This is a genomic window from Nocardia beijingensis NBRC 16342 (genome assembly GCF_001612785.1).
GTDB classification, from domain to species: Bacteria; Actinomycetota; Actinomycetes; order Mycobacteriales; family Mycobacteriaceae; genus Nocardia; species Nocardia beijingensis.
In genome coordinates this window covers 1-55512 of sequence record NZ_BDBC01000053.1, presented here as the reverse complement: position 1 = coordinate 55512, position 55512 = coordinate 1, and the positions used below count along the sequence as shown (strand labels likewise).

General features: G+C 68.0%; 56 protein-coding genes and 1 pseudogene. 30 read left to right on the top strand and 27 right to left on the bottom strand.

The window, feature by feature from the left end; all coding sequences use genetic code 11:
* Positions 1-394 precede the first annotated feature (394 nt).
* Positions 395-1126, bottom strand: coding sequence for an IPT/TIG domain-containing protein (locus NB3_RS26295; RefSeq protein ID WP_067808717.1), 732 nt, complete (start codon positions 1124-1126; stop codon positions 395-397).
* A 782-nt stretch (positions 1127-1908) separates the two neighbouring features.
* Here NB3_RS26295 and NB3_RS26290 point away from each other — a divergent pair.
* Entirely contained in the window at positions 1909-2229 is a 321-nt protein-coding gene (locus NB3_RS26290) for a hypothetical protein (RefSeq protein WP_067808715.1), read from the top strand.
* An 88-nt stretch (positions 2230-2317) separates the two neighbouring features.
* Here NB3_RS26290 and NB3_RS26285 read toward each other — a convergent pair whose 3' ends face one another.
* From NB3_RS26285 to NB3_RS26245, 11 genes are all read right to left on the bottom strand, one after another.
* Complete coding sequence (locus NB3_RS26285) at positions 2318-2683, bottom strand: hypothetical protein (RefSeq protein WP_169810749.1); 366 nt, start codon at positions 2681-2683, stop codon at positions 2318-2320.
* A gap of 19 nt (positions 2684-2702) precedes the next feature.
* Entirely contained in the window at positions 2703-3245 is a 543-nt protein-coding gene (locus tag NB3_RS26280; protein ID WP_157112013.1) for a hypothetical protein, read from the bottom strand.
* Positions 3242-4102, bottom strand: coding sequence for a hypothetical protein (locus NB3_RS26275; protein ID WP_157112012.1), 861 nt, complete (start codon positions 4100-4102; stop codon positions 3242-3244). The genes NB3_RS26280 and NB3_RS26275 overlap by 4 nt, the downstream gene beginning before the upstream one ends.
* A 2-nt stretch (positions 4103-4104) precedes the next feature.
* The gene (locus NB3_RS35280; RefSeq protein ID WP_157112011.1) at positions 4105-4416 is read right to left on the bottom strand and encodes a hypothetical protein; all 312 of its coding nucleotides are present in this window, start codon (positions 4414-4416) and stop codon (positions 4105-4107) included.
* Positions 4416-5003 (bottom strand): hypothetical protein, encoded by a 588-nt coding sequence (locus NB3_RS35275; RefSeq protein ID WP_157112010.1) that lies wholly within the window; start codon positions 5001-5003, stop codon positions 4416-4418. The genes NB3_RS35280 and NB3_RS35275 overlap by 1 nt, the downstream gene beginning before the upstream one ends.
* Before the next feature lie 140 nt (positions 5004-5143).
* Positions 5144-5920 (bottom strand): ESX secretion-associated protein EspG, encoded by a 777-nt coding sequence (locus NB3_RS26265; RefSeq protein ID WP_067808705.1) that lies wholly within the window; start codon positions 5918-5920, stop codon positions 5144-5146.
* 98 nt (positions 5921-6018) lie between these two features.
* Positions 6019-7185: a WXG100 family type VII secretion target gene (locus tag NB3_RS26260; protein ID WP_067808703.1), complete on the bottom strand. Its 1167-nt coding sequence runs from the start codon at positions 7183-7185 to the stop codon at positions 6019-6021.
* Complete coding sequence (locus NB3_RS26255) at positions 7182-7655, bottom strand: hypothetical protein (RefSeq protein ID WP_244892093.1); 474 nt, start codon at positions 7653-7655, stop codon at positions 7182-7184. The genes NB3_RS26260 and NB3_RS26255 overlap by 4 nt, the downstream gene beginning before the upstream one ends.
* A gap of 32 nt (positions 7656-7687) precedes the next feature.
* Entirely contained in the window at positions 7688-8260 is a 573-nt protein-coding gene (locus tag NB3_RS26250; protein ID WP_067808701.1) for a DUF3558 domain-containing protein, read from the bottom strand.
* Positions 8261-8455: 195 nt separating this feature from the next.
* Complete coding sequence (locus tag NB3_RS34515) at positions 8456-8668, bottom strand: DUF397 domain-containing protein (protein ID WP_084823684.1); 213 nt, start codon at positions 8666-8668, stop codon at positions 8456-8458.
* Positions 8665-9546 carry a helix-turn-helix domain-containing protein gene (locus NB3_RS26245; protein ID WP_084823683.1) on the bottom strand — a complete coding sequence of 294 codons (882 nt, stop codon included), beginning with the start codon at positions 9544-9546 and terminating at the stop codon, positions 8665-8667. The genes NB3_RS34515 and NB3_RS26245 overlap by 4 nt, the downstream gene beginning before the upstream one ends.
* 367 nt (positions 9547-9913) lie before the next feature.
* Here NB3_RS26245 and NB3_RS26240 point away from each other — a divergent pair, with 367 nt between their 5' ends.
* Both NB3_RS26240 and NB3_RS26235 read left to right on the top strand, forming a co-directional pair.
* Complete coding sequence (locus NB3_RS26240) at positions 9914-10258, top strand: hypothetical protein (RefSeq protein ID WP_244892091.1); 345 nt, start codon at positions 9914-9916, stop codon at positions 10256-10258.
* Positions 10255-10683 carry a DUF4254 domain-containing protein gene (locus NB3_RS26235; protein ID WP_067808695.1) on the top strand — a complete coding sequence of 143 codons (429 nt, stop codon included), beginning with the start codon at positions 10255-10257 and terminating at the stop codon, positions 10681-10683. Before NB3_RS26240 ends, NB3_RS26235 begins: the two co-directional genes overlap by 4 nt.
* A gap of 6 nt (positions 10684-10689) precedes the next feature.
* On the opposite strand, the gene NB3_RS26230 is transcribed toward NB3_RS26235, so the two are convergent.
* Positions 10690-11187, bottom strand: coding sequence for a peroxynitrite isomerase (locus NB3_RS26230; protein ID WP_084823682.1), 498 nt, complete (start codon positions 11185-11187; stop codon positions 10690-10692).
* A 116-nt stretch (positions 11188-11303) separates the two neighbouring features.
* Here NB3_RS26230 and NB3_RS26225 point away from each other — a divergent pair, with 116 nt between their 5' ends.
* Positions 11304-12650, top strand: coding sequence for a TIGR03118 family protein (locus tag NB3_RS26225; protein ID WP_371855940.1), 1347 nt, complete (start codon positions 11304-11306; stop codon positions 12648-12650).
* A gap of 47 nt (positions 12651-12697) precedes the next feature.
* On the opposite strand, the gene NB3_RS26220 is transcribed toward NB3_RS26225, so the two are convergent.
* Both NB3_RS26220 and NB3_RS26215 read right to left on the bottom strand, forming a co-directional pair.
* On the bottom strand, positions 12698-13198 hold the full coding sequence (locus tag NB3_RS26220) for a hypothetical protein (RefSeq protein ID WP_067808693.1): 501 nt from the start codon (positions 13196-13198) through the stop codon (positions 12698-12700).
* A 436-nt stretch (positions 13199-13634) separates the two neighbouring features.
* Positions 13635-14693: a DNA polymerase III subunit beta family protein gene (locus NB3_RS26215; protein ID WP_067808691.1), complete on the bottom strand. Its 1059-nt coding sequence runs from the start codon at positions 14691-14693 to the stop codon at positions 13635-13637.
* A 208-nt stretch (positions 14694-14901) separates the two neighbouring features.
* Between NB3_RS26215 and NB3_RS26210 the strand changes: the two genes are divergently transcribed.
* Complete coding sequence (locus NB3_RS26210) at positions 14902-15084, top strand: hypothetical protein (protein ID WP_067808689.1); 183 nt, start codon at positions 14902-14904, stop codon at positions 15082-15084.
* Between the two features lie 87 nt (positions 15085-15171).
* On the opposite strand, the gene NB3_RS26205 is transcribed toward NB3_RS26210, so the two are convergent.
* A complete protein-coding gene (locus NB3_RS26205) occupies positions 15172-15516 on the bottom strand; it encodes a winged helix-turn-helix transcriptional regulator (RefSeq protein WP_067808687.1) in 345 nt (114 codons plus the stop codon).
* A gap of 68 nt (positions 15517-15584) precedes the next feature.
* On the opposite strand from NB3_RS26205, the gene NB3_RS26200 reads away from it, so the two are divergent.
* Both NB3_RS26200 and NB3_RS34510 read left to right on the top strand, forming a co-directional pair.
* Complete coding sequence (locus tag NB3_RS26200; RefSeq protein WP_371855939.1) at positions 15585-16343, top strand: SDR family oxidoreductase; 759 nt, start codon at positions 15585-15587, stop codon at positions 16341-16343.
* Between the two features lie 110 nt (positions 16344-16453).
* Positions 16454-17306, top strand: a pseudogene (locus tag NB3_RS34510) (IS5 family transposase).
* Here the strand turns inward: NB3_RS34510 and NB3_RS26185 are convergent.
* Positions 17303-18037 (bottom strand): hypothetical protein, encoded by a 735-nt coding sequence (locus NB3_RS26185; RefSeq protein WP_067808686.1) that lies wholly within the window; start codon positions 18035-18037, stop codon positions 17303-17305. The pseudogene NB3_RS34510 and the gene NB3_RS26185 sit on opposite strands and share 4 nt — an antisense overlap.
* Positions 18038-18615: 578 nt before the next feature.
* Between NB3_RS26185 and NB3_RS35700 the strand changes: the two genes are divergently transcribed.
* Positions 18616-19554 (top strand): phosphotransferase, encoded by a 939-nt coding sequence (locus NB3_RS35700; RefSeq protein ID WP_067808828.1) that lies wholly within the window; start codon positions 18616-18618, stop codon positions 19552-19554.
* Between the two features lie 116 nt (positions 19555-19670).
* Positions 19671-20267: a DUF4254 domain-containing protein gene (locus NB3_RS26175; RefSeq protein WP_244892090.1), complete on the top strand. Its 597-nt coding sequence runs from the start codon at positions 19671-19673 to the stop codon at positions 20265-20267.
* On the opposite strand, the gene NB3_RS26170 is transcribed toward NB3_RS26175, so the two are convergent.
* The 3 genes from NB3_RS26170 to NB3_RS26160 all read right to left on the bottom strand — a co-directional run bounded on the left by NB3_RS26170 (position 20268) and on the right by NB3_RS26160 (position 23219).
* A complete protein-coding gene (locus NB3_RS26170; RefSeq protein ID WP_067808684.1) occupies positions 20268-20765 on the bottom strand; it encodes a hypothetical protein in 498 nt (165 codons plus the stop codon).
* Between the two features lie 93 nt (positions 20766-20858).
* Complete coding sequence (locus tag NB3_RS26165; RefSeq protein ID WP_067808682.1) at positions 20859-22247, bottom strand: APC family permease; 1389 nt, start codon at positions 22245-22247, stop codon at positions 20859-20861.
* A 102-nt stretch (positions 22248-22349) separates the two neighbouring features.
* A complete protein-coding gene (locus tag NB3_RS26160) occupies positions 22350-23219 on the bottom strand; it encodes a helix-turn-helix domain-containing protein (protein ID WP_067808680.1) in 870 nt (289 codons plus the stop codon).
* Positions 23220-23748: 529 nt separating this feature from the next.
* On the opposite strand from NB3_RS26160, the gene NB3_RS26155 reads away from it, so the two are divergent.
* From NB3_RS26155 to NB3_RS26145, 3 genes are all read left to right on the top strand, one after another.
* On the top strand, positions 23749-24420 hold the full coding sequence (locus NB3_RS26155) for a PAS and ANTAR domain-containing protein (protein ID WP_067808678.1): 672 nt from the start codon (positions 23749-23751) through the stop codon (positions 24418-24420).
* 283 nt (positions 24421-24703) lie between these two features.
* Positions 24704-25816, top strand: a complete 1113-nt coding sequence (locus NB3_RS26150) for a terpene synthase family protein (RefSeq protein ID WP_067808676.1) — start codon at positions 24704-24706, stop codon at positions 25814-25816.
* Positions 25817-25933: 117 nt separating this feature from the next.
* On the top strand, positions 25934-27211 hold the full coding sequence (locus NB3_RS26145) for a GGDEF domain-containing protein (RefSeq protein WP_244892089.1): 1278 nt from the start codon (positions 25934-25936) through the stop codon (positions 27209-27211).
* A gap of 95 nt (positions 27212-27306) precedes the next feature.
* On the opposite strand, the gene NB3_RS26140 is transcribed toward NB3_RS26145, so the two are convergent.
* Positions 27307-30729, bottom strand: a complete 3423-nt coding sequence (locus NB3_RS26140; RefSeq protein ID WP_067808674.1) for a serine/threonine-protein kinase — start codon at positions 30727-30729, stop codon at positions 27307-27309.
* 283 nt (positions 30730-31012) lie between these two features.
* Here NB3_RS26140 and NB3_RS26135 point away from each other — a divergent pair, with 283 nt between their 5' ends.
* The 3 genes from NB3_RS26135 (at position 31013) to NB3_RS26125 (ending at position 33207) form a co-directional block, all read left to right on the top strand.
* Positions 31013-31828, top strand: coding sequence for an amidohydrolase family protein (locus NB3_RS26135; RefSeq protein WP_067808672.1), 816 nt, complete (start codon positions 31013-31015; stop codon positions 31826-31828).
* Positions 31829-31921: 93 nt separating this feature from the next.
* Complete coding sequence (locus tag NB3_RS26130; RefSeq protein WP_067808670.1) at positions 31922-32302, top strand: DUF1304 domain-containing protein; 381 nt, start codon at positions 31922-31924, stop codon at positions 32300-32302.
* 545 nt (positions 32303-32847) lie between these two features.
* A complete protein-coding gene (locus tag NB3_RS26125; protein WP_067808821.1) occupies positions 32848-33207 on the top strand; it encodes a DUF4254 domain-containing protein in 360 nt (119 codons plus the stop codon).
* Positions 33208-33410: 203 nt separating this feature from the next.
* On the opposite strand, the gene NB3_RS26120 is transcribed toward NB3_RS26125, so the two are convergent.
* Complete coding sequence (locus NB3_RS26120) at positions 33411-34034, bottom strand: DUF4126 domain-containing protein (RefSeq protein ID WP_067808668.1); 624 nt, start codon at positions 34032-34034, stop codon at positions 33411-33413.
* 110 nt (positions 34035-34144) lie between these two features.
* Here NB3_RS26120 and map point away from each other — a divergent pair, with 110 nt between their 5' ends.
* From map to NB3_RS26095, 5 genes are all read left to right on the top strand, one after another.
* Positions 34145-35008, top strand: coding sequence for a type I methionyl aminopeptidase (gene map / locus NB3_RS26115; protein ID WP_067808666.1), 864 nt, complete (start codon positions 34145-34147; stop codon positions 35006-35008).
* A 37-nt stretch (positions 35009-35045) separates the two neighbouring features.
* Complete coding sequence (locus tag NB3_RS26110) at positions 35046-36584, top strand: cobyric acid synthase (RefSeq protein WP_067808664.1); 1539 nt, start codon at positions 35046-35048, stop codon at positions 36582-36584.
* 86 nt (positions 36585-36670) lie between these two features.
* On the top strand, positions 36671-36958 hold the full coding sequence (locus tag NB3_RS26105; protein ID WP_228826967.1) for an AbrB/MazE/SpoVT family DNA-binding domain-containing protein: 288 nt from the start codon (positions 36671-36673) through the stop codon (positions 36956-36958).
* Positions 36955-37347, top strand: coding sequence for a type II toxin-antitoxin system VapC family toxin (locus NB3_RS26100; RefSeq protein WP_039799424.1), 393 nt, complete (start codon positions 36955-36957; stop codon positions 37345-37347). Before NB3_RS26105 ends, NB3_RS26100 begins: the two co-directional genes overlap by 4 nt.
* A 56-nt stretch (positions 37348-37403) precedes the next feature.
* Entirely contained in the window at positions 37404-37967 is a 564-nt protein-coding gene (locus NB3_RS26095; protein ID WP_067808662.1) for a hypothetical protein, read from the top strand.
* Here the strand turns inward: NB3_RS26095 and NB3_RS26090 are convergent.
* The gene (locus NB3_RS26090; protein WP_067808660.1) at positions 37947-39008 is read right to left on the bottom strand and encodes an alpha/beta hydrolase; all 1062 of its coding nucleotides are present in this window, start codon (positions 39006-39008) and stop codon (positions 37947-37949) included. The genes NB3_RS26095 and NB3_RS26090 overlap by 21 nt on opposite strands.
* Positions 39009-39288: 280 nt before the next feature.
* Here NB3_RS26090 and mqo point away from each other — a divergent pair, with 280 nt between their 5' ends.
* The 6 genes from mqo (at position 39289) to NB3_RS26060 (ending at position 46062) form a co-directional block, all read left to right on the top strand.
* A complete protein-coding gene (mqo, locus tag NB3_RS26085; protein ID WP_084823678.1) occupies positions 39289-40818 on the top strand; it encodes a malate dehydrogenase (quinone) in 1530 nt (509 codons plus the stop codon).
* 19 nt (positions 40819-40837) lie between these two features.
* The gene (locus NB3_RS26080) at positions 40838-41293 is read left to right on the top strand and encodes a GNAT family N-acetyltransferase (protein WP_067808655.1); all 456 of its coding nucleotides are present in this window, start codon (positions 40838-40840) and stop codon (positions 41291-41293) included.
* A 158-nt stretch (positions 41294-41451) separates the two neighbouring features.
* On the top strand, positions 41452-43446 hold the full coding sequence (locus tag NB3_RS26075; protein ID WP_067808653.1) for a VWA domain-containing protein: 1995 nt from the start codon (positions 41452-41454) through the stop codon (positions 43444-43446).
* A gap of 46 nt (positions 43447-43492) precedes the next feature.
* Complete coding sequence (gene cobO, locus NB3_RS26070) at positions 43493-44107, top strand: cob(I)yrinic acid a,c-diamide adenosyltransferase (RefSeq protein WP_067808651.1); 615 nt, start codon at positions 43493-43495, stop codon at positions 44105-44107.
* Between the two features lie 79 nt (positions 44108-44186).
* Positions 44187-45707 (top strand): cobyrinic acid a,c-diamide synthase CobB, encoded by a 1521-nt coding sequence (locus NB3_RS26065; RefSeq protein ID WP_067808649.1) that lies wholly within the window; start codon positions 44187-44189, stop codon positions 45705-45707.
* Entirely contained in the window at positions 45694-46062 is a 369-nt protein-coding gene (locus NB3_RS26060; RefSeq protein WP_067808647.1) for a cobalamin biosynthesis protein, read from the top strand. Before NB3_RS26065 ends, NB3_RS26060 begins: the two co-directional genes overlap by 14 nt.
* A 67-nt stretch (positions 46063-46129) precedes the next feature.
* Here NB3_RS26060 and NB3_RS26055 read toward each other — a convergent pair whose 3' ends face one another.
* Positions 46130-47227 carry an Rv3169 family protein gene (locus NB3_RS26055; protein ID WP_067808815.1) on the bottom strand — a complete coding sequence of 366 codons (1098 nt, stop codon included), beginning with the start codon at positions 47225-47227 and terminating at the stop codon, positions 46130-46132.
* A gap of 2 nt (positions 47228-47229) precedes the next feature.
* Entirely contained in the window at positions 47230-48360 is a 1131-nt protein-coding gene (locus NB3_RS26050) for a phosphotransferase family protein (RefSeq protein ID WP_067808817.1), read from the bottom strand.
* A 254-nt stretch (positions 48361-48614) separates the two neighbouring features.
* Here NB3_RS26050 and NB3_RS26045 point away from each other — a divergent pair, with 254 nt between their 5' ends.
* Both NB3_RS26045 and NB3_RS26040 read left to right on the top strand, forming a co-directional pair.
* A complete protein-coding gene (locus NB3_RS26045; RefSeq protein WP_067808645.1) occupies positions 48615-49955 on the top strand; it encodes a DoxX family protein in 1341 nt (446 codons plus the stop codon).
* Between the two features lie 67 nt (positions 49956-50022).
* A complete protein-coding gene (locus NB3_RS26040) occupies positions 50023-51378 on the top strand; it encodes a DoxX family protein (RefSeq protein ID WP_067808644.1) in 1356 nt (451 codons plus the stop codon).
* Positions 51379-51388: 10 nt separating this feature from the next.
* Here the strand turns inward: NB3_RS26040 and NB3_RS26035 are convergent, their stop codons facing one another.
* A complete protein-coding gene (locus tag NB3_RS26035) occupies positions 51389-51832 on the bottom strand; it encodes a nucleoside deaminase (protein ID WP_067808813.1) in 444 nt (147 codons plus the stop codon).
* A gap of 163 nt (positions 51833-51995) precedes the next feature.
* Between NB3_RS26035 and cobA the strand changes: the two genes are divergently transcribed.
* Both cobA and NB3_RS26025 read left to right on the top strand, forming a co-directional pair.
* Positions 51996-53270, top strand: a complete 1275-nt coding sequence (cobA, locus tag NB3_RS26030; RefSeq protein ID WP_067808642.1) for a uroporphyrinogen-III C-methyltransferase — start codon at positions 51996-51998, stop codon at positions 53268-53270.
* A gap of 104 nt (positions 53271-53374) precedes the next feature.
* Positions 53375-54841: an MFS transporter gene (locus NB3_RS26025; protein WP_067808640.1), complete on the top strand. Its 1467-nt coding sequence runs from the start codon at positions 53375-53377 to the stop codon at positions 54839-54841.
* A gap of 249 nt (positions 54842-55090) precedes the next feature.
* Here NB3_RS26025 and NB3_RS26020 read toward each other — a convergent pair whose 3' ends face one another.
* Entirely contained in the window at positions 55091-55504 is a 414-nt protein-coding gene (locus tag NB3_RS26020) for a PPOX class F420-dependent oxidoreductase (RefSeq protein ID WP_067808811.1), read from the bottom strand.
* Between the last annotated feature and the right edge of the window lie 8 nt (positions 55505-55512).

The following is a 55512-nucleotide window of genomic DNA, read 5'->3' as shown; positions in this document are numbered from 1 at the left end:
CGTTATGCCGCAGGAAAGGCGCGTCGGCAATGTGTCGGGTGATCCGTTTTTGTCCGTTTTCCGGATTGTTGCCACGTGTTGACCAGGCCGCGTGCCGCACCGGGTGCGCGTCGTGCGGCCTTGCCGCGGAGTTGTTCTCGCCGGGTCCGGCGGAGCGGGGCTGTCGTCCTCGCTGTCCACCGTCCGCTCGGTGGACGGAATTCGCACGCGCGCAGTGCCAGTCGGTGTCGGCCCCTGCTCGTCAGGGGAGGCCCACTCGCCGGTGTGCAGGAAGGTCCGGCCCCTCGGCGCGGAACGGTCTATTGGATCGGGCCGCGAGAGTGCCGGATGCTCGGCCCGGCAACGCGAACGGACCGCCGCCGGAATCCCGGCGACGGTCCGTGAGCTGTCCGGATCAGACGTAGGTGTAGGTGACTCCGTTGCTGGTGCCACCCGAGCCGGTGACGGTGACCTGCACGGCTCCGGCCGCACCGCCGGGAGCGACGGCGGTGATCTGTATCGCGGAGTCGATGGTGAAGGTCGTCGCGGTGCTGCCGAACCGCACGGTCAGCGGGCCGGTGAACCCGGAGCCGGAGATCGTGACATTGTTACCGCCCGACGTGGGACCCGAAGCGGGAGTGATCGCCGTGATGGTGGGCACCACGACATAGATGAAGGTGACGCTGTTGCTGGTGCCGCCAGGAGCGGTGACGGTGACCGTCACGATTCCCGTCCCGGCCGGGACGACGGCCGTGATCTGCGTGTCCGAGTCGACGGTGAACGAAGTCGCCGGTGTGGTACCGAAAGTGACCGCGGTGGCGCCCGTCAGTCCCGATCCGGTGAGCGTGACCGTCGTTCCGGCGGACCCTTGGCCGGGAGCGATGGAGTTCAGGGCCGGGACGGCGAGATAGGTGTAGGTGGCCCCGTTGCTGGTTCCGCTCGAGTCGCTGACCGTCACCTGCACCGGGCCGGCCGACCCCGCGGGAGCGATGGCCGTGATCTGTATCGCGGAGTCGATAGTGAAGGTCGTTGCGGTAGAACCGAATCGCACGGTCAGCGGGCCGGTGAAGCCCGTGCCCGCGATCGTGACGCTGGTGCCTCCCGTGGTGGGGCCAGAGGTCGGGGTGATTGAAGTGATGGTGGGCACGGCAATGCCTCCTGGTTCCGTGGAGATTGTTCTCAGCACCGGGGGGAGGGCGCCCCGACTCACTCAGTGGCCCGGCACTTTCCATTAGCGCCCGGCGCCGCCACTTCGGCAATGCTCCAGCCACTCCGTTTTTGTCCGTTTTCTCGTCCGTGCCCTGGGCTCGGCGCGCTCGCATGAATCACCGCTGGGGTCAGACAGCCTCGGCCGCCGCAGGAAGGATGCGGGCAGCAACGCCGCCACCTCATCCGGTCCTTCGAGCGGGCCGCAGTGCCCCGTCTCGAGTTCCACCAACCGTGGCAGCTACTCGGCGAGGAGGCGAAGCGGTGCGCCGGTGCGATGCGGTCGGCACGTCCGGCGATCACCAGTGCCGGCGCGGTGAGCGAGCAAGATCGGTGCTGGTCACCATGCACAGCAATATCTCGTCGGAGGTGGTGTTGAGCAGGCCGCCACCGCAGCCTTCACGGCGAGGTCGCCCGGGGCGTTGCCCGCCGGAACATCCCACCCCTTGTGACGGTTCATCGTGACAGGACCCGGTTGCGGTGCCCTTTCCGACGGCGTCACTTGGTCCGGCGGCATCAGGTGAGCGCGGTGGCAGCTCGGGCGACGGCTGGAGGGCGGTATCGTGGACCCGGTCGCGTTGTCCGAGCACGTTGCGTCCGAGGGGGATTCGTTGACCAAGACAACCGGTGGGCAATCGATGTGTGGGGACGACCGGCCTCCGCTGCTCTGCCACCGATGCACGGCTCGGTCGTACCTGTCGACTCGCGGGTAGGAATGGAACCGTGAACGGTCAGCCCCCACTGCTCCCCGCGGGCCCGGGATCGGTGCTCGACGCCCAATCAATCCTGAACGGAACCGTCGACATGCGCACCTACCGGCGCAAGCATCTGGTCATCTACGTGCAACCCCGGCGAGGTCTCGCGTGGGACATGGGCTTGCTGAAGGCCAACCACCAAGCGAGCTTGTCGACGCTGACCTCCTGCATCGAATGGCTGGACATGCACTTCGGCTGGGAACTGGTGAGCGTCTTCACCCGCCAGGTCGACAAGTACTACATCCACCACGCGATGCTGCGGCGCGGAACCCCGAATCGGCAAGTCTGAACCTCACTGCTCCGATCCGGCTGCGATGTTCGGCGACATCTGTCTATCGAAGAAGCGTGCGGTCCTGCGCTCACCGGGTGGCAACGGTTCATTTGGCGGCGATCCAGCGGCCGGTCGGTTTCATCGCGGCAAGGACTAGAGCGATCAGCACGGAATCGGTGATCACCAGCACCTGACCCGCTGTGGTGCGAAGGATCAGCAGGGTCGCGCCGACCAAATAGAGGATCGCCGCAGCCCCGACCAATGCGATCGTCCAGACTATTTCGCCCGACCAATACTCCCGGTTGTCAAGCGCGAAAGTGGCCGCGGAGAAGGTCCCGACCGCGCACATCAATCCGATACCCAGAGTTATGGCAGCCGCGAAGACCGCAGTGGCACCGCTGGGTGGGGGTTCGGGAGGACCGAGCCGCGGCGGCGGCAGCTCGCTGCGGGCTCCGCCGTATTGATACCCCATCGATCGACCCTCCTAGCCTTCAGCTCTTCAAGGCGCGGATCATGTCGATGAGCATCTGCGCGCCGGTCTGAGCACCTTGGTCATCACCGTTCTTGAACTCGAGGGTGCCCTCCCAGCCGTCGACGCTGGCGGCCAATTTGAAGCGTGGACGAGTAGTTGCGGGATCGAGCGGCTCAGGAACGGGCTCGACATATTGCGCGACGACCACGCCGCCGACTGCCAGGGTGCGGACGGGTACACCATCGGGCTTCGAAGGCGTTTCGTCGTCATGCATGCGAAGCATGGAAACGTAGCCGAGGTACTCCCCGCGGGGGGTATCGTAACCGCATCCATTTCCGGTGCCGATTTTATCGGTAATCGGCTTGGTGGCAATAACGCTCACTATCAAGTTCGGTGCATCGTATCGGCTGGCGAAGAATTGTTTGGGGAAGTCGCACAACTCCTGGATTGTGTGGTTGCTCTCTACCGTCGTCCATCGCTCGGGATGGGTTTGTGGTAATAGGCTGCAGGCCGGAAGGAGCAGGGCGAGTGCCGCAATGGACGCTAGTTTCCCCTTGCTCATATCGCCGCCCATCCGGCTCCAGGAGAATTGATATCGAAATCGTTGGAAGCGCTCTGCGGCCAACGATTGTTAAGGAATCCCTTCGGATTCTGTATGGAGTCCGTCATCTTCTTGATGTTGTTCCGTTGGGTGAGTAGAGCATCTACGAGCCTATCTCCATAGGCCACTGTCTTGACAAGTATTTCGCCGAGAGCATCGATCGCATCGGAGATGCCCCACGGGGATTCGAAGATCAAGCTGATCTTGCCCAACGCCGAGGAGAACTTCGCCAGGAATCCGACGATGTCTTGGACGATACTCGAATAGAAATCCCAGGCAGAATCCGAAATCGCGGCGAGGCAGTCGCTGATCTTTTCGCAGGCTGCCTTGGCGGAATCCAGGGCCGTGTCCTGAAGTGCTCGGGTCGTTCCATATCGGATGGCCGCCCCACCTTGCCAGTAGCCGAGTATGCTGCCCCTGGCTACCTCGTTGTTCTGTGCGTCGCCGATCGTAGATTTCAGCTTCAGCCATTCCTCGCCCGCCTGAAGAAAGGCGATCGGGGCGCGCAAACCTTCAATGGCGTCGTGCAGTTTCTCCAGAAGTTCTCGGATCTTGTCCTTGATCCCTTCTTTGTGGTCTTGCATGTAGCCGGTGAAGTCGTCGTTGGTGATAGCGCCGTATGCGGCCCCGACAGCCCCGGTGATCGGGATGAGAAGGAACGGAATTCCGACGGCTGCGCCTTCCAATGACGCCACCGCTATCGCGGCTTTATCGAATGCTTCGTCCACTTTAGCCGGTTGGTTTCGAATCTCCTCGACCTTATCGGCGAACTGGTCGAGCACTGCATTGAGTTCGTCGATACTCTTAGTAGCTCCCATAACTATCCCTCATCGAGTTTGATCAGAACGTGCGCGAAGTTTTCATCCTGTTCTGCATATACTTTCGCGACATGTGCGAGGACGTTTCCGATCGATTGTGTTTCAGTGCGTCCCTCGGTCAGCCTGTCCTGCATATATTGGGCAGCAGCTACCTGGGCGGCCCAAGCCTCCTCGTACAGGGCCCACACGACTTCTTTGTTGCTATCTCGGATTTCCTGTGCCTTCCGCGCGGCATCGTCAAGGTGATCGGATGCGCGTGCCCAGGCATTGGAAGCAGAAACCAGCTGATTGAGATCCACCGAAAAATCGACCATCAGACATTCCTCATCAGGTAATTCTTGTACTCTGCAAGCTCGTATTCGAGTTCACTGTCGGAGTGGCGGGCCCATGGCCCATCTTCATGAAAGGTCGGACGTTGACGGCGTATTTGGTTCGCGCAGTCGATGATATCGTGGGCGATGTACGATGGACTAACGGTTGCCGCCCAGGTCGAATCGATAAAGATGCCACTGATTCGAGAGAAACTCGCGGTCACCGTGACAGAATGCGCTCCGAAATCTGTCCATGGGCCTCGACCGATGAATTCATCATCTCCGCGTAGAACTCGCTCTATCGTCTCGAGCTCCGTGAGTGTCTGTGTGTCCAGCAGTGTGATCAATTGCGCACGGCGAGAGGGGGATCTGCTCAGCGCGGCGAACCTCCCCTCGGCGATGATCGGTGCGTCGTGACGCCAGAGCGCGACGTAGTAGGAGGCCATCGCTGCGGCGGAGAATCCCGGCGGATCCAAGCGAGCGTGCAGATTTCGGTCCGCATCGACGGCGATGGGTAGACGCCCCTCGTCCAGGTCCATCGTGAACAATCCCGCACCGATCAAGCGAATAATATCCGCCTGCTCATTCACTTTCGATCCTCCTCGCATCGGAGGCGTGTGCACCTCTCGGTCCTCACTGCGGCGTCCTCTCGTCGGTGCTGCCGGTCGAACTTCGGCGGTTGTCTGCTCTACTTGGACGTCGCGGGACCGGGTTCGGTTCCCCCGGATTGCTACCAACTTTCGGAGCGGGCGGCCTCGAGGCGTTGGAGGGCTTGGGTGATCCAGGTTGTGAAGTGGGTGGTCAGGTCGGTGGGGGTGGTGGGGCGGATGGTGATGTGGTCGGTGCGGTGTTCGGTGTAGCGGCCGTCGGTGGAGATGTCGTGCCACTGGAGGACTTTGGTGGGTTTGGTGTGGGTGTGCAGGGGGGCGGTGATGAGGACGGCGGTGCCGCCGCCGTCGACGGGGCGGCCGAGGAGGCGTTGGTATTGCTCGCGGGGGGTGTTGCGGGCGTTGTCCTGGAGGTAGGTGTCGCGGCGGGGGACCAGGTCGTCGGGGTGGAAGGTGGCCGGTTTCTCTTTGCCGGGGGTGCAGGCGGGGATGGCGTTGACGAGGCGTGCCGGGAGTTGTTCGGCGGGGAACATGCGCGCGCGGATCGGGCCGTGCTCGTGGTGGTTGCCTGCCTGGCTGAGGACGACGGCGCGGTAGCTGTCGCGGGCGCCGAGGATCCGGTATTCGCGGACGTCGTCGGGACCGGCGCTGTTCTTGTGTTTGCAGGTGCCGCCGAGGATTTCGATCCGGAGTTCGGAGTCGTCCAGGGTGCGGAAGGCCGCGGCGATCTCGTCGAGTTCGTCCGGGGAATAGCGCTGCCATACGGCGGAGCGGTGGGCGGCGAAGTCGTCGCGGAAGGCGAAACGGCTGGTGTAGCGCAATGGGCTGGGGATGCGATCGTGTGCGTCGCCGTACCAGAGAGCGGCGAAGTCGTCCGGGTCCCAGATCCATTCAGCCATGTGAGGTCCAATCCGGCCGCGCCGAAGCGGCCAATGTCCACGCGCACGCCCGCGAGAGACGAAGCGGGCGTGCGCGGAGTCGAGAAGTATGCGGCCGATCAGTCGGGCGTGCCGCCGATGACGCCGCCGGGCAGCGTCCTCGGAGGTTCACCGAGCAACTCGTCGGTGTTCTCCTGGGTGATCAGGTAGTCCGGCGTCTTGTGCTCGGATTCGTCGTCCTTGCCGCCGCCGCGAGCGCCGGGTGCCATCATGCCGGGCATGCCGCTCGTGCCGCGCAGTCCGGAAGTCGCCCTGGCGGCAGCAGTTGGGTTCATCCCTGTGTTCTGCGTTCCCGGTGTGCCCGGGATACTGCGGCCCGGTTGCGGTTGGCTCGTTGTGCTGGGCACACCGGGTATGCCCGGTGTACTGGGGCTGTGCGGAGTCGGGGTGCCCGCCGGAACGGTCTTGGTCGGGTCGGTGGTGGAGGCGGGAGTCGTCGAGGTGGGGTCCACGCCCGCGGGCTTGGTGGTGGTGTCGGACGCGGTCGTGTCGGAAGACTGTTGATCCTGGGTCGACTCGTCGGTGGACTGCTGCTGCTGTTCCTCGGTGCTCGCCTCGTCGGGCTTGCCGTCGCCGTTCTTGTCGCCGGGAACGCCGGAATCGGTGGTGGGACCGTTGTCCGAGTCGTTCGAAGTGGGGCCGCCGCTGTCGTCGCTCTTGTATCCGCCCGGCGGAGGAGCTGGGATGTCCACCGACGCGGTGGGGCCGACCGGAGTGGGCAGCACGGGGATCTTGCCGTCCATCTCGTTGAACGGCTGTACGTAGTATTCGTTCATCGCGACCCGCGCCGACTGCTCTGCCAGGAAGCGTTCGCTCGACAGGTTCCAGCGTCGCGGGTGGAAGATGCGATCCTCGAACGGGATGTTGACGAGGTCGGGGAGTGCCTTCTTGGTATTGGCGATCGCGGTGGCGGCGTCGCGGACTCGACAGTAGAGCTCCTCCAGAGACGTCGTCAGATTCTGCGCATCACTGGTGTATTTGGCGATCGCGTTCTTGGACTGCTCCGCTGCGGGGCCAGACCAGGCTTGAGCAATGGAGGTTTGGATGGAACGGGCGAAGGTCTCCACACCTTGCTCCCACTGCGTGCGGGCTTGCCAGTATCTGTTCGCCTGATTGATCGCGTTCGTGGGATCGAGCGGTTCGAAAGTGCTATTGATCCGGGTGTGCTCCCAGCTGTCGGGGTGCTCGCCGCCGCTCGGGATGCGTTTGCTCTCGTAGCCGCTCATTTGCCTGTTCCGTCCGGGAGGAAGGTCGGCCCGTACGGGAGTTGGACGGGCGGGCGCTCGGGGAGAGTCGTGTTCAGCTTGTTGAACTCAGCCGCGAAGTCGCTGTCAGACTGCATCATTCGATCGCGAACGATCCTGTACGTCTCCTGGATGTCCTCGACGATGCGGTAGTGATCTTCCAAGATCTTGTAGACACTGTTACCATCCGCGGCTCCATTCGCCTTCATCCGGAAGCGGTCTACCACGGTGCTTGCCGACACCATCCCGTCTGCCTTTTCGCCGAGCCCCCATTTCTCCTCCCGTGCGATGTCAGCGACTGTGGTCTGGATATCGCGGATGGATTCCTTGAAAAAGTTGCAATCGCGATCGATGTAGATGAAGTCTTCCGGCTTCATGTCGACCGCTAACTGGCCTTCACGCGCTGCATTGACCATGTTCGCCATCGGCCGAGGCGCATTGTCGTCGCTCACTTCATCCCTCCCGACGAGTTCGAGAAATCTCGCTATGCATTGCTCGGTATCGTTGGCACGATCTTCTCGGCCAGCGTCCGTGCGAGCTGGCACGAATCGATTGATCCGGTCTCCCGATTGGACGCCGGATTGAGCAGGTTGATGTCGAGGCTGCCCCCCTGCATCGCCACGTTGACCGTGCACGCATCCTTGATGTTCGGGCCATCGAATTGACGTGTCGAGATCGCTGCGCGCCCAGCAATTTTGAACTCGGCCGCCTCTGGAAAGTGCTTGTCTCGAGTCATCTCGACAGTGAGGTTCGTCGTGGTGATGGTTGCGAAGTAGCCGTCAGTACGTCCGTATCGGCATCCTCGCCACTTGATCCCTCCATTGGCATCCGAGTTGGCTTCGCTGCGGCGGCGAAGTTTCTCCGAGTCCAAGACGCTCTGGGGGATGTCTTTGCAGGTGTCGAAGCCGGTAGGTGCATCGGTGGCGATGCTCTGTTCAGCTGTCAAACTAGTGATCGGGTTAGTATCTCCGTCGTCCGACGTGTTGCAGCTGGTCAGTACACATATAGCACCGACCGCGAGGACGGCCAGTTGCAGTGAATCCCGCCCTATTGTCATGGCTCCCCTTACGCACCGGTTCATCGTCCGTGGCTCATCGAGGCCGGACCGGCTTCTCCGCCCCCCGTAGCGAATGTCGACGCTACCGGCGGCTTTCCCCGTGTGCAAGCGATCGACAAGCGAGTGGAGGTGCGGGGTTGGTGATTGCCCCGGACGTTGCGCGATGGAGCGTCCGGGGCAGGCGAACGGGGTTGGTCAGCAGCGTGGCGCGTGGAGTCCATCTCTGGTTATGCGGCTGGTGAACGAGTCCCAAACGCTCGACGGGAACACCAGTGCCGGGCCGCCGGGGTTCTTCGAGTCCCGTACACCCACAGAGCCTTCGCGGAGGAACGCTACCTCGACGCAGTCCCTCTCCGCGCTACTGAAGCTGCTCTTGAACCAGGTGGCATCGGATAGGCTGGCGCTCATTCGGCGTACTCCTTGGCGATCTTGCGGATTAGGGCTCGGCTGTTCTCCTGGTCAAGGGCCGATCGCAGAATCTCGGCGTACGCCTGGCGGTATTGCCGAACCTCCTCTGGCTTCTCAAGATACAGGTTGCCGGTAAACCCCTGCATGTAAACGACCGGCGGCTCAGTGAGAGCGGCGGTGGGGTGCACAGGGAAGTCGAGCATCACGAACGAGCCGATGTTGAGCCCGGCGTATGCCTCTGCGGCCAGTGGGACTACCCGCACGGAAATATTCGACTGCTCACCGACTTGCAGCAGGTGCCTGAGCTGGCCTTCCATGACCGAGGGGCCGCCGATCGCCCGGTGCAGTGCGGACTCGTCGATGACCGCTTCGAGGCGCAGCGGGTCGCGGTCCTCAGCCAGGCGTGCCTTTCGCCGCCTGAACGCTTCGATCCATCGTTCGACCTCAGCTCCATGCATCGTCGGGAACCTGACCCAGATCAAGGCACGCCGATATTCGTCGGTTTGCAAGAGGCCAGGAAGCAAGGTCGTTTGGTAGGAGATGAGTCGTCTGGCTGTCGCCTCCAACTCCACGAAGAGATTGAAGTCTTTGAGGATGGTGTCGTCGAAGGCATGCCACCATCCAGTCCGCTTCGTCTCCTCGACCAGGTTGAGCAGTATCGCGGTGCGTTCTTCCGACGCGCCGTAGATCTGGCACAACCGCTCGATGAACAGCGGATGCAGCCGGACCGGTTGCCCCGTCTCCATCCGCCAGAGGGTCTGTTTGCCCACATCGATCGCCTCCCGCGCGTACTCCGCGCTGATGCCCGCGTTGATCCGCAGCGCCCGCAGCTGACGCCCCAGCATTCGGCGGGGCAGGGTGGAACCTGTTGAACTCACGACGAATCCCTTTCGTAGCCAAACTATCGGCCGGGTACCTAACTGGAACCTTGTGGCGGGGGGCCTTGGAACCTGGGCGGTTTCCGCCCGATTCCACCACTGAGAACATTCCCGCCCAGCGATATCCGGTGCTTCACTGAACGCGCCCGGACCCAATCGAAGAAGTGCTGAAACCTTAACCGCGCCAACGGTTCCAGGTCCAGCGACCGGGATATCTCGCGTACCGAACTATGTGAATCGAGGATGGCGAATGAATCATGCGGCATTCGCGGACACTCCCGCGTCCCGCTGCGCGTTTTACCGCCGCACCTGTGGGCTGCCCGCCGGGATACATCCGGAGATCGGCCGCATCGTCGTGAAGGCGGGCGTGGTCGGCGGCATCACGATGCCCGACCGGCTGGGGCAGTGCGTGCGCGACGACATGCTTTTCCGTGGCCAGGCGATCGGCCCCGTAGTCGCGCATATTCGTTCTCGCCGATGGACTTTCCTGTGCCGGCCGGATCTGCCCGACGACGTGCGGTTGTTCGCCGCGTTGTTCCGGATCGATGTTTCGATCGTGCCGTTCGGCAGCGAAATCGCGCTGCCGTCGCCCGCCGACGCGAGCAACGCCTTTCGCCGATGGGTGGTCGCGCCGCGAGATACGTTTCGTCCGTCCGGAATGGTGATCGTGAATTGCGTGCTGGCCCGCGCGGGCGGGAAAGGTGCGCCGTGAGCGAGGGTCTGCCGACGCGGAGTCAACTGCTGCGGGCCTGCCGGGAGGACGGGCGGCCGCCTGCGCATCCGGTGCTCGCGCAGGCGCGCACCCTGACCGACCTGCATGCTGTCCGTCTCCGCGCGGACCGTGGATGCGGCTGCGGCGCCGAGGAGCGCCGGGCGCGGCTGATCCGCGAGATCGACCGCTGGGTCGAGGTGCGTTTGCCCGCGGCGCGCGGCGGAGCCTATCTGCACACCGAGTCGTTCGGTTCGGTGGTCGATCGCCTGGCGCGGCTCAGCGCGTGTGCCTACGCGGCCATGGCCGGCGACCAGGAGTGGGACCTGTGGTTCGCGTGGGAGCGGCTGGCCGAAGCGGCGGTCGCCTACGAGGATCTGGTCGGCGAGCTGAGCAGCGGGCGGCGCCGGTTGCCGACCGCTTTCTAGCGCGGGTCAGTTCCGCAGCAGGGTGGCGGCGAGGTGATGCCGCAGGGGTTCGCCGACCGCCGCCATCCGGAGGGTGTAGTCGATGGTGTCGCCGGACAGGCGCAGCGACCGGCCGAGGGCGGTCACGAGTTTCGCCGTGCTGCTGCGTCCGATGGTGGTGGAGTCCAATTCCATGCGCAGCGTGCCGTCTTCGACGGCGAGCGAGCCCTCGCAGATTTCGGTGATACCGGTGGGATGGGCGAGGATCAATTCGACGCGGTCGGGGCGCGGGCAACGCAGATAGCCCGTTTCGGCGTGCAGCGGCCTGCCGTCGTCGGTGGCGCGGGTCTTCTGCCGGTAGGTGAGGAACGGGCGGCCGAGATGGCCGAACCGGATTTCCTCGACATAGCCGAACGGCTGAATGGTCGGGTATTCACCCTGCCCATTACCGCGCCACGTGCCGAGCAGTGGAGCGAGCGGAGCGATATCGGGGTGCAGGGCAATAGGAGGCTGGGGTTCGACCACGGCGAACAGCCTAAACCGGTGCTCGTCCAACCGTCCGGGTACTCCCGAATTTGCCGCAGGCTAAGGTTAGCTTCGCCTTATCACCAATGTGGTGTGGTCGGAAAGGAAACAAGAAGTTGAACGGACGCTGGAATGAGTCGCGCCGGGGCGGTTCGCCTCGGTCGCGGACCCGTCGTGGTCTGCTGCGCGCGTCGGCGCTTGGTGTCGCGCTGGTCGTGGCGGCGGGCTGCTCGGACTCGAAGTCGGACGAGGTGCCCGCGCTCGACGGCAACAAATACGTCCAGACCAATCTCGCGGCCAACAACGCGGAGCACAAGGCGCAGTTCGTTTTCCCCGACCTGGTCAACGCCTGGGGGCTGGCCAACCGCCCCAAGGGCGCGGGCGGGCACTTCTGGGTCGGCGCGGGCGGCAAGTCGTTCCAGTTCGTCGGCGACGTGACCAAGTCCCCGGACGACAAGCTGCACAAGCTGTTCCAGGACGACTTGAAAATCGTCACCATTCCCGGCGCGGATGCCGACACCTCGGACAAGAGCGCGGGCAAGACCACCGGCGTGGTGTTCAACCCCGCGCCGATCACCTCCGACCTGTTCGTTGTGCACGACCAGCCGGTGGAGGCCGAAGGCGGGCCGCTGAACGGTTCGGCTCGGTTCATCTTCGCCACCGACTCCGGCAAGATCTCCGCCTGGACCGAGTTGGGCTTCGAGGGCCGGATCGTGCGCCACGACGGACCCGCCAATCTGGTCTTCGACGGACAATCCCAGGGCATGCAGTTCTTCGGGATCGCGCTGGCACCTTCCGGTGACAAGCTGCTGGCCGCCGACTTCGGCGCCGACCCGCAGGTGCGGACGTTCGACAAGAACTGGCAGTTGATCCCGACCACCGGCTTCGCCAACCCATTTGCCACCGGTGACGCGATCGACCCGGCCGCGCCGGAGAAGGGTAAGAAGGCCAAGCCGGGCGATCCCGCGCCGTTCAACGTCTCGACCATCGGCAACCGGGTCTTCGTCGCCTATGCCACCACCCAGCCGGACGAGAAGGACGCGACCAAGTTCGATGCCGGGGAGGAGGACTCGCTGGACAAGGACGAGGAGGGCGCCAAGCCGGACAAGGGCAAGCTCGCCGAGTTCGACGCCAACGGCAAGCTCGTGCGCATCATCGATGACGGCAAGCGCCTCAACGCGCCGTGGGCGGTGACGATCGCGCCGGACGGGTTCGGCCCCCTCAGCGGCAAACTGCTGGTCGGCAACTTCGGCGGCGCCGGGCACGTGCTGGCCTACGACGACGCCACCGGCAAGTTCGCCGACTACCTGCGCGACGCCGACGGCAAGCCGGTCGCCATCGAAGGACTGTGGGCGTTGATGTTCGGCAACGGCGAGAGCCTCGGTGACGCCGACTCGCTATACTTCACCGCCGGACCTGACGACGAGAAGGACGGCCTGTTCGGCAAGCTCCGTTTGAAGTAGTCGCGCTGCGCGGCGGCCCGCACCGATCGGTGCGGGCCGCTCGTGTTTCAGCGGCCGCCGGTCGGCGCGGAGGCGCGCGGCTCGGTGCGCCGTTCGCGGATGGCCGACTCGACTTCGTCGACCGCCGTCCGGATCATCGCTCCGTAGCCGTCGTCGGCGAGCGCGTGCAAACGTGTGCGGGCGGCGTCGATCTGGCGCTGCGCGGCCTCGAACGAGCCGAGCCTGCGATAGGCGTCGGCGAGGTTGAGGTGCAGCGATGGGTAGAACGCGGCTACCCGCAGTGATTCGTCGAAGGTTCGAGCGCGGTCGTCGGAGAGGCTGTCGGCGGCGTCCAGGGCCCGGATATCCCAGGTGAGCGCTTCGGCGGCGTCGTCGTACAGGTCGGCGAGGTAGTGGGCGAGGGTGCACCGGTGCAGCGGGTCGCCCTGCGGTCCGAGTGAAGCCCAGACAGCGAGCAGAGCCTCCCGCGCGTCGTCCGGACGGCCCTTGCGGCCGAGGGTTACGGCGTTGGTGATGGTTTCCATGGTGTGGTCGGGTGCTGAATACATCGGGTCTCCTTCGTTGGGTGTGGATACATGCCTGTTCGTCTGCGAGTCCGGGCGGATCGGCTCGGTGGTGGGCGGCCGGGCCGGGGCGGGCAACCGCTGGATGGATGCACCCCTTCAGTTCGGTGGAAGCGACGTTCGCGGCCGCGCGCGATGTCCTCGGTCAGTGGCGCGGCAGCCCGCCCGGCTGCGCCCGGTCTGTTCGATCGGCAGTCGCCGTGGGTGTGCGTCGCGATCGCGAGACGAGTAATCGGATCGTGCGCCGCCGGTGGAGGGACGCGGTTATGCGTGCGCAGTGGTTGCGCGGCTGCTGGCTGTCGGATCGAAGGGGTGCGGTTGTGGGTGCGCAGTGGTTGCGGGGCTGTCGGTTGTCGGATCGAAGGGGCGTGGTTGTGGGTGCGCAGTGGTTGCGCGGGTGATGGCCGTGGGTGTCGACGACTTATCCGGACGCGTCGTCGCGGAGCGGCCGCACCGGCATGGCCAGGGTGGTGAGGTCTCCGTCAGTGGCGGAGCGCAGGACCACCGGTTGATCGGCGGCGATGATGTCGAGCATGAGATCGGGACCGAGCGCGGTGTGGACGGCGGGCAGCAGAGTCGCGGTGTCGAAGGACAGCGTGACGGCGGAGCCGGTGACCTTCGCGGGCAAGCGATGCGCCGCTCCGGCCGACGATACCGCGATCTCGTTCGGAAGGATCTTGAATTGCATTGTGCTGTCAGTGGTTTCGAGGGTGCTCAGCATCAGGTGTCGAGCGACTACCGCCCGGGTGCGCACCGGTCCCAGCCCCGCCAGTAAGGCGCGGTGGTCGGGGAAAGGACCGTCGATGACGGCCCAGCGGTGTTCCGCGCCGCTTCCCGTCAGGAGCAGTCCGTCGTCGGACGGCGCGGCGACGACCTCGCCCATGCCCCGCAGCCGCTCGGTGATCGACTGGAGCCCGTTCGAATCGAGCACCACGGACCAGTCGCCGCCGTGCTGCCGGTTCGCCACGACACTGCGGGTGGACAGGCGGTAACGATCGGTTGCCGTCAGGGTCACCGTGTTCACGCTCGCTTCCAGCAGTACGCCCGCCAGCACGGGTATCTCGCGGGTGCGCGCAGCGGCGGTGCGGACCTGGTCGAGCGCCTCGGCCAGCGCCGCCGCATCGACGGCCACGTGCGCGCCCAGCGCCTGTTTGACCACGGCGGCGACGCGCGCGGCCTCTTCCGCTCGACGCGCCAGGTCCGCCACGTGACGGTCGAGTAGGCGGCGTGCCCGCTCGCCGTCACCGGCGAGGATTTCGGCGATGGCATCCAGCGGCAGGTCGATCGCGCGCAGCTGCCGGATGAGCACCGCCCGCTCCCGCTGGGCCTCGGTGTAGTAGCGGTATCCGGTGAGCGGATCGACCCGGGCAGGGACTAGCAGACCACAGTCGTCGTAGAACCGCAGCGCGCTCGCCGTGAGCCCGCTGGCCCGCGCGAGCACACCGATCGTGATCAACCCTGCCGATTCCGAACTCGCCACCCGGCCATCATGGAGCCTCAACCAACTCGAAGGTCAACCTCCTGGCGGGGACAACACCGTCGGCCCGTCCGGGGCGGGTCGCGCCCGGCCTCGCGGGACCATCAGCGTCGGCTGCTGGGACCGGCGCGGTGCGTACCCGTGGACGTGACGCCCGGACGGCAGACGTCCGCTGCTGTCACCTGGGACGCACGCACGAGGGGATTCGAGTGTGGTCGTCGTGGCCGTCGCCGTGCCGGTGGCCTATCGGTCGGCCGCGCTGCGCGCCAATGGCGTCGCCGCCGGGTGGCCGTCGCCGTGCCGGTGGCCTATCGGTCGGCCGCGCTGCGCCAACGGCACCGCCGTTCGGGTGGCCGTCGCCGCGCCGGTGGTGCTCGCCGTGATCCCGGCGTAGAACTGCCTCGGAGCGAAGAGAACCGCCTCGGTGCAAGGGGCGTCCATCCTGCGAGGCCAGACCCTCGGCGGTTGCGCTCGGTGCGAGTCAGTCGGCCTCGGTGGGAGTGACGCGCCAGCGGCGCGACCAGTCCCAGACCGATCCGAGTGCGGTGCCGAGTTCGGCGCCCGCGGTGGTCAGCTCATAGGACTTGTCCGGGTTCTTCGCGATCAGGCCCGCGGACTGCAGGTGTTGCAGGCGCACCGAGAGCATGCTCGAGGAGCAGTTGCCCATGCGCCTGCGCAGTTCGAGGAAGCCGAGGCGGTCGGGTTCCAGTTCCCACAGGATGCGCAGGATCCAGCGTTGGCCGAGCAGGTCCATGGTGGCCAGCAACGGCGCGTTCGCCGGGTCGTCCCGCCCGCGCGGCGGCTTGGGTTCGTTTGCGCTTCTCATTTAGAACCAGCATAGTGGTTCTGAATCAGAAGCAGTGGCCCGGTGCCGGGCGGACCGAAAGGCTGACGGTGGACGACAGGATCGGACGGCGAATCGTGCTGATCACGGGCGCCTCCCGCGGAATCGGCGCGGAGACCGCCCGGGTGCTCGCGGCGCGCGGCGACCACGTGGTGATCAATTACCGGGAGAAGGCCAAGCGGGCCGACGCGCTGGCGGAGTCGATCCGGCAGGCGGGCGGCTGCGCCTCGACGACGGCCGCCGACATCGCCGACGCGGATTCGGCCCGTTCCCTGGTCGCCGGGGTCGTGGAGGACTTCGGCCGTCTCGATGCGCTGGTGCTGAACGCGTCGGGCGGACTGGAGCGCAATGCCCGGCCCGACTACGCGATGGCCCTCAATCGTGACGCGCAGGAACGGCTCGTGCGACTCGCGTTGCCGCATATGCCGTCCGGCTCGCGCATCGTCTTCGTCACCAGCCATCAGGCGCACTTCCACGGCCGCAAGCCCGTCCCCGCCGACTACGAACCCATCGCCGCCAGCAAGCGCGCGGGCGAGAACGCGCTGCGCGCCATGATCCCGGAACTCACCGCCGCCGGCATCGCCTTGCACGTCGTCTCCGGCGACATGATCGACGGCACGATCATCGTCCAGCTGCTGGAGCGCCGGAACCCCGACGCTGTCGCCGCGCGCCGTGAGCACGGCACTTTGCCCACGGTCACGGAGTTCGCCACCGCGGTGGCCGACGCCACCACCGCTCCCGCCGATCCCGGCCACACGACCTATATCGGTGGCCTGGATTACCTCGACGCGCAAGAGATCGGTTCCTAGGCCGTGTCTCCCAACTGACTGCAGGAAGTGGGTGGCGGGTCGGGCATCATGTCGGTCGTGTCGACGGTGGTTGGTGACCGGTTTCGGGTGTTGCCGGATGGCAGTGGGAGTTGCTGGAGTTGCTGCTGCCCAGTTCTGATGGTCGTGCGGGGCGCCCGTTCGCGAACAATCGCCTGGTCGTGGAGGGGATGCTGTATCGGTTGCGGACCGGGGTGCCGTGGCGGGATCTGCCGGAGGTGTTCGGTCCGTGGCAGACGGTGTGGAAGCGGCATCGTCGGTATGCCGGTGACCGGACCTGGGATCGGGTCTTGGTCGCGTTGACCGCGTTGGCCGATTCGACGGGGAACCTGGATTGGGTGGTGCCGGTGGATTCGTCGATCATGCGGGTGCATCAGCACGGCGCAAACACTGCCCGTGGTGACCGGGTGCCCGGCCCGGACGGGGAATTACGAGCCAGCTGATCATGCGGTGGGACGTTCGAGGGGCGGGCTCACCACGAAAGCGCACCTGGCCACCGATGGTCAAGGCCGGGGTCTGGCGGTCCTGCCGACCGCGGGTCAGGCCGGTGACTCGCCGATGATGCCGACTCTGCTGGATACGGTCGCCGTGCCGAAGCTGGCCGGCGGTTCACCACGCTGCAACCCGGAGGCGGTGATCGCGGACAAGGCATACTCCTCGGCAGCGAACCGGGCCCTGTTGCGGCGCAAACGCATCCGTGCCGTTATCCCCGAACGCTCCGACCAGGTCGCCAACCGCAAACGACGAGGCCGAGCCGGTGGCCGCGCACCGACCTTCGACACCGCAACCTACCGGCGCCGCAACGTGGTCGAACGTGCCTTCAACAAGGCCAAACACTGGCGCGGAGTCGCTACCCGCTACGACAAGCTCGCCCTGACCTACCGCGCCGGTTTTACCATGGCCCTTGCAGTGGAATGGCTCAAACTATTGGCAGACATGACCTAGCGGAGTTCGTTGGCAAGCCGTCGGGCCCGATCGCAGTTTTCCTCATCGGTCAGGTTGCCGAGAGTGGGAACATCGACGTATGCCACCCTGTCGCCGAAACGTACCAGCACGCCGTGAGCGGGGTCGTCGGCGTCCTTGGTGACAGTGCAGAACGCTTCGTCGCCGAGCCGGGTGTCGCTCAGGAAGAAGGTTCTCAGCGTTTGCGCGTCCTCGAGGTCGCGGTTCAGAGCATTTTCCCGCTCACGTCGGAATACAGCTGTCGCATCGCTTCCGGTCTGAGTCCTCGCGTACACCATGCTGTTGCCACGGCGGTCGCCGTCCTTCCATCCGCTGACATACCGCGCGCAGATGTCCCCTCCCGCCAGCACGTTCCTGTCCGTGCCCGGGTCCGGGGCCACGGAAGGCTGAGGCCTGTAATTGAATCCGTCAACCTTTGCTCCTGCGCCCAGCACACGGATGACGTCCCTATTCGACAGCTTCTTGCACCCATCGCTGAATTCGGAGATCAGGGAGCCAGCGTAGCCACAAGCTGCTAGCGCGACCGCCGCTGCTAGCACGAGCGCCACCGTCGCTGCCGCTTTCCGCGGCGTCAGTAGGCGTTCGCGGCCGACCGGGGTCTGGATACGCGCCAGCAGCCACTGATGGAACTGCTGGAAGGTCCACCGTTTCAGCGTGTCCGGATCGAAGCGACCGGGGTCAACGACCTTGGGGCCGACACGCTTTGAATCCATCCGTACCCCTAACAGCGCATTCGTGTTCGTCAAGCACACTAATGCAGGCCGTCAGTTCCGTGGCCGCTCGAGCGGACTCGATTGGGAGACATGACCTAGTCGCCGCCGACCCGCAGCCCCAGGGAACCACGACCGTGAACCTCGACTCACCTGGCGTCGAGCCCACCTCGCCTCCAAGTCTTCCGAAAGTGCCGAGCCGACCGGAACGCCGCCCAATACCCGAGCGCGCAGACGAACGCGTCGATCGCCGCGCGGTAACGCACTTCGATTTTCGCACCGTTCCATCAGGTACACACGGGGGCGGAGAGGGCTCCTCGGAGAGTGCCTACCCGAATACGTTCTGCACACCGTTCCTGCGGGCCGCTCGCGGCGCCGTCGATCGCCGCCGCGGGGTGGACCCGGATCCGCCTCCTCGCCACCCATCCGGTGACTCGCGACCTGGGGCAGCGGGCAGCCGAGGGCTATTCGCGCGTTCGGCTCGCGCTACTGAAGTGTTGTTGCGTGGCGATGCGCTGCCCGAGGTCTTGCCCGCACGTAATCCAATGGCGGGTTCCGGGTCCGGCTCGCACGATCTGATGATGGTGGATTACCTGGGTGGGCTGTCGCGGATCAAATGGGCCGAGCTGCCCGAGCAGGTGCGGGCGGAGGTGGAGCGTCTGCTCGGCGACGATGTCCGCGGTGCCGATGACCAGCGCGGCGGATTCAGCCACGGTGTGGCGGCCCGCCTGCGCACCGTCGGCGGCGACGCGGCTTTCGTGAAGGCGATCGAAATGACGGACGAGCTCGCAGCGGTGTACCGGAAGGAAGCGCGAATCGCGGCGCGGCTCCCGGCGACGGCTCCCGCGCCCCGATGCCGGTGCACGACAGAGATCGCGGGCTGGTTCGTCGCGGTTTTCGACGATGTCGAGGGGGCGTTTCCCCGGTTCGATCAAACAGAAGAGTTGCGCGGCACCCTAGATCTGCTGACGCGATTGGCCACGGAGCTGACTCCGAGTCCGCTGCTAGACGTGCCGACGGTGGCGGAATCCTATGGACCGGAGTTGATCGGCTGGCGCACGTTCGTGGCGGAGGGGCCTCCGGTGGATCTGGACGGCTGGTCCACGCGTCACCTGACGGAATTGGCCGAGCTGGAAGCGGCGTGGCCGACAGCCGCGGTAGGGGACACGCTGCTGCACACCGATCTTCGCCCGGACAACCTGTTGCGGCGGGCGGACGGTGTGGTGCTGGCGGTGGATTGGTCGTGGGCCTGCCGGGGTGCCGCGTGGATCGACTTGGTCGCCCTCGCGCCGTCGATCGCCGCCGCGGGGGTGGACCCGGATCCGATCCTCGCCACCCATCCGGTGACTCGCGACGTGGACCGCGCGGCGGTCGACGCCTTCGTCTGCGCGCTCGCCGGGTATTGGGCGGCGGCCTGCCGGAAGCCGGGACCGCCGCGCTCGCCGCGGTTGCGTGCGTATCAGTCGGTGTTTGCCCGGGTCGCCGGAGAGTGGCTGGCGTGTCGTCTTGGCTGGCGATAATCCCAGGAGAGACGGCTCTATCGTCGAAAAGTGCAAGGTCACTGAATGTTTGCCAATGTTCTGGGAACGACGTGCTACCGGATAAATCGGTCAATGGGCGTGTCGCGGTGGCGGAAGTGGCCGAATTCGACGCGGGCCGGGCCACTCTCGGTCACGCTGGGCAGATGTGGATGTTCGGGCAGTGCCGGGACACCGGCGAGGCAAGGCATCGAGGACGTGATCGCGACGCGTCCACCCTGGTCGAGATGGGGGTCCCGAGAATGGAACAGGTGTCCGAGGCCCGGGTGATTCCGGGCAAAGAACTCCTGCTGGCGGCCTTCCGCGGCTTGCCGCACATGGATCATCCGATGCTGGAGGCGGCCGGCGAGCTGGCTCAGCTGCACCAGACACGTGAGCGGACTCCCGCGAGCCGGTGCGACAAACTCGACCGCCGCCGAGCGCAACTCGTGCGCGGCATCGACCGCTGGGTCACCTTGGCGACGCCGATCCCGCCGCCCGCCGCGCCCGAACACACCGAGACCGTCGGCGACGTCGTGGACCGGCTGGCCGTGCTGGCCGCCCAGGCCTTCGTGGCGCTGGCGCACGCGCCGGAGTCGGTCTTCTACGACGCGTGGGTCCGCATCGACGAATTGGCCGACGGCTATCAGGATCTCATCGACGACCTGCGTGCCGGGGAGAGACGACTACCGGAGGGGCGCTACGACCGCTGGTAGCTATCTGCCCAGCCCGAACAGCCGGAACGAGCGCCTGCGCCGGCGCGGCAGGGTCGAGTACACCATGGTCATGTCGGCGAAGACCTCGGCCTCCCGCTCCCGATCGGCACCGAACTCGGCACGGCCGAGCACATGTTCGATCGAGCGCGGCGAGATCGACGGCAGGACCACGGCCAACGAGGGCGGCAACGGATCGCCGCGCTCGTGGTCCTTGTCGTGACCCAAGAGCATGTGGCCGACCTCGTGCAGGATGACGTGGTCGGCGTTGCGGCCGGTCGCCGCGGCGTCGTAGACGATGATGTCGTCGTGCTTGCGTGCCACCCACAGGCCCCCTCCGCCGCAACCCGTGTCGGCCAACATCGCCTTGGGCACCGGGTGCAGGCTGATCGAGCGTCCACGATGGGCGGCCACCGCGGCAAGATAGGCGGTCAGGTTCCACGGGTTCGGGAGGGGCACGGTCCGGGTGGCATCCCCGAAACGAGCTTCCATGCTGGTCATCGGCGCCCACCTTACCTATCGGTCGGCGACTAGTCATCCGCGGAATCCGGGCATACCGGTGCAAGGTGATCGGTGGCCGCGCAACGCGATCGGTCACTCCGCGGCGGGCCCGCTGTCCAGGGGTTGTGCCCGCATGGCCCGGATGGCCAGGTAGTTCAAGCCCCACAACGCGATTCCGATGGCCAGCAGCACACCGGCGATGGCGTACTGCGCCGGATTGCGGTCGGTGAACGGTGTGACGAGAAAGCCACAGCTGAGCGCGCCCACCACGGGCAGCGGCGTCGGGGTCTTGAAGTGCTTGTGCGGCACCGGGTCTCGGCGCAGCACCAGCACGGCGACGTTGACCACCGTGAACACCGCGAGCAACAGCAATGCCGTGGTGCCGCCGAGCTCGGGCACCTCGCCGACGAACAGGATCAAACCGAGCGCGAGCAGTGTGGTGAAGACGATGGCGGTGTACGGCGTCCTGCGGCGCTGGTGCACGCGGCCGAACGGCCGGGGCAGCACGCCTTGGCGGGCCATGCCGTAGATCAGCCTGCTGGCCATCAGCATGTTGATCAGCGCCGAATTGGCGACGGCGAACATGGTGATATAGGCGAAGATGTGGGTCGGGAAGCTCGGCGCGCCTGCCTCGACCACCTTCAGCAGCGGGGTGTCGCCCTCGCCGAGCTGGTCGGCCGGCACGAGCGCGACGGCGCTGATCGACACGAGCACATAGATCATGCCGGTGATGATCAGTCCGGCGAGCAGCACTTTCGGGAAGATCCGGGTGGGTTCCTTGCATTCCTCGGCCATGTTCACCGAGTCCTCGAAACCGACCATCGCGTAGAACGCGAGCGTGGTGGCCACGATGACGCCGCCCACCGCGTTGCGCTCCCCGGTGTCGAATTCGACGATGCGGGAGAAGTCGCCGTCACCGACGCCGAGCGCCCAGCAGCCGATCCCGATGACGATCAGCAGACCGGTCAGCTCCACACAGGTGAGCACCACGTTGAGTTTCACGCCCTCGCTCACCCCGCGCAGGTTGACCGCCGCCACCACCGCCATGAACACCAGCGCGATCAGCGTCACCGCCGTGCCGCCGCCGAGATCGAGATCGAAGGCCTCGGCGAAGTTGGCCGCGAACGCCCGTGAGGCCGTGGCAGCGGAGGTGATGCCGGAACTCATCACCGCGAAGGCGACCATGAACGTGAGGAAATGGATGCCGAACGCTTTGTGCGTGTACAGGGCGGCGCCCGCGGCGTGCGGGTACTTGGTGACCAGCTCGAGATAGCTGAACCCGGTGATGAGGGCGACCAGGAACGCCACCAGGAACGGCACCCAGACCGCCCCGCCGACTTCGTTGGCCACCTTGCCGGTGAGTGCGTAGATACCGGTGCCGAGGATGTCGCCGACGACGAACAGCAGGAGCAACCCCGGCCCCATCACCCGTTTGAGTTCGGGCCCGGAATCGGATGTCGGATCCACAGTGACTTCGGCCATGCGTCCTCCCCTCGGCAGTAGGGCGAGGGTACCCATTCCGGCGCGGAATAGTCGGGCACTGCGCGGTATTTCGCCTGGTGTTCACCGGGGCGAGCCGGGCTGCTAGTCCTCCCGGTCCATCGCGCGCACGGCCTCCCCGATCATGACCGCAGAATCGCGCGGGCTCAGCGCCATGGCGCGCAGCTGATCGAAGATCACGCCGAACCGCCGGATCTCGTTGTGGCCCTCGATCAGCTCGTCGCCCGCCATGCCCTCCACGTAGACCAGTTCCGGATCGGCGGGGTCGGGGAAGTCCAGCAAGGTGAACGAGCCCGCCATGCCGGGGTGCGCGCCCGCGTCGAACGGCAGGATCTGCAGGATCACGTTCTTCCGCTTGATCTCTTGCAGCAGTCGCTCGAGCTGTCCCCGCATCACCGCGGGCCCGCCGACGGTACGGCGGATGGCCGCTTCGTCCAGGACGACCCACAGTTCCAGCGGGTCCTCTTTGGTCAGGTTGACGGCGCGATCCATCCTCGCTTTGGCCCTGCTCTCCATGACCGACGCCTCCAGCTTGGGCATCGAGGTGTCGATCACGGCGGTCGCGTACTCGTAGGTCTGCAAAAGGCCTGGGATGAAGGACGTTTGGTAGTGCCGGGCGGACAACGCCTCGGACTCGAAATTGATGTAGGCGGCGTAGACCTCCGACACGCTGCCCTCGTAGGCGCGCGACATGCCGGGCTTCAGCGCGTCGGACAGCAGTTCCAGTGCGTCCTCGCGCTGTTCCTCCCCGATGCGGTAGAGGTCGAGCATCGCCATCAGCGTGCGCCGTTGCGGTCGCGCCTGCGCGGTCTCGATCCGGTACAGCGTGGTGACGTTGATCCCGGTCTTCGCGCTGACCTCTTCCTTGCTGAGCTGGGCGTTCTCGCGCATCTCGTGCAGCATCGCCGCCAGCCGCCGCAACCGGACGGTCAGTACGGTGCGCTTGCCTGCCATCAGTCCAACCCCTTCGGTCTGCGCACTTGCTGGAACGTGTTATGACGTTCGCCCTCGAATGCGGCCTGCGTGCAGCGGATCTGTGCCTGGTGTGGGCACAGCAACAGAGACTACCTCCCGTGATGCACGTTATGGTCGGTGTTTTCGCGCCCGGTTGCGGCCGGGGGTGGTAGCGCGGGGTGAAGCGGACCGACTGCTCGGTTGTGCGGGTGTCCGGAGACCCCCCGAACTGCGCGGAGTCGCTTTCCGGGTGGCGGGAACGCGATCGCGCCCGGCCGTCGCGCCGACCTCGGCCTCCCGCGTCCGACGTGGATTCCGGCTTGCGATGGTCCTCGAGGATGGCGTCGACCGCGGGCTACTGATCTATTGCGGATTAATTGCCAGCATATTCATGCATATGCAATGAAGGGGTGATGTCAAGGTAGAGGCCACTTTTTGAAGTATGCCAAGAGTTTGCCACAATTTGGTTTCATCTCGTGTTCCCGACCGTCGCCTCGGGACGCCGATGGATAATGGCCGCGTGACGAGGATGGACGACCTCGCGCTGAGAAGCGCCTCCGCGGTAGAGAGCGTCATCGCGGGCACGCCGCAGAGCGTGGGTAGCTTCCGCTTCTGGTTCGAGGATCAACGATGGGAATGGTCGGACGGAGCCGCCGCGATCTACGGCTACACCGACGGGAGCACGCGACCCAGCACCGAGCTGTTGCTGGCGCACAAGCATCCCGACGACCGCGCGCTGGTCGCCGAGTCCATCGCCACCGCCGTGCACACCGGTGAGCCGTTCTGCGGACGCCACCGCGTCATCGACACCGCCGGGCGCACCCATCACGTCATCGTCGTCGCCGATCGCATGCTCGACGACCGGGAACTGGTGATCGGCACCGCGGGCTACTTCATCGACGTATCCGGGACGCTGGAGGAGAACCGGCAGGAGATCCTCGACGACACACTGCCCGAACTGGTGGAATCGCGGGCGGTGATCGAGCAGGCCAAGGGCGTGCTCATGGTCGTCTACGGCATCAACGCCGAGCAGGCGTTCCGGGTGCTGCAATGGCGCTCCCAGGAAACCAACATCAAGTTGCGGACGCTGGCGCGCCAATTGGTCGGCGAGGTGCCCGCGATGGGCGGCGGCCCTACGGCGCAACGGGCACGCTTCGATCACCTGCTGCTGACCATGCACGACGTCCTGGCGACGAAGTGAGCGCCGCGCCGGTGACCGATATCCGATAGGCGGCCGCGCGCGTCAGGTGACATCGGCGCGGCGGCGCCCTGTCGTGTCCTGAACCGGCCGATTGCCTCCGTGTGCCATGGCGCCGCGCGCCGCGGAGCGTACTCCCGGTTTGCCGCAGCGTCGCCGTCGAATGCCCGGTGCGCCAACGTCATCCACGACGCGGGGGTTGCGTGATCTTCGCCCTTCGACCGGTCCCACTACCGATAAGTCGGAGACAATTCATTAGAAGTAACCATAGTGGGAGGGAGTCGTTGTGGTCAGTGAGTACACATCGGCACTCGAGCGGGAAATCCTGGACATGCGCGCGCAACACGAGACGTTGCTGCGGACCGGGCGGCAGTGGTCGTTGCGCGCGATGTTCGGCACACCCGATTGGGACATCGTCGATTACTGCCGCGACTTCCGGCCCAGCCGGTTCGGGGAGCAAGCCTGTGCGGAGGTGGAACGCTTCTGCCGCGAGCACGGCATCTGGCTCGAGCCCGCGGGCCCGCACTACAACAGCATGACGCCCTATCTGCACCCCGGCGCCGTCAGCGCCGAACGGATGACGATCATCGGCCTGTACAACGCCATCCTGTTCTGGCTCAACGACACCGTGGGACGGGAGAAGTTCGGGCACCTCGGCGACGAGGAACAGCGGCAGGCGCGGGTGGCGATCGACCGGTTGTGCGTGCTGCTGCGCACCCGGACGACGCCGCAAGACGCCACCCCGCTGGAGACATCGACCTCGGCGTTCCTCGGGATGCTGTCCGCCCGCGCCGACGCGGACTGGCTCGACCGATTCGTCGAATCCACCGTCGAGCACCTGCGGCCCGCGATCCAGGACCAGAACGCCCGCGCTCGCGGCGGGTTGCTCAGCGTCGCGGAGTACATCGATCTGCGGGCCCAGGTCTCGGGCATGTATCCGGCGATCGCGCTGTGCGAGTTCGGCCGGGACGACTACCTGCCTTGGGAGCGGATCCGGCGGACGGGACTGGCGGGAGACCTGCTGCGGCTGCGGGTGCTGACCGTGGAGATCGGCGCGCTGATGAACGACGTGTTCTCCTTCGAGAAGGAGTGCATCGTCGATCTGGCCGACTTCAACTTGATTCCGGCGCTGCTGCTGAACCATCCCGGATGGTCGCTGGCGGACGCCGTGCGGGGCGCCACCGACATCGTGCGCGCGCGCCTGAACGAGTTCCGGGAACTGTGCGCGGCAGCCACCGAACGATGCGACCGCCTGGCGGCGGAGGACGCCGCCCTCGCGGCCACCGTCGCCACCCACATCGCCGATCTGGTCGCCTGTGTGCAGGCGACCTGGGTCTGGCAGGTGAAGACGCTGCGGTACAAGGGGGCGTCGATCTTCCGCGAGAACGGGTTGCAGTAACGCCCCCACCTCACCATTCCTGGGAATGCTTCCAGGCGGCAGTACTCGACGGTCTCGAACTTGTGTGGATACGATGCGTCGGGGGCTATCTCCGGCCTGAATGGTGAGGGGGTTGCGGTGGAACAGATCGAACTCGCCAGGATGGCGAACTTGTGGTGGCGCGCTCTGCAGGCCGTCGCCGGTGGGTCCGCGTCTGTACCGGACCCCGACGTCGTGCTGCTCGGGATGGTGGAGGAGCTGGCTTCCGGTTTGGAAGCCGAGCCCTTCGACGCGGGCGTAGGCAGGCGCGTCGGCGCGGCGCTGGCCTCCGCCGGTTTGGCCGACCCGGCCGTGCCGAGCACGTCCGCCCAGGTGTTGTACGGATTGGCCGAACACGCGGCGTCCCCGGAAGCCGGGCGACGGCTGGCGGCGCTGCTCGCCGAGGTCGGTCAGGGCTACGAAGCGCAGACGCGCGCGCACGAGGACGCGCGCCGATCCGATGACGCGCGGTTCCGCGTAGTGTTCGACAACGCGGCGATCGCGATCGCCATCGGGGACACCGACGGGACGTTGCTCGACGTCAACCGGGGTCTGGCCGAGATGATCGGGGTCCCGGTGGACAGCCTGCGCGGGGTGTCGGTCTACGACTTCGCGCACCCCAACGACCGCGAGGCGATCCGCACGCTGGTGTACGAGAAGCTGGTCCCGGCCGGCGCGGGCACGGTGAAACTGGAGCAGCGCATCCGGCGCGCCGACGACAGCTACGGGTGGGCGTCGTTCGCCATCACCTTCGTCAAGGGCGCGGACGGGGAGAGCGATTACCTGCTCGCGGTCGGTGAGGACGTCACCGAGCAGCACCGGATGCGCGAGGAACTGCATCGGCAGGCCCGGCACGATCCGCTCACCGGACTGCCGAACCGGCGGCACCTCATCGAACGGATCGACGCGATGATCGCCGACGCGCGCAACGGAGATCGAGCGGGATTGTGTTTCGTCGACATCGACCGCTTCAAGCACATCAACGATCGCTACGGCCACGGCACCGGTGACCAGATCTTGACCGCGGTCGCCGAACGCCTGCAGGACAGCGTGCGCGGAACCGGGTGTCTGGTCGCCCGCATCGGCGGGGACGAATTCGTCGCGCTGATCCCACCGCCTGCCAGCGATCACCGGGTGGCCACGGTGGCGAACAGCCTGCTGGAGGCGCTGGTAGACCCGATCACGGCCGGTGAACGGCGACTACGCATGTCGATCAGCATCGGCGCGGTGGTCACCGCGGTCGCGGGCGCGGACGCCGAGTCGCTGCTCGACGCGGCCGACACGGGCCTCTACCGGGCGAAGGCCGACGGCAAGGGACGGTGGGTCCTGCACATTCTGGACACCGACACCTCACTCGGCCCGCAACCGGTGTTGTGAACGGCGGAAGGGAGCCGTTGCCGTCGCGGCCGAGTGATGACCGGCTCGCGGGTTCGAGGAAGCGCCGCGGGTGAGCGCAGGAGGCCGATGGTTTCTCAGCGGGCCAGCAACCGGTGCAGGAACGCGGGCGGGATCATCGGTCGTTCCTCGTCCCAGTGGCCTTCGCGCAGGTCGTAGCTCAAGCTGTGCAGCAGCGACATGATCCACGGTCCCTCGTCCAGCAGCGGCCGGATGAGACCCGCGTCCGCGTACCGGATCACGACCGGGACCAGTTCGTCCTTCGCCGCCTCGGTCTTGCCCGACGCGGCGAGGCACGATGCCAGCAGCAGCGACGCCTGGGCCGCGGCGCGCGGGCGTCGATCGGCGTCGATGGAATCCCGCAGCTGCCCGGCGCGCGCGGCAGCGGCGGCGGCTCTCTTGGCGGCTCCCGAACGCAGCAGCATGCGGATCGCGGAATCCTCGCGCATCTCCGCGGCCATCGTGGCGATGCCGCCTTCCCCGGCCGGCGGTTCGGTGACGTAGGTGGCCGTCAGGCCGAGCCGCACCTGCTCGTTGGCCACGCGGGTGGCCAGGCGCGGCAACCTCAGGGCCCGCGCCACCTCGGCGCCTTCGTCCAGCCGTCGCGCGGCGGCGGCCAGGTCACCGCGCAGGGCTTTGATCCGCGCGCCGGTGGCGTAGTTGGCCATCAGCAAGTCGACCGGACCACCCTCGGTGCCGAGTCTGCCCGCCTCGTCGAGCAGGCGCTCGGCAGCGGCGAGCTGGTCGCGTTCGTAGAGCAGCTCGCCGAGCAGCGCGCCGGCCAGACGGGCGGCATACGACCGCGGGCCCGAGGAACTGGTGGATATCTCGACAGCGGTGCGGAAGCTGTGTTCGGCCGTGGCGATGTCGAGCTGTTCCCTGGCCGCGATGCCGACCAGGCAGTGGCTGTACATCAAGGTGAACGTGCTGCGGTTCTTCCGGTAGAAGGGGGTGGCCCAGTCGTTCCACTCCCGTGCTCCCTCGTAGTCGAACTTGCTGATCGCGGAGAACGCGGCGAGGTTGGCGGCCGCGCACAGCGCCCACGGTCCCAACGTGTCGGCCCGGCCGAGACATTTGCCGACAACGGCGTCCAAGCCTTCGGGATGGTCGCCGAAGGCGCGCTCCACGCTCTCGATGAGGTCGGCTTCGAGCGTGAGATCGGGATCGGCGGCCGGATCGCTCTCCAGCGACGCCCGCACCAGCCGTAACGCGGCATGCAGTTCGGTGGGCCGCCGGAGCAGCACATGCGTCCAGGCGACGCCGACCTGGAGCATGGGACGGGTCGCGGCGAGGGCGGGCGGGAGTTTGGCGAGCAGTCCCAGGAACGTGGCGAGCTGCCCGTCCTGCACCAGAGCGCGGGATTTCGCCTCGAGCAGGTCGACCGCCATGTCGCCGTCGTCCGCGGCAAGCGCGTGGTCGATGGCCTCGCTGAGCATCCCGTGGTCGCCGAACCACGAGGCCGCCTTGCAGTGCAGTTCGGGCACTCGCTCGGGATCGTCGCGCTCGAGTCGCTGACGCAGGAACTCCGCGAAGAGATGGTGGTAGCGGAACCATTCGCCGCTGTCGTCGACGCGGCGCAGGAACAGGTTACGGCGTTCGAGATTCTCCAGCAGGGACTGCCCGTGCGGCATCCCGGTCAGCGCTGTCGCGAGGCTGCCGGAGATCCGGTCGGGAAGGGAGGTGGCGAGCAGGACCTCCCGCAGTTCGGGCTCGACGGTGTCGAGCACGTTCTCGGCCAGATATTCCGCGATGGCGTGGTGACGCCCGGACAGATGGGCGATCAGCGAGGCCGGATCGGGGTGCTCGCGCAGCGACAGCGAGGCCAGCTGCAGCGCCGCCGCCCAGCCCTCGGTGTAGTCGCGCAACTCCGCGCTCTCGGTGTCGGCCAGGGTGAGGCCGGTCTGCTCGGTGAGGAAGGCCTGCGCCTCGTCGGCGTCGAAACGCAATGCGGCGGCGTCGATTTCGACGAGTTGATGTCGAACGCGCAGGGTGCCGATCGGCAGGCCCTCCAGCGATCGGCTGGTCAGGATGATCTGCAGGTGCCGCGGACCCTGCTCGATCAGGTAGAGCAGGGCGTCGACGGCGGCGGGATCGGTGATCCGGTCCCAGTCGTCGATCACCAGGGCGAATCGCTCGTCGCCTTCGTCGATGGCGTTGATCAGCGTGGTGAGCACGTAGCGCGCGGCGGTGGTGTCGCCCTCTTCCAGGACCGGGGCCAAGCCGGGCGCCAGCGTGGGGCGCACGCGGTTGAACGCCTCGATCAGGTGGGTGAGCAACCAGACCACGTTGTTGTCGTCGCGGTCGACGTTCAACCAGGCCACCGCCACTTTCTCGGTGTCGGCGAGACGCTTGGCCCACTGGGCCGCCAGCGTGCTCTTGCCGAACCCGGCCGGTGCGTGGATGACGGCGAGGCGGGGCCGCGGCTCGGTCTGCAACGCGTTGATCAGGCGTTCGCGCTGGACCAGCGGGCGGGTGGACATGGCGGGGCGGAACTTGGTCTCCGGTGTCGGCGGTGTCTTGGGGTGCGGAGTGGGAAAACGCGCGGTGGCGGTCAAAGGCCGGGTGCTGAGGTCCTCGGGCGCGGGCTGCGCGCCCGCGGGCAGGGTCATCTGCTCGACCGGCATGTCGTTGCCGCGCTGGAACTCGCGCAGCATCTCGCCGAACGCGGCGGCCGAGGGCGGCCGATCCGCGGGATTGTGCGCCATGCTGGCCTCGATGGCGGCCGCGACCTCGTCGGGGATGCCGTCGAGCCGCAGGTCCGGCAGCGGGTCGGCGGAGATGCGCAGGAACTGCGCGACGATCTGCTCGCCGGAACGGCGCTCGAAGGCGGCGTGACCGGTGATCATGGCGAACAGCGTCGCGCCGAGACCGTAGACGTCCGAGGCCACCGAGGGAACGCCGGAGCGCAGCACCTCCGGCGCGGTGAACGCGGGCGAGCCGGTCACCACTCCCGTTGTGGTCTCGAAACCGCCTTCGACACGGGCGATCCCGAAATCGGTCAATTGCGGCTCGCCGTAGTCGGTGAGCAGGACATTCCCCGGTTTGATGTCGCGGTGCAGGATGCCGGCCCGGTGCGCGGTCTCCAGAGCGCCCGCCAGCTTGACGGTGATCGCGACCGCCTCGGGTAACGGCAGGAAGCCTTCCCGGCGGATGCGGTTCTCCAGCGAACCGCGCGCGTGATACGGCATCACCAGGTAGGGGCGTCCGCTGCGGGTGGTGCCCACTTGCAGGATCGGCACGATGTTCGGATGCCCGGACAAAGCGCCCATGGCCTGCTGCTCGCGCAGGAAACGCTCGACGTTCTCCGGCTCCAGATCGGGGCGCGCGGTGAGGACCTTGACCGCGACGCTGCGGTTCAGCGCCCGCTGCCTGCAGCGGTAGACGACACCGAACCCGCCCTTGCCGATCACCTCGGGGTCGTCGAGACCCGCGCCCTCCAGTTCCCGCTCGATACCTGGAGGCCGATCGTGCTGTGTGGCGAACGGGTCCGAACCTGCCATGGCCCTGCTCTGTGTCGTATGTCTTCGGTACTGCGGTTTGATACCCAGTTTATGCCCAGCGAATCCTACCGCCGGTTATTACGCCTGATATAGACCATGAGGTAGAGCGGGCATTGCCGCCGGGCTTTCGCCCGTAGGTCGGCTGCGGCAGCCGCGACTCGGCAATCTGTGCTCGGCGCGGTGGGAATCGCTGTCGCGCAGTGCTTGTCGCCGGGGCGAGGGGCTGGAGCGAACGTCATCGCGGCGGTGTCCGAGCAGCTATGACGTGTGTCAGAATCCGCGCATGACCATCGACGTCTGGGCGCAGCATCCGACTCGGCGATTCCTCGCCCACGACATGTTCGCCTCGCTCCGGCGGTGGACCGGCGCCGTGATACCCACCGACGAGATCCCGCTGTCGTTCACCTTGGACGCGATGGACGCCGCAGGCGTCGAACGAGCGCTCATCTCGGCGTGGCACGCGCCGGAAGGCGTTCTCATCTCCAACGACGAGGTCGCGGCCTGGGCGGCCGAGGCGCCGGAGCGCCTGCTTCCCATCGCGTCGGTGGATCTGCGCAGGCCGATGGACGCGGTACGGGAACTGCGCCGCCGCGTGGACGAAGGCTTCAAGGGGCTGCGGGTGCTCCCCTGGCTGTGGGAGGCGCCGCCGACCGATCGGCGCTTCTACCCGTTGTTCGCGGCGTGCGTCGACTTGGGCATTCCATTCTGTACTCAGGTAGGGCACACCGGACCCTTGCGGCCGTCGGAAACCGGGCGTCCCATCCCGTACATCGATCAGGTGGCGCTCGACTTCCCGGAGTTGACGATCGTCTGTGGGCACATCGGCTATCCGTGGACCGAGGAGATGATCGCGGTCGCGCGCAAGCACGAGAACGTCGTCATCGATACCTCGGCGTACACGACCAAACGCCTTCCGCCGGAACTGGTGTCGTACCTGAAGTCCGGAAGCGGCCGTCACAAGGTGCTGTTCGGCACGAATTATCCGATGATCTTCCCGCAACACGCGCTCGACGGCCTCGCCGCTCTCGGCCTGGACGACGAGACTCGCGGGCTTTACCTGGGCGGCAATGCGCGACGGGTTTTCGGACTGGCCGGTTGACCGAATTACCCGGCGGCGTGTCGGCGGCGGGTTTGCGCGGCGTTTCTCGCCTCGGGCCATAAAATTCCCCGGCGCGCATCGTGAGGAGGTCGAATGCTCTGGGTCGTACAGGTGTTCGCCGTCGCGGCCGCCCTGCTCCATGTCGGCATCTTCGTCATGGAGTCCGTGCGGTTCGGCGACCCCAAGGTGTACCAAGGGGTCTTCCGGGTTTCCGTCGCCGAGCTGCCCGCGGCGCGGCCGTGGGCGTTCAATCAGGGTTTCTACAACCTGTTTCTCGCGGTGACGACGCTGGTCGGCGTAGCGATCCTGCGGACGGCGCCGGAGGCGGGATGGGCGCTGGTGCTCGCAGGCTGCGGGTCGATGCTGGCCGCGGCGGTGGTGCTGGTGGCACACGACCGCCGGTTCGCCAGAGGCGCGGTGGTGCAGGGCGCGCTACCCGCGCTGACCTTGCTCGCCGCCGTGACCCAGCTGTAACCCCACCCGCGTGGCCGGCGGGCGGCGGTGGACCGTTGGGGCGCTTCGAAATCGGTGTGACCGCGCGGTTGCTCCTGCGCGGATTTCGACGTCGCGGGGGAGATCGGCAGCGCGTTCTCGGCTACCGAAGGTGCACGGCGGTGGGCGAATTCGTCCGCGCCGGTCGGCGAACCGCCGCGCGGAGGGCGGAAAGACGGTGCCGCTCGTCATCGCCGATCGGCGCCGGACGCGCTCGTCCCGTGCGCCGAAAAAGGTTGCGACCGGTCTGCTCTGGGCGTCCACGCGTCGTCAGCGGCCCTTGACCGCAGAAATGCAGACGCAATCTTGCGTTCTTGCATCTGTACGTGCATGATCCAGCTAGCCTAGTTGTGACAACCCATCCGATGGCCGGGATAACCGAATCGAGAGCCAATTATGTTGGTACAAACAGCGTTGGGGTCGGGTCAATTCGGAGTGTGGCGGTGAGCGCGCCGACGGTCGGCGCCTTACCGACCGCGCCGCAATTGTTGTGTGCTTTCCAGGGGCGGCGTTTCCAAGACCGGGAACTGCTGCGGTCCGCACACGCGCTCGCCGAGTTGCACCAGCGCCGCGCGCAGGTGATGGATACCGCACTCGTCGCCGAGATCGACTGCAGGCGCCGCGAACTGGTCGACGAGATCAACGACTGGGTCGCGCAGGAGATCCCGCAGCATCGCAACGGGTCCTCGCTGCACACCGAAAGCCTGGGCGCCGTGGTCGACCGGATGGCGCGTAGCTGGGTGGACGCCAATCAGGTCATCCACTCCGAGGGCGGGGGCAGCGACAACACCCATAAACACTGGTATCAACTAGCCGAACTCGTCGACGGGTACACTGACCTGGTAACCGACGTGGCCGGTGGCCGCCGCCGTTTGCCCGAACAATGAGTTCGTCGCGACGGTGGTCTCGTCCGCGGTAGTGACACTGCCCCGCAGCGTCACTCGTCCGAATGGCGACGTCCCGGCGGCCGAGTCCCGCGACCGTGGCTCCAGCCGGGCGCTCTTGTCGCCGGCACAGTGACGGCGGGCGCAACGGGGCGCCCCGCCCGGCGTGCCGCGTGGTCGACTGGCGCGGCACGCCCGTGACGGATTCACCCGCGTGGCAACTGTTCAGCGACTGCTACTTCTTGGCCGGTGCGCGCTGCCCTGCGGGTGCGGCGCCGGCGCAGGTAGCGCCGGATCCGGCTCGCGCAGAAGTACACCAGCGCCAGACCGACGACGAGCAGCACCCCCGCGATCACCGCCGCCGCGAGCGGATGGAACACCGCCAGCGTGACCACGCCCGCGACGGTCACGTCCTCGGCGGTGCTGACCACGATATTGCTGGCGGGCTCGGGGGAGGTGTTGACCGCCATGCGGGTTCCCGCCTTCACCAAGTGGCTCACCAGCGCGGCCGTGCCGCCGACCGCGCCCGCGGCGAGTTGGGGCAGCGAACCGTCCTGGCCGGCCAGCAGAGCCGCGACCACGGCGCCCGCGACCGGCCGCACCACGGTGTGCACCGCGTCCCAGAACGAGTCGAGATACGGGATCTTGTCCGCCACGGCCTCGATCAAGAACAACGCCGCCGCCGCGACCAGGACATCGGTGCGCTGCAAACCTTCCGGCACCGCATCGGCGAATCCGAACCGGCCGAGGAGACCGAGCAGCAGGACCACCGCGTAGGCGTTGATGCCGCTGGCCCAGCCTGCGGTGAAGATGAGAGGGAGTGCGGACACGAGCCCATGGTAGGGCGACGGGGTGACAGCGCGCCCGAACCGGACCGTGGTCCGACGCTGTTCCCGCTGGCCCTCGGCATCGGCGTGGTCGGCCGATTACGCTGTTCGCTATGTCTGTCCGCACTCGCAAGCCCCTCGTCCCGGGCACGCTGTCGCCCACCCGTGAAGTCCCGCGCGCCATCGAGCGCCCGGAATACGCGTGGAAAAAGACCGCCAACGAGGGACGCGAGCCCTGGGTGCAGACCGCGGAGACGATCGAGAAGATGCGCATCGCGGGCAAGATCGCGGCGCAGGCGCTGGAAGAGGCGGGCAAGGCGGTCGCGCCCGGCGTCACCACCGACGAGCTGGACCGCATCGCGCACGAGTACATGTGCGACCACGGCGCCTACCCGTCCACCCTCGGTTACAAGGGGTTCCCGAAGTCGTGCTGCACCTCGCTCAACGAGGTCATCTGCCACGGCATCCCGGACTCGACCGTGATCGAGGACGGCGACATCGTCAACATCGACGTCACCGCCTACATCAACGGCGTGCACGGCGACACCAACAAGACCTTCCTCGCCGGTGACGTCGACGAGGAGGTGCGCCTGCTGGTAGAGCGGACCGAAGAGGCCACCATGCGGGCGATCAAAGCCGTGCGGCCCGGCCGGGCGCTGAACGTGATCGGCCGTGTCATCGAGTCCTACGCCAATCGTTTCGGCTACGGCGTGGTGCGCGACTTCACCGGCCACGGTGTCGGCCCGACCTTCCACAGCGGGCTGGTGGTGCTGCACTACGACCAGCCCGCGGTGGAGACCGTCATCGAACCGGGCATGACGTTCACCATCGAGCCGATGATCAATCTCGGCGGCATCGACTACGAGATCTGGGACGACGGCTGGACCGTGGTCACCAAGGACCGCAAGTGGACCGCGCAGTTCGAGCACACCTTGGTCGTCACCGAGTCCGGGGCCGAGATCCTGACCCTCCCGTGACCGGCGCTGCGGCCGCGCTCCGGAAGACCGGCCTGCGATGAAGGGCGCGTTACTGGTCGCCGGCACGACCTCGGACGCGGGGAAGAGCGTCGTCGTGGCCGGGATCTGCCGGATGCTGGCGCGGCGCGGCGTGCGCGTCGCGCCGTTCAAGGCGCAGAACATGTCGAACAACTCCGTGGTGACGCTCGACGGCGGGGAGATCGGGCGTGCCCAGGCGCTGCAGGCCCAGGCGTGCGGGCTGGAGCCGAGCGTGCGGTTCAATCCCGTCCTGCTTAAGCCGGGCAGCGACCGCCGCTCCCAGCTGGTGGTGCGGGGCAGGGCGATCGGCACGGTCGGCGCCGAGGACTATTTCCAGCATCGGCGCCGGTTGCGCGAAGTGGTGGCCGCCGAGCTGGCCGCGCTGCGCGCCGAATTCGACGTGGTCGTCTGCGAGGGCGCCGGATCGCCCGCCGAGATCAACCTGCGCGCGACGGATCTGGCGAACATGGGTCTCGCGCGCGCGGCCGAGCTGCCGGTGCTGCTGGTGGGGGACATCGATCGCGGCGGCGTGCTCGCGCATCTGTTCGGCACCGTGGCCGTCCTCGAGCCCGAAGACCAGCGCTTGATCTGCGGTTTCATCGTCAACAAGTTCCGCGGCGCGGTGGAACTGCTGCGGCCGGGGCTGGAGCGTCTCACCGAACTCACCGGCCGCCCGACCCTCGGCGTGCTGCCGTACGCCGATGACCTCTGGATCGATGCGGAGGACTCGCTGGGCACCGTCGCCGACGCCCCGGTCGGCCGCCCCCGGCCGCCGGTGGGCGGCGAATGGCTGACCGTCGCCGCGATCCGGCTGCCGCGCATCTCCAACTCCACCGACGTCGAGGCGCTGGCCTGCGAACCCGGCGTCGCGGTGCGCTGGGTGAGCGAGCCGTCCCGGCTGGCGGACGCCGATCTGGTGGTGCTGCCCGGCAGCAAGGCGACGGTGTCGGATCTGCGCTGGCTGCGGCGTACCGGCATCGCCGACGCGCTGGTGGCGCGGGCCGCGGCGGGCCGGCCCATCCTTGGTGTGTGCGGCGGTTATCAGATGCTCGGCACCCGCGTTCTGGACCGCGTCGAGTCCGGCGCCGGTGCGGTGGACGGGCTCGGACTGCTCGATCTGACCGTCGAATTCGCCGACCCGAAGGTGTTGCGCCGCAGTGCCGGGCACGCCGCGGGAGTCGCCGTGCGCGGCTACGAGATCCACCACGGCCGCGTCACCCACCGCGGCGACCCGGCGTGGCTCACCGTCGACGGCGAGCCGGAGGGCAGCGTCCGCGGCGCGGTGTGGGGCACGCACCTGCACGGGCTGCTGGAATCGGACGAATTCCGCCGCACCTGGCTGCGTACCGTCGCCGCGGCCGCGGGGCGGTCGGGTTTCGTTGTGGCCGAGAAAGTCTCGGTCGCGGCGGTGCGCGCCGCGCAACTCGATCTGCTGGCCGATCTGATCGAAGCCCATCTCGACCTCGCCGCGCTCGAGCGCCTGCTGGCCGATGGCGCGCCCGCCGATCTGCCGATCCTGGCCACCGACCTGCTCCTGGCGAGCGACCGTATCGGTTGACGAGAGCGACAGCGCGCCTTACCTTGCAGTAAGGAATTCGGCTCCAGGTAAGGCGAGTCGAGCGAGTGCGGTCGGGTGCGAGGATGATGGCGGCGGAGAAGAGACCCAACAGCCGAGGGGGCAATGTGGTGTCGGCGACGGTGACCAGCAAGGGCCAGATCACCATCCCGATCGACGTGCGTGTGGCGATGGGATTGCGCACCGGCGTGCGGGTCGCCTTCGTTCCCACGCCCACCGGCACCTATGAACTGGTGCCGGAAACGCGCACGATCAAGTCGCTCAAAGGCATCGTCGGCTGGTCCGGCTCGCCGATCGGCCTCGCGGAGATGAACGAGGCCATCGCGGGCAACGTGGTGGAAGGGAAGGCGCGATGATCGGCTTGGACGCGAATGTGCTGATCCGCTACCTCACCCAGGACGACCCGGAGCAGTCCGCCCGCGCCAATCAGGTGATCGACGGGCTCAGCGAGAGCAAACCCGGCTACGTCACCATGATCGTGCTCGCCGAGATCCACTGGGTGCTGCGCCGCGGCTACAAGCAGGACCCGGAAGCCGTCACCGACGTGCTGCTCGGCCTGCTGGACTCCAGCGAGATCGTGGTCGAGCGCGCCGACACCGTGCGCCAGGCGCTGCGCCGGGCCGCCGACGGCGCGGACTTCGCCGACGCGCTGATCCAGCAGCTCGGTCAGGAGGCCGGGTGTGAGCTGACCGTCACCTTCGATCACAACGCGGGTGAGCGGGCCGGGATGCGCCTGCTCGCCTGAATCCGCCACCCCCGACCCGCCGCCACCGCGCACCGAGCCGTGTAGCGTGAATCGGCATGGAATCTCGGCAGATCACGGTGGGTGACCGGGCGTGGACCGTGCGGATCGACGGGCCGGAATCCCGGCACAGCGTGCTGCTGCTGCCCGACACGGGCGAGCAGGCGGACGTCTTCGACCAGGTGTGCGCCCGCCTGCACACCTCCGATCTGCGCACCTTCGCGGTGGAATCGATCGAGGGTCTCGACCCGGCCGGTGTGACCGCGATCCTCGACGAGCTGAAGCTGCCCTGGGTGAACGTGGCCGGGTGCGGCGCGGGCGCGGTGCTGGCCTGGCAGGCGTGCGCACGCGGCTTCGGCCGCTTCCAGAGCCTGGTCGTGGCCGATCGCGGCCACCCCGCGACGCCCGGCGCCGACGGAACGGTCGCGGACGCGACCACCGGCCCGGTGGAGGTGCCGACCACGCTTCTGGTGACCAAGAATCTGCCGCGCTCGGTGGCCGACACGTCGGGCCGGTTCGTCTACGGCGAATTCCGGGTGGTCGAGGTCGACGTCACCAACGTGGCCACCGAAGCCGACCACGAGCTGGCCACCGAGATCGTGCTACGCACCAGCCTCTGGTGACTTCGCGGCCTGGTAGCCCGCGAGCCAGTCCAGCCAGCTGTCGAGCTCGGCGAACGCCTGTGCCAGCGGTTCCGGGCCGGAGAGGAACACGTCGTGCTTGGCGCCGTCGATCGGCACCATGTTGGTGCGGTCGCCCAGGCAGCCCGACCAGCGCTGGATCTGCTTGACGTCGAGCACCGCGTCGGCCACGTCGACGGCGGGACCGTACCGCCTGGCGAACTTGGTCATCCGGGAGCGCAGGATCAGCGAGGGCACCCCGATGTCGAGGCCCTGGTGCAGCCGCGCGTGGCCGTTGCGGATCGCGCGCAGCCAGCCGAACCGGACGGGGAAGCCGTGCAACGGCTTCCAGTCCAGGTTGTAATCCCACGTGCCCGACACCGAGTGGTGCAGGCTGTCGCCGTAGGTGCTGACCTTGCCGCCGGGCAGCTGCACCATCCTCCGGAACCGTCCGACCGCCTTGATGATGGGCGTACCGATGGTCCGGTAGTAGGAGGGGCCCTGCAGGTCGAACCACGGGCTGTTGAGCACCACGCCGGTGATGCCGGCGGCCGCCGTCCCGCGGTCGCGGTTGAGCCGGTCCAGCCACAGCGGCACGACCAGGCCGCCGGTGGAGTGGGCGTTGAGCACCACGGGAGCGCCGGTCTCCGCGCGGACGATCCGCAGCGACTCCTCCAGCTCCCGGTCGTAGAAAGCGAGATCCGTCACATAGTGCGGCGTGTGTCCGTCGCGCAGCGACCGTCCGCATTTGCGCAGGTCGAGCGCGTAGAACTGGAACCCGCGCGCGGCGAAGTGCTCGGCGAGATGCTCCTGGAAGAAGTAATCGGTGAAACCGTGGACGTAGAGCACCGCGCCCGCGGTCTGTTCGACGGCGCCGGAGGGCACGTAGCGCACCAGCGTGGCGACCACCTCGCCCTCGCCGTCGGGATCGGGGCCCAGCGGCAGCGTGCGCTGCTGGTAGTGCGGACCCAGGACGTCGGGGCGCCAGCCATCGCCATCCGGAGTGGTGCCGACCGGCTCGGCAAGCGACTGTTCGTTCGTCACGCGACCAATCTATTGGACGGTGTCAACCGCTGGCAGGTGGCGGCCGTCGCCCGACCGGCGAAGTGACGATCGTCTCTGTCGCATTCCGCACAATCAGCAGGTTCGTTGCGGGATGGGGGCGTGGTGAGGTGCACAATTGGGCATAGGTGAACGACGGGTAACCTAACTCCCGCCATGCCGTTCGGGACCGGCGGACGCCGGAACCGAGCCACAACTACACCGTGCCCAGGCTGGTCCACCCGCCCGGTGGGCCCGCGCAGACAAGGAAGTCGATCTACCCGTGCCGAACGCTGCCGTGACTGAAAAGACCGATGTAGTACTCATCGGTGCCGGGATCATGAGTGCCACTCTCGGCGCGCTGCTGCGGCAGCTGCAGCCGGACTGGTCGATCTCCCTGTTCGAGCGCCTCGACGCCGCCGCGGCGGAGAGCAGCGATCCGTGGAACAACGCGGGCACCGGGCACTCCGCGCTGTGCGAGCTGAACTACAGCCCGCAGGCGTCCGACGGCTCCGTGGACATCACCAAGGCCGTCGACATCAACGAGCGTTTCCAGGTGTCCCGGCAGTTCTGGTCCTACGGCGTGGAGAACGGCATCCTGCGCGATCCGTCCGCGTTCATCAACCCCATCCCGCACGTCAGCTTCGTGCACGGCGCCGACAACGTGGAGTACCTGCGCAAGCGGTACGAGGCGCTGGCGCCGCACCCGCTGTTCGAGGGCATGGAGTACATCGACAGCCCCGACGAGTTCTCCCGCCGCCTGCCGCTCATGGCGCGCGGACGCGACTTCTCCGACCCGATCGCGCTGAACTGGACCGACGGCGGCACCGACATCGACTTCGGCTCGCTCACCCAGGAACTGCTCGCCTACCTCGGCGCGTCCGGCGCCGACCTGGCCTTCGGGCACGAGGTGCGCGATCTGGCCAAACAGTCCGACGGATCATGGGTGGTCACGGTCCGCAACGTGCGCACCCGCGAAACCCGCAAGCTGATCAGCAAATTCGTCTTCGTCGGCGCGGGCGGCGGCGCGCTGCCGCTGCTGCAGAAGGCGGGCATCAAGGAGGCGAAGGGCTTCGGCGGCTTCCCGGTGAGCGGTCAGTTCTTCCGCTGCGTCAACCCGGCGCTGATCGACCAGCACGAGGCCAAGGTGTACGGCAAGGCCGCGGTCGGCGCACCGCCGATGTCGGTGCCGCACTTGGATACTCGCGTCATCAAGGGCAAGCCTGGCCTGCTGTTCGGCCCGTACGCGGGCTGGACGCCGAAGTTCCTCAAGGACGGCAAGAACACCGACCTGTTCAAGTCGGTGCGGCCGAACAACATCTTCTCGCTGCTCGGCGTCGGCGTCACCGAGCTGGGCCTGACCAAGTACCTGGTCAGCGAGCTGCTGAAGTCGCAGGCGGGCAAGGTGGTCACGCTGTCGGAGTTCATCCCGCGCGCCGAGGCCAAGGACTGGGAGCTGATCACCGCCGGTCAGCGCGTGCAGGTGATCCGCCGCAAGGGCGTCGGCGGCGTGCTCGAGTTCGGCACCGCCGTGATCGCCGCGCAGGACGGCACGATCGCCGGTCTGCTCGGCGCGTCCCCCGGTGCCTCCACCTGCGTCACCGCCATGCTGGACGTGCTACAGCGGTGCTTCCCGCAGGAGTACGCCGCGTGGACGCCGAAGCTGAAGGAGATGGTGCCCTCGCTGGGCGTGAAGCTCTCCGAAGACCCGGCTCTGTTCCACGAAGTGTGGGATTGGACGTCGAAGGCGCTCAACCTCGTCGACGGCGGCGACAACACGCCGCGACGTGCAGGGGTCGCGGCGAACGCCTAGGTTGTGATAGCAAGGCGCGATGATGTCAACGGTTGCTCTCAAACGCTCCTGGGCGCAGGATCTCGATACCGCGACGCTCTACCAGCTGTTGAAACTTCGCGTCGAAGTCTTCGTCGTCGAACAGAAGTGCGCGTACCCCGAACTGGACGGGAAGGACCTGCTCCCCGAGACCAGGCACTTCTGGCTCGATGACGAGGGCGACGTCATCGCCACGCTGCGGTTGTGCGAGGAGCACCGCGACGGTGTGAAGAGTTTCCGCATCGGCAGGCTCTGCACCGCGGCGCCCGCCCGCGGGCACGGATACACCACGCGACTGCTGCAGGCGGCGCTGGCCGAGGTCGGCTCCGCGACGGTGCGCCTGAGCGCCCAGAGCTACCTGATCGACCTGTACACCAAGCACGGCTTCAAGGTCGACGGCCCGGAATTCGAGGAAGACGGCATCCCCCACGTGCCGATGCGCAGGGGAGGCGAGTAGCCCTCCCACCCGCCATTCGCACCCGCTCCGGAAGTGTCCGGGGCGGGTGCGGCGCTTTTCGGGTCCTGCCCGCATCGGTTCTGAATCGAAGGGCACTGTCGGTGGGGTGAAGGGCGCGTGCTTAGAGTTGGGGCGTGTCCTTGTCCCATGCCGAAACAGTGCCGACGCCCGAGCAGCATCGCCGTACTCGTCCGGGTTCGGACGGGGAGGCCGGATTCCCGTTCTCGGCGGTGGTCGGGCAGGAGCGGCTGCAACTGGCGTTGATCCTGTGCGCGGTGCATCCCGGTATCGGCGGCGTGCTGGTGCGCGGCGAGAAGGGCACCGCGAAGTCGACCGTGGTGCGCGCGCTGGCACAGCTGCTGCCGCCGGTGGTGGACGAGACCGGCGCGCGGCCCGCTCGCTTGGTGGAGTTGCCGGTCGGCGCGACCGAGGACCGCGTGGTCGGCTCGCTGGATCTGGAGCGGGTGCTGCGCGACGGGGAGCAGGCGTTCCGTCCCGGCCTGCTGGCCGCCGCCCATCACGGTGTGCTGTATGTCGACGAGGTCAACCTGCTGCACGACCATCTGGTGGACGTGCTGCTCGACGCCGCGGCGATGGGCCGGGTGCATATCGAGCGCGACGGCGTGTCGCATTCGCATCCGGCGCGATTCGTGCTGGTCGGCACCATGAACCCGGAGGAGGGTGAGCTGCGTCCGCAGTTGCTGGACCGGTTCGGCCTGACCGTGGATGTGGCCGCCTCGCGGAACGTGGACGTGCGGATGGCGGTGGTGCGCCGCAGGCTGGACTACGAAGCCGACCCGGCCGGGTTCGCCGCCGCGTACGCCGAGGCCGACCGCGAGGTGGCCGAGCGCATCCTCGCCGCCCGCGACCGGTTGGGGCAGGTGGCGCTCGACGATGTGGAGCTGCGCCGGATCGCCGCGCTGTGCGCCGCGTTCGACGTCGACGGCATGCGCGCCGATCTGGTCGTCGCGCGCACCGCGACGGCGCATGCCGCCTGGCGCGGCGCCGACGCGGTGACCGAGGACGACGTGCGGGTGGCCGCCGAGCTGGCGCTGCCGCACCGCCGCAGGCGAGATCCGTTCGACGAGCCGGGCATCAGCGAGCAACAGCTCGACGACGCCATGCGCGACGCCGCCGCGGAGGCGCGACGCGACCAGCCGCCGTCCCCTCCGCAGGATGCCGAGGAGACGGACGCGGTGGCGGACGAAAGGGGAGAGTCTCCCGACGACGGCCCCGACGATCCCACACCGACCGACGGCGGCCCCGAAGACCCGTCGCCGCCGGAGGGGCCGGGCGGCGGGCGTTCGGGGGAAGGTCGCACCGGCACACCGGTTTCCGCCGGCGCGCGCACACCGCGCTGGGAGGTGCCCGGTGTCGGCGAGGGCGCTCCGGGACGCCGGTCTCGCGCGGAATCCCGGCACGGGCGAGTAGTGCGTTCCAGCACCGACACCTCCGCAGGCTTGCACCTGCTCGGCACCGTGCTCGCGGCCGCGCCGAAGCAGCGGGCGCGCGGACGGGGCGCCGGGCCGCTGCGGCTGGCCGCCGAGGACCTCCGTGGCGCGTACCGGGAGGGCCGCGAGGGGAATCTGGTCGTGTTCGTCGTCGACGCGTCCGGTTCCATGGCCGCCCGCGACCGTTTGTCCGCGGTCACCGGCGCGGTGGTCACGCTGCTGCGCGATGCCTACCAGCGCAGGGACAAGGTCGCCGTCGTCAGCGTGCGCGGCGCGGAGGCCGAACTCGTGTTGCCGCCCACCTCGTCGGTCGACATCGCGGTGCGGCGGTTGTCCGGGATGCGCACGGGCGGGAAGACGCCGCTGGCGGCGGGCCTGCTGAAGGCGCGTGAGGTGGTGCTGCGCGAGCACGTGCGTGATCCCCGGCGCAGGCCCATGCTGGTGCTGCTCACCGACGGTCGCGCCACGGGTGGCGCCGACCCGGTTCCGCGCGCCCGCGCCGCGGCCCGCTTGCTGGCCGCGGACGCGGTCACCTCGATCGTCGTCGACTGCGAACGCGGCATGATCCGCCTCGGTCTCGCCGCGGACCTCGCTCGCGAGCTGCGCGGCGGATACCTCCGATTGGCCGAGCTGACCGGCGACTCGGTCGCCGATGTCGTCCGTTCGAGTACCGGTACGTCGCGCGCGGCTCGTGCGGCTTGAGCGCGACTTCCGGACGGAGTGATCCGAAGACGAGCAAGGAGATTCGATGCCCAAGGGTGTTCCCGAGACCGTTCCCGACGACGGGCTGACCACGCGGCAGCGGCGCAACCAGCCGGTGCTCGCGGTGCACACGGGGCCGGGCAAGGGCAAGTCGACGGCCGCATTCGGTATGGCGCTGCGGGCCTGGAACCAAGGTTTCGACGTCGCGGTGTTCCAATTCGTCAAGAGCGCCAAGTGGAAGGTCGGGGAGGAAGCCGCCTTCCGCGCGCTCGGCGCCCTGCACGAGCAGACCGGCGCGGGCGGCCCGGTCGAATGGCACAAGATGGGTGAGGGCTGGTCCTGGACCCGCAAGCAGGGCACCGAACAAGACCACGCGGCGGCCGCGCTCGCGGGCTGGCAAGAGATCGCCCGCCGCCTGAAGACCGAACAGCACCGCTTCTACGTCCTCGACGAATTCACCTACCCCCTCAAATGGGGCTGGGTCGACACGGCCGAAGTAGTCGAAACCCTCCGCACCCGCCCGGGAAACCAGCACGTCGTCATCACCGGCCGCGACGCCCCCCAACCCCTCCTCGAAGCCGCCGACCTCGTCACCGAGATGACCAAACTCAAACACCCCATGGACGCGGGCCGCAAAGGCCAACGAGGCATCGAATGGTGATGTCCGCGAGTGGCACATGGCTGCGGCGAATCGCGAGAGGCCCGCACGATGGTGTGCCACTCGCGAGGCGGGGGCGGGGATGAGGGCCGTTGTGGTGGCGGCGCCGGCGTCGGGGAGCGGGAAGACGACGGTGGCGACCGGGCTGGTGGGGGCGTTGCGGAGGGTGGGGCATCGGGTGGCGCCGTTCAAGGTGGGGCCCGATTACATCGATCCGGGGTATCACGGGTTGGCGGCGGGGCGGCCGGGGCGGAATCTGGATCCGGTGCTGGTGGGGGCGGAGCGGGTGGTGCCGCTGTACCGGCACGGCGTCGCGGAATGCGATCTGGCCGTGGTCGAAGGCGTGATGGGGTTGTTCGACGGGCGGATCGACGAGCACCATTCGGGTCCGGTGGCGGAGGGCTCGACGGCGCAGGTCGCGGCGCTGCTCGGGGCCCCGGTGGTGCTCGTGGTGGACGCGCGCGGGCACAGCCAGAGCCTGGCAGCGCTGCTGCACGGATTCGCCACCTTCGACAGCGGTGTCCGGCTGGGCGGTGTGATCTTGAACCGGGTGGGCAGCGAACGGCACGAGCAGGTGCTGCGCGCCGCCTGTGATCGCGTCGGGCTGCCGGTGCTCGGGTCGTTGCCGCGCCTGGCCGAACTGGAGGTGCCGTCCAGGCACCTCGGCCTGATCCCGGCCGTGGAACACGGTCCGGCCGCCACGGCGGCGGTCGCGGCGATGACGGACCTCGTGGCCGCGCACGTGGACCTGCACGCCATCGCGGCACTCGCCCGTTCGTCTGTGTGGGGACCGGCGTGGGATCCCGCCGTGGCCGTGCGTGGGCTCGAAGGGGCAGCTGCTGCGAGTTCTGTGGGCGGAGTCGGCGACACGGGTGCGTCGACGGTCGACGGTGATGAGGACTTGTGCGTCTCGGCCGAGGCTGCCAACGCCTCGAGCGCCGGCGGAAGTGCGGACGGCGCGATTGCCGATGGGCAGGGTCCCCTGATCGCCATGGCCGGTGGCCCGGCGTTCACGTTCGGCTATGCCGAGCATCGTGAGCTGCTGGTGGCCGCGGGCGCGCGGGTGGCGGTGTTCGATCCGCTGTACGACCAATTGCCCTCTGGGACTGCGGCATTGGTCTTGCCGGGTGGGTTCCCCGAGGAACACGCCGCGGAACTGGCCGCCAATTCCGGCCTGTTGCGGGCGGTGGCCCAAGCCGCCCGGCACGGGATGCCGATACACGCCGAGTGCGCCGGGTTGCTGTATCTGACCCGATCACTGGACGGGCACCCGATGGCCGGAGTGGTGGACGCCGACGCGGAGTTCGGCTCGCGCCTGACTCTCGGCTACCGAGACGCCGTCGCGCTGACCGACTCGCCGCTGTGGCGCGTCGGCGAGCGGGTCCGCGGGCATGAATTCCACCGCACCCGTCTGGTGTCGGCGCCGCCGCGTGATCCGGTGTGGGGCTGGCGTGGCAGCGCGGGGGAGCGGGTCCAGGAAGGGGCGTCGAGCGGCAACGTGCACGCGTCGTACCTGCACACCCATCCGGCGGGGAACCCGGAAGCGGTACGGCGATTCGTCGTCGCCGCGACGCGGTTCGCGAGTTCCCGTGCCGTCGGCTGAGGTCGTCGTCGGCGTCGGCCTGCGACCGCGCACCCCGGCCCGTACGATCAGCGCCGCCCTGCGCGAGGGCGTGGGCGACCACCGGATCGTGTGCCTGGCCACCATCGCGCAGCGCTCCACGGAACCCGGCCTGCGCGCCGTCGCCGCGCACCTCGGGGTGCCGCTGCGCGCCTACTCTGCCGACGAACTGTCGACGGTCGCCGTCCCCAACCCCGCAGGCCGGACGCGCTCGGCCGTCGGCACGGCAAGCGTCGCGGAGGCCGCTGCCCTGCTCGCCGCCGACGGCGGGCCGCTGGTGCTGCCCAAGCGCGTCGTGCACGGCGTGGTGCTCGCGGCAGCGTTGTTCGCGCCGTAGCGCCCGGTTGCCGAGGACATTCGAAACAACCGGCAGTGACCACAGGCGGAACGTGACGGTGGTCGTCTCAGGGTGCGACCGATCCCCAGTCGGCGAAGCCGGTGGGGTCGTGACGGCCGATGCTGGCGTGTTCGAACAGGCCCCAGCCCTCGGCGTCGCCGCAGCGGGCGTGGGCGACGTGGTCGGTCACTCCGTAGGGGATGCGGGCGACGATCGCCGGGTCGGTGAGGTCGTAGCGGCTCGAGGACGACCAATCGCGGCCTTTCCACTGGCCGTGCTGCCAGTCGGGATCGCCGCCGTAGCCGCACCCGACATGCAGGGGGACGCCCGTGCCCGGCGTGATCTCGATTTCCAGGGGTTTGCCGCCCGGCGTGGTCAGCTCCAGGCGAGCCCCGACGGGAATGCGCGTGCCGGAACGGTAGGCGATGGAGATGCGGGGCCAGCCGAGTTGTTCGGTGCGTCCGTCGGGCCAGATCCGGGTCGCGTCGTTGAGGGTGCGCCTGCCGTCCGGCTCCTCCTGCACTATGACGACGACGGCGAAGTCGTCGAAGCGCAGCGGCACGTAGAGCCACCAGAATCCGCCCGAGGGTTCGGCGGCCGCGCGGCCGGGCGGTTCGGTCTCGCCGACCGGGCGGATGCCCCACGAGCGGTCCCTGGTTCCGGTCCACACCGCCGGATCGACGGTGATGTCGTCGCCGTCCACGCGCAGTGTTCCCGCCCACGAGCCCACCTGCGCGAACCGGGACGCGTCGATGATCGGCCGGTTGCCCGCGAGGATGAGGTGCGGCTGTTCCTGCACGGCGGGAAACGCCCCGGTCCAGGTGAGGTCGAAGCCGAGATCGTCGTGTTCGCAGACCACCCGGATGCGCTGGAGCGGCTCGAGCACCTCGACGCGGTAGCCGCCGACGCGCTGGTCCAGGCTCCGGTCGCCGAGCGCGTCGGAGAAGCGCACCGCGCGCACCGTGTCGCCGCGGCGGACGGCGGCGTAGGCGTCGGTCACGCCCAGGTTCGGGTACACGCCGAGTCCGGTGATCAGGAACGTGCCGCCGTCGCGGTCGTGGGCGTTGAAGTAGCTGCGGTCGTAGAAGTTGCGATCACTGCCGGCCACCCGGGCCAGCGACAGCGGGGTCTGGTGAATCGGATATTCGTCCAAGGGCACAGGCATGGTCAGTCCCATTCGTAGGTTCCGTCGAGCAGCGCTTCCAGGCTTGCCCGGTGCATGACGTAGTCGTCGCGGTCCGGCGTGTCGGTGTCCTCGCCGAAGTGGATCATCCTGCGCTTGACCCGCGCCATCACGATCGCGTGGCGCAACGCGGCGTACACGATGTAGAAATCGAGGTCGCGCACCGAATGGCCGGTCAGCTCCTGGTATTTCGACACCACGTCGTCGCGGCGCAGGAAATCGGGGAGTCCTGGCTGATCGAAGCGGGTGGCCAGATCCTGGAAGAACCGGTGGATGAAGATCACCCAGCCCAGGTCGAGTTCCCGCGGCCCGAGAGCGGCCATCTCCCAGTCCAGCACCGCCACCGCGTCGAATTCGCGGTAGATGATGTTGCCGGGGCGGGCGTCGCCCCACGTGAGCACGTCGGGGCCGGGGTCGGCGGGCCAGTGCTCCTCCAGCCACGCGAAACTCCGCTCGATGAGGGGGATTTCGAAGCCGTCGTCGGCGAGCGCCCACCGGTACCACGAGCGCTGCGCGGCGACGTGCCTGCGCAGCGATTCGCCCGGCCCGTCCAGCATCGGGAACAGCGCCGCCGGGTCGGGTATGCCGTGGATCTTCGCGATCACCTCGACGGTGTTGTGGGTGAGCCGGAGGCGTTCGGCGGGATCGGCGTCGAACAGCCAGCCGACGAACACGTACGGCGGGTTGTCCGTCGGCACCCGTCCGTCCACCCGCCGCATGACGAAGAACGGCGCGCCGAGCGGCTTCTCGTCGTTCTCCAGCCAGCACAGGCCCGGCACCGGAACGTCGGTGGCCGCGGCGACGCCCGCCATCACCTGGTACTGGGTGGCCAGGTCGTAGGTCTCGAAGACGGGGAACGATCCGGCCTCCGGCGCCATCCGCGCGACGAACGACCCGCGCTCTGCGCGCCCGCCCGCGGTCCATTCGGCGTCGAACAGGATCGAGGTGCTGGACATGCCGCCGGACTGCGGACGCGACAGATCGAGGATGCGCGGCGGTTGGTCCGCGGCGACCTTGGCGTGCAGCCAGCGCGTCAGGTCCCCGGCGAGGGTGTCCAGGTCGCGTTCGCTGACGGTCAGCTGGTGTCGCTGTGCCGGGTCCGGATCGTCGGTCATCATTGTCCTCCTGACACGTGCGGCCCGGGTGCACCGCGCACGGTGCGCCGGGATACGCGACTGTAACGCGTTCTAGTTATGCGGCGGGCCGGAACCGGGAACGAATCCCGCGCGGCCCGGTCGGGCGGGCGCGTAGGCCGAAAGAAGTACCCGGAAAGCCAGGGTTTTCCCGGAGGTCATCCCATGACCTGGTCGGATACGTTCGGCTGGCCAATGTGTCGGCTCGCGAGGGGAGCGGTGTGAATACCGTCGAAATGGATGTGGTGGCCGGCGACGAAGCGCGGTCCGGCGCCGAGCGGCGGCCGTGGAGCCTGCCTGCCCGGATCGCGTTCCGCTTCGCCTTCGCCTATTTCGGCCTTTTCTGCCTGCTGTTCGCGCAGATCCTTTTCGTTTTCACCGGGATACTGAGCAAGTGGCTGCCGGAAGATGCGGTCATCTGGCAGATGCGTGCTACGGGCCCGCTGGTCGGCTGGGTCGGCGACCACGTCTTCGGGGTGGAGGCCGTCTTGCACGAGGATTCGGGCAGCGGCGACCAAGCCGCCATCTGGCTTCTGATCCTCTGCGAACTCGTCGCGGCGGTGCTGATCACGATCGTCTGGTCGGTCCTCGACCGCCGCCGCGACTACGTGACACTGCGCAGCTGGTTCCTCGTGTTCATCCGGCTGTGCCTCGGCGGACAGATGCTCTTCTACGGCCTGGCCAAGGCGATTCCGTCGCAGATGCCCGCGCCGTCGCTGACCGCGCTGCTGCAACCGTACGGGACGATGAGCCCGGCGTCGGTGCTGTGGAACCAGGTCGGAGCCGCTCCCGCGTACGAGATCCTGCTCGGCACGGCCGAAGTGCTCGGCGGCCTGCTGCTGTTCCTGCCGCGCACCGCGACGGCGGGCGCGTTGCTCAGCCTGGTGAGCATGGCGCAGGTCTTCGTGCTGAACATGACCTACGACGTGCCGGTGAAGATCCTCTCGTTCCATTTGCTGCTGCTGTCGCTGGTGGTGCTGGCGCCGCAGGCCGGGCGGCTGGCGAACGTCCTGGTGCTGGAACGCCCGGCCGAACCGGCAGCGCAGCCGCTGCTGTTCGATTCCCGCCGAGCGAACCGGATCGCGGCAGCGGTGCAAGTGGCGCTCGGTCTGTGGGTGCTGATCGGTGGGGCGTACATCGGCTGGCAAACCTGGCGCGAGTCGGGTGACGGCGCGCCGAGGCCTCCGCTCTACGGCATCTGGACCGTCGGCGAGTTCACCAGGGACGGGCATCCGGCGCCGCCGCTGCGCACCGACGAGGTTCGCTGGCAGCGGCTGATCGTCGATCGCCATGGGACGACGGTGCAGCGGATGGACGACTCGTTCGTCCCCGTCGTGGCGGTGGTCGACGAGGCCGCGCACACCATCGTGCTGTCGGAGGCCGCGCCGTCGGCGGGCGCGCCACCCGCCCGTCTCGGCGCTTTCACCTTCACCCAGCCCGGCCCGGACGCGCTGGCACTGACGGGTGAGCTGAACGGAACGCCGGTGACCTTGTCGCTCGACCGGATGGACCTGAACTCCTTCCCGCTGCGCGGCCGTGGCTTCCACTTCGTTCAGGAATATCCGTACTTCCGCTGAAAATGCCTACGGCAACGGTGCTTTTGGATACCTTCGGTCTGCATCGACTCGGACTGGAGGGACCGCAGTGACCGAAGCGATCCTCGATCGGACAGACGCCGCGGACGCGGAAGCGCCGGAGCCGCGGCCCTGGCGCGCGACGACGCGGGTGGCGTTCCGCTTCGGTTTCCTGTACTTCGGGCTGTTCTGCCTGACGTATCCGGCGATCGTCCCGGAGTTCCTCGGACTTGCGCGCGAAGGATTGCCGGACTGGGTGAACTCCGGCGTCGCCCGTGCGCTGCGCCCGGTGATCGAAGGGACCGGGACGGGGGTGTTCGGCGCGTCCGTCACGGCGAACACGGCCTCGATCAGCGGTGACCAGGCCTACTTCTGGGTGCTGGTGTTCGTCGTCCTGGTGGTGGCGGTGCTCGGGACCGTCATCTGGAGTGTGCTGGACCGGCAGCGGCCGCACTACCGGGTCTTGCAGCCGTGGTTCCTGCTGTTCGTGCGTTTGTCCCTGGCGGGGCAGATGGTCGCCTACGGCATGGCGAAGGCCATCCCCACGCAGATGCCGCCGACGCCGCTGAGCCGCCTGCTCGAGCCCTACGGGAATTTCAGTCCGATGGCGGTGCTCTGGAACCACATCGGGGTGTCGCCGCAGTACGAGATCCTGCTCGGCTGCGCGGAACTGCTCGCGGGCGTCCTGCTGTTCGTACCGCGTACCGCGCTGGTGGGCGCGATGCTCGCGTTGGTGTGCACGACGCAGGTGTTCGTGCTGGACATGACCTACGACGTGCCCGCCAAGATCCTGTCGTTCCACCTGGTACTGCTGTGCCTGGTGCTGCTCGCCCCGGAGGCCGGCCGGCTGGCGAACGTGCTCGTGCTCGACCGGCCCACCGGACCGTCGACGGCGCCGCCGCTGCTGCGCTCGCCGCGGGCCAATCGCATCGCGGCCGCGGTGCAGATCGCGCTCGGGGCGTGGCTGGTGTTCTCGAACGCCTACACCGGCTGGGAGAGATGGAACGAGCAGGGGGCGGGGCGACCGGAGCCTCCGCTGTACGGCATCTGGGCGGTCACCGACTTCAGTGTGGACGGCAAACCGCTGCCGCCACTGACCACCGACGAATTGCGTTGGCAGAGAATTGTTTTCGATCGAGACGGCGTCACGGTGCAGCGAATGGACGGCCAATTGGTCCCGGTCCTCGCCATGGTCGATCCGGGCGCGCGCACGGTGGTCATGGCCGCGCCGCCCGCAGCGGTCGGCGCGGGACCGGAGCCGCTGGGCAGTTTCGGCTTCGACCGGCCCGCACCCGAGCGGCTGACTCTGACGGGCACCCTCGCCGGGCAACCGGTCACGGTGGCACTGACCTCGGTCGCGCTCGATGACTTCCCTTTGCGCAGCCGAGGGTTCCACTGGGTGCAGGAATACCCGTATTTCCGCTGAGCCGCCCGGGTCAAGCGTCGAGGTCGTCGGCGAACCCGATGTCCTCGTGCCAGAGCGCGGGATGCTCGGCGATGAAGCGGGTCATCAGGTCGATGCAGCGCCGGTCCTCCAGAACGGTGACGGCGACGCCGTGGCCGGCGAGCCACTCGTGCCCGCCGGAAAAGGTCAGCGACTCACCGACCACCACCGAGCCGATGCCGAACTGGCGGACCAGGCCGCTGCAGTACCAGCACGGCGAGAGCGTGGTGACCATGATGGTGTCGCGGTAGTCGCGCCGTCGTCCCGCCGCGCGGAAGGCGTCGGTCTCGGCGTGCATGCTGGGATCGCCGGATTGCACCCGGCGGTTGCGGCCGCGGCCGAGCACGGCGCCGTTCGCGTCGAAGAGGGCGGCGCCGATCGGGATCCCGCCTTCGGCGAGTCCGCGCAGCGCTTCGTCGTAGGCCACGTCGAGCAGTCGTGCCGGTGTCAGCTGCTTCATCGCTCCGCCTTTCCGAGCTGGACGACTCCACCGCAACCTACCGCCGTGAGCTGCCGGATCGCTCGCTACTCGCCGGACAGGCCTGGCCCGTGCCGGTCGATTGCCGGGGCCGCACGGTCACGCCGTAGGCTCGAAACTTGTGCCGAACACGTCAGACGCAACGCAAGACCAGCCCACCGGCGACCCGAACTACCTGGTCGGGCTCGATCTGCACGGACGACGTGTCGTCGTGGTCGGCGGCGGGTCGGTGGCGCAGCGCAGGCTGGGCCTGCTGATCGCCTCCGGCGCGGAGGTCCACGTGGTGAGTCGTGCCGTCACGCCCGCGGTCGAGGGGATGGCGAGCTCCGGGCAGATCACCGTCACGCTGCGCGAGTACGCCGACGGCGACCTCGACGGCGCCTGGTACGCGATCGCGTGCACCGACGAGCCGGAGACCAACGCGGCAGTGGTGGCCGAGGCGACCCGGCGGCGGATCTTCTGCGTGCGCGCCGACACGGCACGGCTCGGCACCGCGGTCACCCCCGCCACCGCGCGCTACGACGGGCTGACCCTCGGCGTGCTCGCGAGCGGGCAGCACCGGCGCTCGGCGGCCGTGCGCAACGCGGTGCTGGAGGCCCTGCAATCCGGTGTGGTGAGTGACGACTCGACGCCGATCGCGCCCGGCGTCGCCCTGGTGGGCGGCGGACCGGGTGATCCCGACCTGATCACCGTGCGCGGACGGCGGCTGCTGGCCAGAGCGGATCTGGTGGTCGCCGACCGGCTCGCGCCGCCGGAACTGCTGGCCGAACTCGGGCCCGAGGTCGAGGTGGTCGACGCCGCCAAGATCCCGTACGGCCGCGCCATGGCGCAGGAGGCGATCAACAACGCGCTGATCGAAGGCGCGAAAGCGGGCAAGTTCGTGGTGCGGCTCAAGGGCGGTGACCCGTACGTGTTCGGGCGCGGCTACGAGGAACTGGAGGCCTGCGTGGCCGCCGGGGTTCCGGTCACCGTGGTGCCCGGCGTCACCAGCCCCATCTCGGTGCCCGCCGCCGCGGGCATCCCGGTCACCCATCGCGGCGTCACCCACGAGTTCGTGGTGGTGAGCGGACATGTCGCGCCGGACCACCCGGACTCGCTGGTGGACTGGCCCGCGCTGGCCCGGCTGCGCGGCACTCTGGTGCTGATGATGGCGGTGGAGCGGATCGAGCAATTTGCCACCGCGCTGCTGGAGGGCGGTCGCCCGGCGGGAACGCCCGCCACCGTCATCCAGGAGGGCACGCTGCGCACGCAGCGTGTGCTGCGCGCCGATCTCGGCACGGTGGCCGCCAGGGTGCGCGCCGAGGGCATCCGCCCACCCGCGATCGTGGTGATCGGCCCGACCGCCGGATTCTCCGCCGACGCGATCGCCCCGCACGCCGACTCCGCGGCGGGCTAGCAGCCCCCTCCCGTCGGCCCGGCCCGGCCGGGCCGGTGGGTGGACAAATGCGGCAGCGGCATCAATTACAGTGACTCACTGTGCTTCGGAACCCCGCTGCGACGATGCAGTACCCAGTGACGCAGCGGGCCTTCGGGCTCGCGATCCTAGTGCTGAGCGGATTGCAGCTCATGGTCGTGCTCGACGGCACGGTCGTGATCTTCGCGCTGCCGCGGCTGCAAGAGGAGATGGGGTTGTCCAGCGCGGGCAGCGCGTGGACGGTGACGTCCTACGGCCTCACCTTCGCGGGCCTGATGCTGCTCGGCGGCAGGCTCGGCGACGCGTTCGGCCGCAAGCGCATGCTCGTGGTCGGCGTCGCGCTGTTCACCCTGGCCTCGCTGTTGTGCGGGTTGGCGCAGAACCAGGCGATGCTGCTCGCGGCGCGCGCGTTCCAGGGCGCCGGCGCCGCTGTCGCGGCACCCACCGCGTTCGCGCTGGTGGCGACGACCTTCGCGCCGGGCAAGGCACGCAATCAGGCGATCGCGATCGTCGGCTCGATGGTCGGCATCGGCTCCGTCGGCGGGCTCGTGGTCGGCGGTGCGCTGACCCAGCTGTCCTGGCGGTGGATCTTCCTGATCAACGTCCCGATCGGCGCCCTGATCATCCTCGGCGCGGCCTACAAGCTCGCCGACACCGAACACCACCGTTCGGCCCTCGACCTTCCCGGCGCGGTGCTGGGCACCATCGCCTGCGCGTCGATCGTGTTCGGCGCCACCGAAGGGCCGGAGATGGGGTGGGGGCATCCGGCGATCATCGGTTCGCTGATCGCGGGCGTGGTGCTGCTGATCGTCTTCGTGGCGCTGGAACGGCGGGTGGACGACCCGCTGCTGCCGTGGTCGCTATTCGACAGCCGCGACCGCGTCGCCACCTTCCTGCTGATCTTCCTGGCCGGTGGCGTGCTCGGCGCGATGACCTTCTTCGTCGCGCAGTTCATGCAGAACGTCATCGGGTACGGGCCGCTCAAGGCGGGCGTCGCGGCGATTCCGTTCACCGTCGGCATCGGCATCGGCGGCGCGGTGGCCTCCAAGGCGGCGCTGTACGTCGCGCCGCGCTGGCTGCTCGCGGGCGCGGCCGTGGTGCTCGGCGTGGGACTGCTGTTCGGCTCGACGCTCGACGGCGAGGTCATGTACTTCGCCACGCTGCTGCCGCTGCTGGTGGTGATCGGCTTGGGCGTCGGCATCGCCATGGTGCTCGCGCCGCTGTGCGTGCTGGTCGGCGTGCCACCGGCCAACATCGGGCCGCTGGCCGCGGTCGGGCAGATGTTCATGAACCTGGCCACGCCGGTGGCCATCGGCCTGCTCACCCCGATCGCCGCCTCCCGCACCCTCTCGCTCGGCGGACGCACCGAGAAGGTCGCCGGGATGACGGCCGCGGAGATCGCCGCGCTCGGCAACGGCTACACCCTGGTGCTGTTCGTTTGCGCTCTCGTCGCGTTCGCGGCCGGATTGGTCGCCCTGACCCTGCGCTTCACCCCCCAGCAACTGGCCATGGCCCAGCACGCCCAAGAGGAAGCGCAGCAAGGGGGCGCTTAATTCGCCGCTTGTTCGTCGCGGCGCGTTCGCAGCCTCCTCATGGCTTGAACGTGGTCGAGGTCGCCGGTTGCGGCACGAGGCGCAATCAGGACCTGTCCACTACGCGCCGGGGTGTCACGCGCACGACTGCGTGCGGCCCGTCGTCGACCGAGGCGGGTCGGTCCCGAGCCGGGCCGCGAACGGCGGATGCTCGGTCTCGCTTCGTTCGAAGGACGTGAGGGAGCTCGCCGGTTGCGGCTCGAGGCGGACTCAGAACCTCCCCACTACGCGCCGAGGCGTCACACGCACGATGACGCGCGGTCCGTCGTTGACCGAGGCGGGGTTGAAGTCGGCGTACTTCTGTCCGGTGTACTTCGCCGACAGCTCGTCGGGCAGCGTCTTGTCCGGGTCGGGCGTGATGGTCGCGCTGCCCCGGATCTCCGCGTAGACGTACGGGTTGTCCGGCGGGTTGATCAGCACGGTGATGCGCGGGTCGCGCGCGAGGTTCTTGCCCTGCTGACGATCGGTCGTGGTGGAGAAGAGCAGGTCGTTGCCGTCGCGCTTCAGCCAGATCACGGTCAGATGCGGTTGCCCGTTGGGTCCGATCGTGGCCGCGGTGGCGAAGACCTTCTCTTCGTCCAGGTACTTCTTCAGGTCGTCGGAGAGCTCTGCGATGCTGGTCACGCTCTGAG

What these genes read in the sequence shown, in the direction of transcription:
- NB3_RS26285 (WP_169810749.1), bottom strand. Translation starts at nt 2,683, where the DNA reads ATGGGGTATCAATACGGCGGAGCCCGCAGCGAGCTGCCGCCGCCGCGG.
- NB3_RS26280 (WP_157112013.1), bottom strand. Translation starts at nt 3,245, where the DNA reads ATGAGCAAGGGGAAACTAGCGTCCATTGCGGCACTCGCCCTGCTCCTT.
- NB3_RS26275 (WP_157112012.1), bottom strand. Translation starts at nt 4,102, where the DNA reads ATGGGAGCTACTAAGAGTATCGACGAACTCAATGCAGTGCTCGACCAG.
- NB3_RS35280 (WP_157112011.1), bottom strand. Translation starts at nt 4,416, where the DNA reads ATGGTCGATTTTTCGGTGGATCTCAATCAGCTGGTTTCTGCTTCCAAT.
- NB3_RS26265 (WP_067808705.1), bottom strand. Translation starts at nt 5,920, where the DNA reads ATGGCTGAATGGATCTGGGACCCGGACGACTTCGCCGCTCTCTGGTAC.
- NB3_RS26260 (WP_067808703.1), bottom strand. Translation starts at nt 7,185, where the DNA reads ATGAGCGGCTACGAGAGCAAACGCATCCCGAGCGGCGGCGAGCACCCC.
- NB3_RS26250 (WP_067808701.1), bottom strand. Translation starts at nt 8,260, where the DNA reads ATGACAATAGGGCGGGATTCACTGCAACTGGCCGTCCTCGCGGTCGGT.
- NB3_RS34515 (WP_084823684.1), bottom strand. Translation starts at nt 8,668, where the DNA reads ATGAGCGCCAGCCTATCCGATGCCACCTGGTTCAAGAGCAGCTTCAGT.
- NB3_RS26220 (WP_067808693.1), bottom strand. Translation starts at nt 13,198, where the DNA reads ATGTATTCAGCACCCGACCACACCATGGAAACCATCACCAACGCCGTA.
- NB3_RS26205 (WP_067808687.1), bottom strand. Translation starts at nt 15,516, where the DNA reads ATGAGAAGCGCAAACGAACCCAAGCCGCCGCGCGGGCGGGACGACCCG.
- NB3_RS26185 (WP_067808686.1), bottom strand. Translation starts at nt 18,037, where the DNA reads ATGGATTCAAAGCGTGTCGGCCCCAAGGTCGTTGACCCCGGTCGCTTC.
- NB3_RS35700 (WP_067808828.1), top strand. Translation starts at nt 18,616, where the DNA reads ATGGTGGATTACCTGGGTGGGCTGTCGCGGATCAAATGGGCCGAGCTG.
- NB3_RS26170 (WP_067808684.1), bottom strand. Translation starts at nt 20,765, where the DNA reads ATGACCAGCATGGAAGCTCGTTTCGGGGATGCCACCCGGACCGTGCCC.
- NB3_RS26165 (WP_067808682.1), bottom strand. Translation starts at nt 22,247, where the DNA reads ATGGCCGAAGTCACTGTGGATCCGACATCCGATTCCGGGCCCGAACTC.
- NB3_RS26160 (WP_067808680.1), bottom strand. Translation starts at nt 23,219, where the DNA reads ATGGCAGGCAAGCGCACCGTACTGACCGTCCGGTTGCGGCGGCTGGCG.
- NB3_RS26155 (WP_067808678.1), top strand. Translation starts at nt 23,749, where the DNA reads ATGGACGACCTCGCGCTGAGAAGCGCCTCCGCGGTAGAGAGCGTCATC.
- NB3_RS26140 (WP_067808674.1), bottom strand. Translation starts at nt 30,729, where the DNA reads ATGGCAGGTTCGGACCCGTTCGCCACACAGCACGATCGGCCTCCAGGT.
- NB3_RS26135 (WP_067808672.1), top strand. Translation starts at nt 31,013, where the DNA reads ATGACCATCGACGTCTGGGCGCAGCATCCGACTCGGCGATTCCTCGCC.
- NB3_RS26130 (WP_067808670.1), top strand. Translation starts at nt 31,922, where the DNA reads ATGCTCTGGGTCGTACAGGTGTTCGCCGTCGCGGCCGCCCTGCTCCAT.
- map (WP_067808666.1), top strand. Translation starts at nt 34,145, where the DNA reads ATGTCTGTCCGCACTCGCAAGCCCCTCGTCCCGGGCACGCTGTCGCCC.
- NB3_RS26110 (WP_067808664.1), top strand. Translation starts at nt 35,046, where the DNA reads ATGAAGGGCGCGTTACTGGTCGCCGGCACGACCTCGGACGCGGGGAAG.
- NB3_RS26105 (WP_228826967.1), top strand. Translation starts at nt 36,671, where the DNA reads ATGGCGGCGGAGAAGAGACCCAACAGCCGAGGGGGCAATGTGGTGTCG.
- NB3_RS26100 (WP_039799424.1), top strand. Translation starts at nt 36,955, where the DNA reads ATGATCGGCTTGGACGCGAATGTGCTGATCCGCTACCTCACCCAGGAC.
- NB3_RS26095 (WP_067808662.1), top strand. Translation starts at nt 37,404, where the DNA reads ATGGAATCTCGGCAGATCACGGTGGGTGACCGGGCGTGGACCGTGCGG.
- NB3_RS26080 (WP_067808655.1), top strand. Translation starts at nt 40,838, where the DNA reads ATGATGTCAACGGTTGCTCTCAAACGCTCCTGGGCGCAGGATCTCGAT.
- cobO (WP_067808651.1), top strand. Translation starts at nt 43,493, where the DNA reads ATGCCCAAGGGTGTTCCCGAGACCGTTCCCGACGACGGGCTGACCACG.
- NB3_RS26065 (WP_067808649.1), top strand. Translation starts at nt 44,187, where the DNA reads ATGAGGGCCGTTGTGGTGGCGGCGCCGGCGTCGGGGAGCGGGAAGACG.
- NB3_RS26055 (WP_067808815.1), bottom strand. Translation starts at nt 47,227, where the DNA reads ATGCCTGTGCCCTTGGACGAATATCCGATTCACCAGACCCCGCTGTCG.
- NB3_RS26050 (WP_067808817.1), bottom strand. Translation starts at nt 48,360, where the DNA reads ATGACCGACGATCCGGACCCGGCACAGCGACACCAGCTGACCGTCAGC.
- NB3_RS26045 (WP_067808645.1), top strand. Translation starts at nt 48,615, where the DNA reads ATGGATGTGGTGGCCGGCGACGAAGCGCGGTCCGGCGCCGAGCGGCGG.
- NB3_RS26025 (WP_067808640.1), top strand. Translation starts at nt 53,375, where the DNA reads ATGCAGTACCCAGTGACGCAGCGGGCCTTCGGGCTCGCGATCCTAGTG.